The sequence below is a fragment of the Actinomyces glycerinitolerans genome, from assembly GCF_900098745.1.
GTDB classification, from domain to species: domain Bacteria; phylum Actinomycetota; class Actinomycetes; order Actinomycetales; family Actinomycetaceae; genus Actinomyces; species Actinomyces glycerinitolerans.
Map to the genome: position 1 here is coordinate 403,074 of NZ_FQTT01000001.1, position 56,076 is coordinate 459,149.

The following is a 56,076-nucleotide window of genomic DNA, read 5'->3' on the forward strand; positions in this document are numbered from 1 at the left end:
CCCGCGGCGGGCACACGTGCGGTCAGCTCGCGGGCGAGGTAGTCGTTCGTCTGGTCTTCCACCTCGGCTCCCGGCCGGCCGCCGGCCTCACGCACGGGCGTCGCCCACGAGGCCGGCGGTGCGCAGGTGGGCTGTGGTGGCGTCCAGCGCCTTCGTCAGGTCGGCGCCGTGGAAGCCGTGGTCCGCCCCGTCGATGGGCAGGAAGCGGGCGTCGGTGTAGGTCTCGGCGGCACGTGCGCCGTAGGCGACGGGGACGAGGGAGTCGTCGGTGCCGTGGATGATGAGCGTCGGTCCGGGATAGCTACCGATCTGCGCGTAGACGTCGAGGTCCCACACGTCTTCGGCGTAGCGGCGCCCCAGGCGCTGCCCCATCCAGGCGAAGGTCTCGCCCACCCCGTCCAGCGAGCCGAGGCCCCGGTGGAGGTCGTCGGCGATGCACAGGGCCGGGTACCAGGCGACCAGTGCCGCCACCTGCGCTGGCCGGCGGGCGGCGGTGAGCATGGCGACGGCGCCGCCCTGTGACTTGCCCAGCAGGGCGATGCGCTCCGGGTCGATGCCCGCCCAGGGGCCGGAGTCGGCCCCGGCGCCCGCGCGTGCGGCATCGAGCACGGCCTCGAGGTCTGTTACCTCCGTGAGCACGCTCATGCCGGTCATGTCGGCGCCGGCCCAGCCGCCGTTGAAGGTGAAGCGGTAGGTCGCCAGGCCGAGGGCGGCCAGGTGGTCGGCCACGTCGGCGGTGCCGTGCAGCGAGTCCGTGAAGCCGTGGCAGCAGATCACCAGCGGGAGGCGTCGTTCGGGAGTGGCGCCGACGCCGTCGCCCGCCGCGTCCGGGAGGGTGAGCACGCCCTCCATGGGAGCGCCCTGGGAGACGACGTCGAGGCGCTCGCGCCGTAGGCGGGGGCTATGCCGGGGAGGGAAACGGGTCATGCAATCATCACTCCTTCCAGCCGCAGCAGGGCGGCCTTGCGTTCGGGCCCGCCCGCGTAGCCGGTGAGGGACCCGTCGGCGCCCAGCACGCGGTGGCAGGGCACGAGGATGCTGACCGGGTTGCGGCCGACGGCGGAGCCGACGGCGCGGGCGGAGGTGGGGCGGCCGGTCGCGGCGGCGAGGTCGGCGGCGATGTGCCCGTAGGTGGTGGTCTGCCCGCGCGGGATGGTGCGCAGCCGGTCCCAGACGCGCCGTTGGAAGTCGGTGCCGCCGGGCGCCAGGTCGGGGGTCGGGCCGGGGTCATCGCCGGTGAAGTAGTGCTCCAGCCAGGCCCGTGCGGCCGCCAGTGCGGCGGGCTCGTCCGGGTCGCCCGCGGCCACGGGCCGGGCGTCGTCGGCGAGTCCGGCGCGGTCGTGGCGCTGCCCGTCGAACCAGACGCCGACGACGGCCCCGCCGTCGGGCAGCCCCTCCCCCGCGGCGATGGCGAGCGTCATGGGGCCCAGCGGGGAGTCGAAAGCGCAGAGGTAATTCGTGGCCGGTGGCACAGCCTCTGACTGTACTCGCGTCCCCACGCCCGCCGGTAGCGGCCCGTGGACATCATCGACGACGCCATCGGCGGGCGGATCGGCGACGGCGCGAGTGATCGGCCCGACTGCTGCGCCGCGATCTGCGCGAGTTGTTAGGAGGCCGGGTGCTGGACGGTCGGTCGAGGGAGGCTCCATGCCGCGCCGCTCTCTGGCGCGATCGGCTGCCATCCCTGCTCCCAGTTCTGCGGGTCGGGCAATCCGCGGTGGTACAGGACGGTGCATTCGTCGTTCGGTTCACCGGCGTGGGCGGCGATGAGGAGGACGGTGTCCTGGTAAGGCGCCGTGGCGCCCGCGCCTCCGCGGGGATCGATAACGCGGATACTGTCCATCTGCGCGATGAGGCGGTGCCGGAGTCCGGTGTATTCCGGTTCCTCAATCAGGGCGGCGTCGATGACGAGGGCAATAACGCCGTAGTCGGGGATGTGCTCGCACGCCCAGGTCAGTATGCGCGTGTCCATATTGGCCGGTGTCGGAGCTCCGGCGGCGTCGTATGCGGCGGCGAGCCTGGCGTCCAGGGCGGCGTACCGTGATTCCCGTACCTCGGCGGCCGCTTGCCCGCGGGGCGGGTTGCAGACGATTACGCGGGGTGGGTAGTGGCAGATGGTGGCCTTGTCGAACTCGTCCTGCTCGAACCATGTGGGCTGGAGGGGGTAGGTGGTGGTGTACAGGCGTTGCGGCGCCGGGCCGAGTGCCGGCAGGTCCAGGAGCAGGGGATCGGCGAGGACCCGCAGTGGCAGCTGGAGCTCGGCGTCGGCGAAGGGGCTCCAGCCCGGTTGGGTCGGCCAGCCCTGCGCCTCCTGAGCGATCTCGATTCGTGTGTTGGTGAGGTACCTGGACATGACGCCGGGGCTGATCGTGTGCGCATCGCCGCGAGGCCACATGGTCTTCGCCGTCTGCTGGCTGACGGCTCCGGGGATGTAGAAGCGTGAGAGAAGTTCGCCCGCTCCGGTCATCGGGTCGAGGACGTGGGCGTGCTGGGGGTTGCGCAGCCCGAAGGGGCGCAGGTAGCGCAGAGCCATCTCGTCGGCGGCCCATGTGAGGGCGTCGGCGAGCGCATCCGGCAGAGGGGCGTTGATCCTGCTCATGGCCTCGGGGAAGACGGGATTGAGGAAGTTCGCGACGAACTCGTCGAACAGCGCCGTGCGGAAATGGCGGTCGGAGTCGATCCAGCTGCGACGTTGGACCAGGGAGCGCAGTTCCTCCAGTGGTGCGAGCAGCTCGCGAATCGACTCGCTGGGCATCGGTGCCTCAATGAGGTCAAGCAGCGAGCGCATGCTCTCGACGTTCCGCGGCCCGCTGGTGCGGTATTCCGCCGCGGTGAGGCCGGAGGGCTCACGCAGGAGATTGCCAGTGAGGACGGCATGGACGGTGAGTTCCTCCGCCACTCGCCGCTCCCCCACGATGCCGGTGTCGCGCTCAAGCACGGAGAGGAGACCGCGGATCCACGGGTCACTCCGGCGCAGGCGCAGCTGGTCGGCGAAGAAGGCTTCCAGGTCCGTGCGCGCCTTGCGCCCCACGGCGGCCCAGCGTTCCCAGTCGATGGGGCCGACGATGTCATCGGCGACCCGGACCAGTGCCCGGTCGCGCTCGGGGCCGGACGCGGTCTCGGCGTGAATGATCGTCGTCTTCTCGGGCAGGGTGTAGCCCTGCCCGCCGCGTCCAGCTGCAAGGTTGTCCGAGTCGCGCGCAGGATGCCTGGACAGCACCTGCCACACTCGGGTGAGCAGCGAGGCCGTCGGCGCCGGGGCATCGGCCGGGCATGGTGCCTGGGTTCCGGCGATGACGGGTACGACGACGTTCAGGCGGCTTGAGCGCACGGGAACGCACAGGGCGTTGACGACCATGGTGGCCAGCTCCGCATCGCTCAGGTCCGGCGGCACTACGAGCGTGGCGCCGCGCAGGTCACTGTCGGCCACGGCGTCGCGGGCATGTGCGAGCGGCGACTGCGCAGAGACGATCGCTACCACCACGCTCGCCTGGTTGATCACCACCGGTTCGGTGACAGGGTCCATGAGCTGTGCCGGAACCAGGCTGCACTGGGCGCCGAGCAGACCCATCCGTCCCGAAAGCCGCGCCTTCTCGCGAGCACGCCGCACTCGGTCCTGATCTGGGTCCATCGCTGATCTGGGCGCGAAGCCCTCCATACCGGTCATGGAGAGAGGGTATGACGCAGCTCTGACACGAATTCGGGGCCGTTAGCCCATGGGCAGCGCCGGTTCCTTACGCTGCCCAACACCGGGCCGAACTAGCACCTCAGCGCCGATCCGGGCCACCCCAGGTCAGTCGCCCGGCCACCCGCGTCGCGCAAAACGACCGGAACAGTCCCGGCGAAAGAGCACCATCCCCAAGACGCACCGTTTGACAACGTTTCTGACAACGACAACAGCCAGCAGGACTACCAGAGTTGACGACTGCTACCCTGCCATCCAGGCATCACGCCCTAGGTACCTCCACCAAGACCAACCAGGCGATCGACCGTCAATACTCGCCAACACCCATCTGACACCGGCGTCCAAGTACCAGAAGGAACCGATATGACCTCAGCGCACACCAAGATTGATCCGGCCGTCCAATCCCAAGTTGCGGACGAGCTTGGCCGCTACGTCTATATGCTCGTCGACCCGCGAGACGGAATCCCCTTTTATGTCGGCAAGGGAAGAGGTGAACGGTTTGGCGCACACGGTCGGGAAGCGATGCTCACAAAGCCAAGGGAGGACGAGGACGACACTCAAAACACACTAAGCGCTAAAGTCCAAAAGATCCATGACATCCGCTCCAGCGGCCGCCAGCCCCAGATATGGATTCTGCGTTATGGGATGACGGAAGCCGAATACACGGCGGCTGAGGCGGTCTGCATAGACCTGCTCCGATCCATGCCGGTGACACCGATCACCGACGGATCATCGCGCCACCCCGATGGTTTAAAGGAGCAGTTGACGAATGCCCGGCGCGAGCTTAACCGCGGCCATGGGGCAGTGCTTCTCGATGACCTGATCGCCGAGAAGGGAGCACCCGAGCTCACCTACCCCGGCCCGCTGTTGACAATCAAACTCGGAGGTTGGACAGAGACTCCCGATGGGGAGGATATGCCCGGAGGCTACAAGCGTTATGGTCATGGATTTCGATCAGAATGGCTGACTCGCGAGGAACGCGAGAAGAACTACCAGGAGATCGGAAAGTCCGCCTGCGGGTGGTGGCATCTTAGCATCCCTAGGCTAAATAATAGCGGGATCGAATACGCCGTTGCCGTGCATCGCGGCGTCACCCGCGCTCTCCTGAGGATCATTCCGGAAACTTGGGTGTCGCAACAATACGGCCCTAGAGACACAAGGAGCGCCTTCCAGTTTGAAATCGTTGACAGCGGACCACTGTTCGACGAGCTTGTCGGCCCGTACGGCCACTGGATTCCATCCGAGAAACGCAAACAGGGCGCCTTCTACTGGCCGAGGTGAGCCAGCCCGGTTTCTCTGGAGCGTCCGCCCAAGGCGCTCCAGAGAAAACCGTGCCGACTACGGAACTACCTACCGGCGACCCTGCGGCGAGCCGCACAGCCCACACAGCCATCCACGCCTCGGCAGTCATATCGACCGATCTCGACAGTTATATCGACCGACTTCGACGGTTATATCAACCGATCTCGGTGAGGGGAGGGCAGCCAGCCAGCCAAGGGGCGGTCACCTCACCGGTAGGCCTCCGAGGAGGCGTTGGGGTCGTAGTTCGCCACCAGTACCAGGCCAGTCAGGGCGTAGGGGCCGCCAATGTAGGGCATGGCCTGCACCAGGGCGGCGGCGACCTTCTGCCGGGTGTTACCGGCCTTGATCGCGCCGGCCACGTGCGGCGTCAGCTGGGTGGCGGCGCCGATGGCGGCGATGGCCACCAGGCTGACGATCTCACGCTCGGCCAGGCTCAGCACCCCGCGGGACTCGACCTCGCCGAAGCCGATGCCGGTCAGCAGGTGCGGCACCTGCGTGTCGAAGGGCTCGGGCAACTTGGCGAAGACGGCCTTGACCTCGTCCCCGTACAGCGGGATCTGGATGGCGGCGCCGGCCACGTCCCGGTCGGCATAGTCGACGGTGGCGGCGCTGGGCAGGGGCAGCTCGACGCCGCGCTCGGTGAGTACCTCGTTAAGCACACCGATGGCGTTGAGGGTCTTGGGGTAGCCGATGTAGGGCTGGCACTGGTAGATGACCTCGCGCAGCTGCTCGGGGGTGGCGCCGACGTTGAGGGCGGCGGCCGCGTGCGCACGCAGCTGCGGCAGGGTCTGCATGGAGGCCATGCAGGTCACGGTGATCAGCTCGCGCTCGACGTCGGTGAGGATGCCGACGGAGAAGACCTCGCCGAAGATGTGGTTCTGCAGGGTCTCCATGAGCTCGGGGTCGGTGGGGCTGGGCTCGGGGGCAGAGCCGAACAGGCGGGTGAAGGTCTCGATCGCCTCGGGTGTCAGTGCCATGGTGTCTCCTTGTGCTTGGTTGTTGGTGGTTGGTGCTGGCGATTGTCGGGTTGTGCCTCTGGGGCTGGTTGCGGGCGGCCGGGCCGCCCGGGGCGGTCGGTGACGTCGGTGGCGGGCGACTACGGCGTCGTCGGGCCCGGGCATGATCCTGCCACGGACGGGGCCCCGTCCGGCGCCGGTACGCGGCGTCAGACGGGGCCCATTGGTGCCTGGTTGATCCAAGCCCGAGCATGCAGAGCGAAGGGGCTCAGACCTCCGGGGCGGGGGCGACGTCGCCCAGCAGGTGGGCCATGCGCACCACCCGGGCGGCCTGCTTCTCGAGCTCGGCGCGGGTCAGCGTTACGGCCGCCGTCCCCTCGCCGCGCAGGGCCGCCAGGATGTCCTGCCGGTCGGCCTCGCAGCCGGGCATGAACAGTTCGTTGCCGGCCTTGATGGTCGCCGAGGCGGTGGCGCGCGGGTTCTTCAGGTCCGTGCGGGCCATGGAGTCGACCACCCAGTCGGTCATGACCAGGCCCTCAAAGCCCCACTCCTCGCGCAGAATGGTCTCCAACAGGTCGGCGGACTCGGAGGTGTGCACGCCGTTGATCAGGTTGTAGGAGGTCATGAGCGCGTGGGGCTGGGCCTCACGTACGACGATCTCGAAGCTGCGCAGGTACAGGTCGCGAGCGGCCCGCTGGGAGACGTGACTGTTGGAGTTCAGGCGGTTCGTCTCCTGGTTGTTGAAGGCGAAGTGCTTGACGGTGACAGCCCGCCCCGGGTGCGCCTGGACGCCGCGGGTGATGCCGGCGGCCATGCGCCCGGCCAGCAGCGGGTCCTCGGACATGTACTCGAAGTTGCGTCCGCACAGGATGGTGCGGTGCAGGTTGAAGGCCGGAGCCAGCCACAGGTGGGCACCGAAGTGATCCATCTCCGCCCCGACCAGGTCGCCGTAGGCGGCGGCTAGCTCGGGGTTCCAGGACTGGGCGATGGCGGTGCCGATCGGGATGGCGGTGGCGTACTGCTCGTAGGTGCGCTCCGGGGTGCGCGGCGCGGCAGCGGCGCCACCGAGCGCGGCGGTGGACTCGTCGTCCATGAGCTCGGCGAACAGGCCGCCCAAGGCCTCACCGAGTGCGAAGGGCCCATCGGCGTCCACACCCACCTGCGGGGACAGGCGCAGGCCGGCAGGGCCGTCGGGCATGATCAGCGAGGGCAGTCCCTCGAAGCGGGTGGTGGTCTGGCCGGCGGCGCCGACGAGTGCCTGCGAGGCCTGGCCGATGATCGACTGCTTCTCGGCGTCGTCGCTGTAGTCGCCCAGGACGATGTAGGACAGGTCGTCGTCGGACAGGTCCTTGACGAAGTCGAGGGCGTCGGTGAGGTCCACGGGGGCGTGGATGTCCTCGCGACGCAGGTCGGCGGCGGCCACGGTCAGCCGCGGGAGGTCGGCCGGTACCTCGACGGCGACCGGTGCGGCCGGCTTGAAGTCGGTGAAGCCGGGGTCCCCCAGGGCGTTATGGAGCTGGCGGACGATGGCGGTCTCCGGCAGCTCGACGACGGCGGCGGGCACCGTGTTGCGGCTGGAGGCGCCCACGCGCACCACGTAGTTGCCGGCCTCCAGGACGGTGGCGGACTTGGCGGCGTCGAAGGAGGCGACGTCGGTCAGGTCGAAGGTGGCGGCGACCTCCTCGGCGGCGCCGGCGGCGAGCTCGCCGGTCTTGGCGAAGGCGGCCAGGGCCTGGTAGGGCTGGTCGAGGTCGCCGGCGGGCACGGACACGTAGACCTGGACGACCTCCTTGCCCGGGCGGGTGCCGGTGTTGGTGACGGTGGTCTTGACGGTGATCTCGGAGCCGACGGCGCTGACCACGGGCGCACCGATGGTGAAGGTGGTGTAGCCCAGACCGAAGCCGAAGGGGAAGATCGGGGCGGTGCCGACAGAGTCGAAGTAGCGGTAGCCGACGTAAACGCCCTCGCGGTAGTGGGTGTCGTCCGGGTCGCCGAAGTCGCCCTCGGTGGAGTAGTCCTCCCAGGCGGCCCAGGTGGTGGAGAGCTTGCCGGAGGGGTAGCTCTTGCCGAGCAGGACGTCGGCGAAGGCGTCACCGATCGCGGCGCCCAGCTGGGACAGCAGCAGGATGTTCTTCACGTCCTTGACCGGGCTCAGGTCTACGACGCCGCCGACGTTGAGCACCAGCAGGAACTTCTCGAACTTCGCTGCGAGCGCGGTGATGTCGCGGACCTCGGAGTCGGTTAGCTTGACGTCGCCGGCATCGGGGTGGCGGTCGTTGCCCTCGCCGGAGTCGCGGGCCACGACGTAGACGGCGGCCTCGCCGTCGCCGTCGAGCGGCAGGTCGAAGGCGGGTGCGGGCTCGACGGCGCCCATGCCGAAGTAGATGGCCGGCTGGCCCGCGGCCTTGGCCTGCGCCTTGAGGTCGGCGACGAAGGTCTTGTGGTTCTCCTCGGCGACGCCGTCGTAGGCGTCGAGCCAGGGCTTGGTGGTGATAGTGAAGCCGGCGTTCTCAAGGCCTTCCTCAAGGGTGACCACGTGGCGGGAGTTGACGTCGCCGCTGCCGGTGCCGCCCTTGATGGTGCGCCGCGCGCCGGCCCCGTACAGGGCGATGCGGCCGGGTGCGGCGAGGGGGAAGGATCCGTCGGCCTTGAGGAGGACCATCGATTCGGGTGCTCCCGCGCGCACCGTTGCCAGGTGGTCGACCTCGTACTGGTTCATGTTCTGCTCCACTGTGAGCTCCTTCTGTCAGGCCAGGTTGTACGTGCGCTCACCGGAGAGCACCCGCTGATCACAATCCTACCGCTCGGTCCATTGTTTGTGAAGAGGTTTAGCACGAGCAATCCACATCCATCCTCGCGCCGGGGTGCAGTTTTCGATGGGCCACCCCAAGACCTGACGCACCCCGGCCGAACACCCCGGAGCCGACCACGACGCCGCATCCCGTATACTATGTCCGAATTCGGACTTGGGTGCTGACGGGAGCCATATGACCACCGCTCTGATGGAGCTGCAACAGACGATCAACGCCATGATCAAACGCGCCGACGACGCCTACCACCGGGCCGCCCGAACGGCGGGGCTGTCAGACGCCGCCTTCGACATCCTCTACGCGCTACATGTCGCGGGCGAGGGCTGCTCGCAGAGTCTATTGTGCGAGCTTTGCTTCTCGCGGAAGCAGACGATCAACTCCGCCATCAAGCGGCTTCAGGAGGACGGCACAGTGCGCCTCGAGTCCGGACCGGGGCGAAGCACGCACGTGTATCTGACCGCGCGGGGGCGCGATCTCGTCACCGAGCGCATCAACCCGATCATCAAAGCCGAGCTCACCGCTCTGGACTCCGTTCCAGCCACTCAGCGCGCCGCGCTCGCAGCCGCCCTGACCACATATACGAGCGCTCTGGTGAGGAGCCTGAACGCAATCGGAGACGACTGACTCCATGGACATGTCCCAGCACCTGGGGGCGCGCGCACTGCTACGCTTCACGGCCCCTTCCATCGCGATGATGCTCTTCACCTCGATCTACGGGGTGGTCGACGGCCTGTTCGTCGCCAACTTCGCCGGCAAGACGGCGCTGGCCGCCATCACCCTGATCATGCCGTTCATCATGATTCTGGGCACCCTCGGCTTCATGATGGGCTCGGGCGGCAGCGAACTCATCTCCCACACCCGCGGCCGGGGCCACGGCGGGTTGGCGAACCGCTACTTCTCCATGATCGTCTACGTCACGCTCGGGACGGGCATCGTGCTGGCGGCCGTCGGCGCCCTGACCATGCGGCCCGTCGCCCAGCTGCTGGGCGCATCCGGCCAGATGCTGGAGCTGTGCGTGTTGTACGGCAGGATTCTGATGGTCTCACTGCCTGCATTCATGCTGCAGTACGCCTTCCAGACCTTCGCCTCCACCGCGGGCAGGCCCCGACTCGGCCTGTATGTGACGGTTGCGGCGGGCATGACCAATATGGCCCTGGATCTGCTGTTCGTCGGCGTCTTCGGGTGGGGCGTGGCCGGAGCCGCGTGGGCCACCGTAGCCTCGGAGTTGATCGGCGGCCTAGTGCCGTTGGCCTGGTTTGCTCGCCCGAACAGCAGCTTCCTGCGTCTGGGCCGCCCGGTAGGGGACCTGGCCGCGCTGGGTCGAGTCTGCGTGAACGGATCATCGGAGATGATGGCGGTGGTGGCCATCTCGGTGGTCAGCATCATCTACAACCTGCAGTTGCTTAGGTTCATGGGCCCGGACGGGGTGGCCGCCTACGGGGTGGTCATGTACGTCAGCATGATCTTCACCGCGGTCTTCGAGGGCTTCTGCATGGGAGCGGCCCCGCTGATGAGCTACCAGCACGGCGCCGCGAACGATACGGAGAAACGCAGCCTGATGCGCACCTCGCTGGCCATACTCGCCATCACCGGAGCGATGATGCTGCTCGCCTCGCAACTGCTCGCACACCCTCTGGCACTCATCTTCGCCGCGAACGATCGCGGTCTCATGGAGCTGACCGAGACGGCATTGCGCATCTTCTCAGTCGCCTTCCTGCCCATGGGCGTGAGCATGTACGGCTCGTCCCTGTTCACGGCACTGGGCAACGGGCTCGTCTCGGCGGCGCTGGCGGCAGCCCGCACCCTCGGCCTGGAGGTGGGCTCGGTCCTGCTACTGCCGCTGCTGATCGGACCGGCGGGCATCTGGGCCGCGATCATAGTGGCCGAGACCACGGCAGCGCTGGCCGTGGGCGTGCTCATCAGGTGGCTGGGGCCCCGGTATGGGCTCCGTGACCGCCGGCCCTTCCCCGCGGGGCAGATGAAGAAGTCCACATCAAACGCTCTGGTGCCCTGATCCCCACAACCGCGAGAGACGACAAGAACAGCGCCCGTCGAGTCACCGACTCAACCAGTGGTTGAGTCGGTGACTCGACGGCTCAACCCTCGGATTCCGTGATCAACATATGCGTGCTACCGTCCGGCGCACCGCTGCGGACATGATCGGTCACGCGCCGTCGGTCCCGGCAGACTGCGGGACCTTCGGCGGGTCAGGGACACCCTGATGAGCGCCCTGATAAGCAACCGATCAAGAACTATGGAGACACCGATGAAGAACTCTGTCGGACGCAACATCGCCAGGCTGCGGCTGTCACGCGGCATGACCCAGGAGCAGCTCGCCCAACGGATGGGAGTCACCCCGCAGGCGGTCAGCAAGTGGGAGAACGATTTGAACTACCCGGACGTGGCGACACTGCCCGCTCTGGCGGCACTGCTCGGCACCAGCGTCGACGCGCTGTTGACGGTGCCGGACAGAGACGCCGCAACCGCCGACCGTCCCACGCCGTCACCGGCCGCTCCTTCATCGGCGCCGTCGCCCCTCTCCGCCCCTTCGGCACCGTCCCCCGCGGCGCCTGCCTTCACCAACTTCGAACTGATTCGTCCCGAGCCCGCGCCGGAGCAGCCGCGGGCCCGACGCGCGGCCGGACGCAGCCTCCACATCGAGGTTCGGGGGCCGCAGGACAATGTCGACCTGGCCTTCCCCATGCAGGCGGTCTCCGCGCTCACCGGTCTCATCGCGACGGTTCCGCAGGTGCGCAGCGCCGTCGGCGCCCGCGGCATCGACCTCGACGCAATGCTGAAGACCTCGTTCAATGCCCTCGACTCCAACGGCCCCGCCACCCTCATCGACGTCACCGACGACGAGGATCACGTACGCATCTGGGTCGACTAGCCCGACACCCTGAACCTATCTTCAGCCCCTGATTCGTCGGCGCCATTGGATGGGTTCAAAAATGATGCTCCAAAACCGGCATAAACGAGCCCGCTCCACCGAGAGAGCCACTGGAATCATGCGGTTGCGGAGCCGACTCGTAGCGCCGAATCCGGCGTTCGTGCCGGTTTTGGACATTCTGCGGCCTCATCAGTCAGGCGGCTGTGACGTCGCGCTCGCGAGTTCGCCGCACACCTCGGAAGGCCGCCGGGACGGCGAAGACAATGCCCGCGAGTAGTACAGCGATCATCATCGCCGGCGGGTACCACAACGCCGCCACCACCATGCCGGCCACCTTGATCAGCACATCCCCGGCCATCCACCGCTCCCGGGTACGCAACTGCAGCGCCAGTGCGGGGTTGGCGGGATCTGCGGCCACTAGCGTGCGATACATGACGAGGTTGCTGGCGGTCACCGCAAGTACGACAACGCCGTAGAACACCTGCGCGGTGGCCGACATCACGTGATCGGAGACGAAGGCCGTGGTCCACGGGAAGAAGGAGGCGAAGAACAGCATGATCAGACTCGCCCACGACGTGGCCGGAGAGATTTTCTCGACGGCGTCCCACTCGTGGTGAATGTTGATCCACATCGTGCCCAACCACATGAAGGACAATGCATAGGCAAGGAAGTCGACGCGCAACTCCCACAGACCGGCAAGAGTCGCCGCCTGGGGTTGTGGCAGCTCGAGCACGAGCACCGTCATGACGATCGCCAGCACCGCGTCGGTGAATGCCGCCAGCCGCTCCTTGCCCATTACTCCTCCTCATCCGGGCCGCAGGCCCGCGGTAGTACCTGAATGCGCGCTCGGACCTTACCCGATTGCGCAACTCGCCCCTGACACGCCAAGTTTGCGACTCAGCCAACCCGGCTGCGCACCCAGTCGAAGACATCCGTGGCCTCGCTGCGCCCACCGGGCCGCAGCAGCAGGAAGAAGGTGGCATGGGCCATGGCGTCCCGAATCGGCACGACGACGCGGTCCGAGGCGAGCGCCGACAGGGCGGGAGCGTCGGAGACGAAGTGGGGCAGCGGAGAACTCTTGACCAGTTGTTCGAAAACGCCACGGTCCTCCTGCACCACGAACTGGGAGTGGGGCAGGTAGCGGTCACAGCGCTCGCGCCAGAAGCCGATGTCGGCCAGGAGCAGGAAGGTCTCGCCGTCCAGCTCCGCGGCCGTCACCTGCTCGCGGTTCGCGAGCGCGTGCTCAGCGGGCAGGGCGACGGCGAGATTCTCCACCATGAGCCAGGCCGAGCGCACGCTCGGCAGCGGATGGGGACGCAGCGAGATGCCCAGGTCCAGCTCGCCGCTCACCACTCCCTCCTCGACCTCCTCCCTGCCGAGGCTCTGCGAGGTGAGCACCAGGCCGGGGAAGCGTTCGATGATCAGTGAAGTCAGCCGCCACAGCGGCGCCGGGGCGACCGCACCCACGCGCAGCGCCCGGGTGCGGCGGGCGACGTCGTCGAGGGCGGTGCGCATGGCCTGCTCCTCGCGCAGGATCCGCCCGGCATGCTCCAGAGCCACACGGCCCGCCTCGTTGAGCACCAGGCGGCGCCCCGGGCGGTCGAAGAGCGACTGGCCGAGCTCTGCCTCCAGACGCTGCAGCGAGCGGCTGAGGGCCGGCTGGGACAGGTGCAGGGTGCGCGCGGCGGCGCTGAGGGTGCCCTCGCGCGCGATCGCCTCCAGCTGGCGCAGCTGCTCGAAATCCACCAGTCCCCTCCCTCTGCTTATGCACGTAGCGCATCAAGAGTTCCGATATTGGCATTTTACATCCGCGCCCCTGGGGCGAAGACTTATGCACAGCGGGACGGCATTGAGCTGGTCCCGAAGCAAGTCCCAGGAGCGCATCAATGACCACCATCCCGTCCTTCACCATGAACAACGGCATCGACATCCCGGCGCTGGGTTACGGCGTCTTCCAGATGACCTCCGACCAGGTGCTCGAGCACCTGCCGCAGGCCCTCGAGCTGGGCTACCGGCACATCGACACGGCCAACGCCTACTTCAACGAGGTCGCCGTCGGCGAGGTGGTGCGCGATGCGATCGCCACCGGCACCGTGAAGCGTGAGGACCTGTTCATCACCACCAAGCTGTTCCCGCAGTCCTACCCCTACGCGCAGGCCGTCAAGGACATCGACGCCACCCTGGAGCGCCTGGGTCTGGACTACGTTGACCTGCTGCTGTTCCACCAGCCCTACGGCGAGTACACCTCCGGCTGGAAGGCCATGGAGGAGGCCGTGGCCGCGGGCAAGGTCCGCTCCATCGGCCTGTCCAACTTCCCCATCGCCAAGTTCCAGGAGATTCTGGACGTCGCCGACATCAAGCCGGTCGTCAACCAGGTTGAGGCCCACCCGCGCTGGAACCAGCACGAGCTGAAGGCGCAGATGGACCAGGCCGCCGACACCGAGGTCCTGGTGGAGGCCTGGTACCCGCTCGGCCACGGCGACAAGACCCTGCTTGAAGAGCCCGCGATCACCGCGGCCGCGCAGCGCACGGGCGCCACTGCCGCCCAGGTGATCCTGGCCTGGCACCTGGCGGAGAAGAACATCACCTTCCCCAAGACCCTCAACCCCGCCCACATGGCCGACAACCTCGCCGCGCTCGACGTGAAGTTGACGGAGGCGGAGATCGCTGCGATCAACGAGATCCCGCAGGCCCCCTACTACGTGGTCCCGGACGAGCCGCCCACCTTCACGACGACGGTCATGGACTACTCCCAGCAGGCCTGACCCGTCCTCGCCTGGCCGGTCGCCACGGCGTCGGCCAACTGCCGAGATCGGCCCCCGACCACTCAAGACCCGCATCAGGAGAGAAACCCATGACCACCACCGTCCCCGCCAAGACCCTCAACAACGGCGTCGAGATGCCCGTGCTCGGCTACGGCGTCTTCCAGACCCCGCCCGATGAGACCGAGCGCTGCGTGAGCGAGGCCCTCGAGGTCGGCTACCGGCTCATCGACACCGCCCAGGCCTACGGCAACGAGGAGGGCGTAGGCGCCGCCGTCGCGAAGAGCGGCCTGCCGCGCGAGGAGGTGTTCATCACCTCCAAGATCTGGGTGTCCAACATGAACTACGAGCGCGCCACCGCCTCCATCGACGAGTCGCTGGAAAAGCTCGGCACCGACCACATTGACCTGATGCTGCTGCACCAGGCGATGGGCGACTACCCGGGCGCCTACCGGGCCATGGAGGACGCCTACAAGGCCGGCAAGCTGCGCGCCATCGGCGTGTCCAACTTCTACCCCGAGCGCCTGGTGGATGTGGCCGCACTGGCCGAGATAACGCCGGCCGTCAACCAGATCGAGACGCACCCCTTCCGCCAGGCCGACGCCGCGCACGCGGTCATGGCCGAACTCGGCGTGGTGCACGAGGCCTGGGCGCCCTTCGCCGAGGGGCAGAACAACATCTTCGCCAACCCGGTCCTCGCCGAGATCGGCGCCAAGTACGGCAAGAAGCCCGGCCAGGTGATCCTGCGGGCCCTGATCCAGAAGGACGTCGTGGTCATCCCGAAGTCCACGCACCGCAACCGCATGGAGGAGAACTTCGACGTCTTCGACTTCGAACTGACCGAGGAGGACCTGGCCACCTTCTCCGCCCTGGACGACGGCACGCTGCCGCGCATCTTCGACCACTACGACCCGAAGGTCGTGGGCTGGCTGCTGCGCGACATGGTCAAGCAGCAGATCGGCGGCGGCTCGCTGTACTGAGGCCTTACGCAGCACGCCGGGGTGTAGGACGACGGGCGCCGACGAGCTCGGCGCGAATCCGGAGGGCTACTCGCTTTTGGGCGGCTCCGCGGGTGCGCGCCTGGCCGCCTACCTGGGGTCCTACGGCCCCGCCCGATTCGGGGGCGACGACGTGCCCGGCCCCGGCGCCGTCGTCATACAGTACACGGGGCAATCGGACCTCTCCGGCGCGGAGCCCGCGACCGCTGAGCCTCACCCGGGTGAGGCGGCCCGAGCCAACAGAAGGCATGGGGAAAAGCCGCCTACGAGCGCGGTGAGGGCGAGCTGGAGCACCTGAACTTCATGCCGCACGCCTTCGATGAGGGCGCCGCCTGCCACTACCCCGCCCGCGGCACGCACCCGCGCTGGAGCAACGACGTCGTCGCCTGGAGCCAGCACGGCGGCGGGCTGGAGCTCTTCCCGCACGACGCCGAGGTCATGGGCTGGTTGTTCCGGTAGCCCACGTAGGGCGCGCCACCTATAGGGTTGTGCCGACGGCCGCCGTCGAGCAGCGGCGTCTTGAAAACGGAGGGGACGAGAATGCGTACGCGGCACCTGGGAACTCTGGAGGTATCCGAGATCGGCATGGGTTGCATGGGCCTGTCCCACGGCTACGGGCACATCCCGCCGGAGGCGGAGTCGGTCGCGGCGATCCGCGCCGCCCATGAGGCCGGCTGCACCTTCTTCGACACCGCCGAGGCCTACGGACCGAACCTCGACCCGGCCAACCGGGGCCACAATGAGCGCATCGTCGGCAAGGCGGTCGCCCCCTTCCGGGACGACGTCGTCCTGGCCACCAAGCTGCATCTGCCGACCGAGGAAGTGCGGGCCGACGGCGTGGTGGACACGCTGCGCCACCACCTGGTGGCCTCCCTGGCGCGCCTGGGTACCGACTGCGTCGACCTGTACTACCTGCACCGTGTCAACCCCGAGGTGCCGGTTGAGGAGGTGGCCGACGGCATGGGCCGCCTCATCCAGGAGGGGCTGATTCGCGGCTGGGGCCTGTCCCAGGTGGACGTGCCGGTCATCCGCGCCGCCCACGAGGTGACGCCCGTGTCCGCCGTGCAGAACATCTACTCCATGGTTGAGCGCGGCATCGAGGCAGAGGTCCTGCCGTACTGCGCCGAGCAGGGCATCGGCGTCGTCCCCTTCTCCCCCATCGCCTCGGGGCTGTTGTCCGGGAAGGTCACCACGGCCACACAGTTCGAGACCCACGACGACGTGCGCAACCTGGTGCCGCAGCTGCGGCCCGAGAACCTGGCCGCCAACCAACCGATCGTGGATCTGCTGGCCCGCTTCGCCGCCGAGAAGGGCGTCGCCAGCGCCCAGATCAGCCTGGCGTGGATGCTCGCGAAGTGGCCGCATGTGGTGCCGATTCCGGGTTCGAAGCGCAAGGAGCGGATCCTGGAGAACCTCGGCGCTGCGGATGTCTCGCTCACAGGCGCGGAGCTGGACCGGCTGGAGGCGGCGCTGGACGCCGTCGAGGTTCACGGGCACCGCGGCTTCGACGAGTCCGAGGGACGCAGTTTTCTACGCGGCTCTCGCTGAGGCCGACGGCGCCCTACTACACCGAGGAGAATCCGTGCACTACCTGATCGACGAGTCACTGACTCCGTGCGCACCGAAGGAGCTGCGCAACACGGACAGACAGTTCGTCGCCGTGCTGACTCCCGATCAGTGGACCCAGCGCCGCAGCACCTTCGAGCTGGGCATCGACATCGACCCCGACCCCGACGTCGCCCTGGGCACTCAGGCCGAGGTCAACTACGACGCGATCACCGGCACGATCTTCATCCCGGACCACACGTCGCCCGATGCTCCGGATAAGCGCTTCGCCTTCGCATTGGATGAGAAGGGCGTGGTCCTCATCGACGCCCAGGAGACGGCCGCGGGACTCGTGGCGGCCATCGCCGCCGCACGTCGCTGGCGTCGACCGGGGCTGGAGCGTTTCCTGGCCGACTTCCTCATGCAGATCATCAAGGACGACGCGGCCCTCCTGCGCGGCTACGAGCGCGAACTCGACCGCATGGAGGACGCGATTCTGGCAGACACGGCCGCGGGCGCGTCGGAACGCATCAACGATATGCGCTCCGAACTACGCGACCTCGACACCCACTACAACGACCTCATGGACCTGACCCAGGTCCTAGAGGAGAACGAGAACGGCTTCTTCCGCGAGGAGGACCTGCGGTACTTCCGCACGGTCTACGGCCGACTCGACAAACTGCGCGATCAGGCATCCTCCCTGCGCGACCAGGCCCTCCAGATGCGTGACCTGTACAAGATGCACCTGGACGTGCGGCAGAACCACATTATGGCGGCGCTCACGATCGTCACCGCGATTTTCGCGCCGCTGACGCTCATCGTCGGCTGGTACGGGATGAACTTCGAGCACATGCCCGAGCTCGCGTGGCCGTGGAGCTATCCGGCCGTCGCGGTCCTGAGCGTTCTGGTGGTCATCGGCTGTATCGTCTTCTTCAAGCACCGCAAATGGCTGTGACAGCCATAAACGGCGCTTCCGGGAGGCACTGGCAGGGACTCCCGAAATCGGAAAGACCGGCATAACCTGCCGAAGGCAGCGCAGTGCGGCGCCGGCGGCCGCGACGCGTTACCCGTGCCGGTCAGGGCACGCCACTCTCGCCGGTCTCGGTGCAAAGCCACCAGGACAGAACGCCGAATAAACATCAAGCAAAGCCGGAAACCGGAGGAAATCACCATGACCACCATCGCCATCATCGGCGGCGGCCCGGGACTGGGCCGCGCCGTCGCCCGCCGCTTCGGGCGGGAGGGCTTCGACGTCGCCCTGATCTCCCGCAGCCGTCAGCACCTGGACGAGCGGGTTGCCGCCCTGAGTGCCGACGGCGTCAACGCTCGCGGCTACGTCGCCGACGGCCGCGACGGCGAGGCGCTGGCCCGGGCCCTGGCCGACGCCGCCGGTGAGCTCGGCCCCATCGAGGTGCTCCAGTGGAGTCCCGTGCCGGCCCGCGAGTTCATGAAGCCCGTGCTGGAGACGAGCGCCGAGGACCTGGTCGGCCCCATCGAGATGTCCGTCTACGGCCCCGTCAACGCGGTGCGCCAGGTGCTGCCGGGCATGCGTGAGCTCGGCCGCGGCACGATCCTGCTTATCAACGGAGGCTCCGCCGTCCGCCCGGGCCCGAACGTCACCGGCACCTCGGTCGCCTTCGCCGGGGAGAGCGCCTACGGGCAGCTCCTCCACGACGCGCTCGCCCCGGAGGGGATTCACGTCGCCCAGCTGATCATTCCGCGCGGCATCGGCGGAGGCGAGCCCTCCCACGAGCCGGAGGCCCTGGCCGACCGCATCTGGGAACTGCACGCACAGCACGACGGCGACTTCCGCACCTTCGTGGAGCCCATGGACGCCTGACCCTGGCCGCCTGAACCCGCCCAATCCACTCCACCTGGCCGGGCGCATCGCGGCGTCAGCCCTGCCGGAGCGCTTGCCCGCCGGGAAAACCGGGCGGCATAATTTTGGGGAGCCACCCGGCGGCAACCGGATGACTCCCCGAGGCAGACGGCTCAGTTGAACCACCTGCCGAGGGCATCCACAAGGACACCAATGGCCCGGATCAGATGAGCGAGAGACTCGAACACTTCGCTCACCTGCCGGGCCATTCCCTTGCCCTTGCGGACTTTGGCATGCCGGCCTTTCGGCTTGGACATGGCCCCCCACCTCCCTCCTGGCTCCTACCTCCTCGGCCAAGGACATGGATTGTTCCGAGAGGAGGTGCCGAAGAAGGCGCTTCTGACGCGGAATCACCTTCAAGAACACGCCCCGTTGGACCGCCCACGCCCCGTTGGACCGCTCACGCCCCGTTGGACCGCTGTAACCGGCGGCTACGGCGGTCCAACGGGGGAACAGGGGTCCAACGGGGGAACAGGGGTCCAACGGGGGAACAGGGGTCCAACCGGGAGACGGGGGTCCAACGGGCGGGTCGGCGGCCGCGCACGCCAACACCCAAGACACCCAACCGCACGCAGACACCCAACCACTCACACAACCAGCCCTTGCACGCTCCGAGACGACGCAATGCCCGAGGGCTCCTAGGGTTATCGGCACCTACCGTCAGCCTTTCAACGCCATCATTACCGCCAGTGACGGTAAACTTTGGCGGTGATCGGCGTCTCATACGATCGGACGCCGTCGGACCGACAGGAAGCAGATGGCTTATACGCCCCCCTTCACCCGCACGCCCGCAATCGACAACTTATGCATGGAGATCGCGGAACTCGTTGGGACGCTCGGCCCCGCTTCCCCACTGAGCACGAGCCCGCAGCTGCACCGCGAGCTGCGCATTCGCACGATCCACTCCTCGCTCATGATCGAGGGCAATGTCCTCTCAGAAGACGCCGTCACGGCGATCATCGACGGCAAACGCGTGCTCGGGCCATCCCGGGAGATTCGTGAGGTCGAGAATGCCCACCGCGCCTACGAAATCATGGACCAGTTGGATCCATACTCGATCACCGATCTCCTGCGGGCCCATGGCGTGATGATGGACGGGATCATTGAAGACGCCGGTCGGCTGCGCAATGCAAATGCCGGTGTCTTCGACGGCGATCGGCTCATCCATGCGGGCACGCCCGCCGCCTACGTGCCCGAGGTCATGGCCGAGCTGTTCGACTGGATGCGGCACACCGACCTCCACCCGCTGCTCGTTTCCTGTGTCTTCCACTACAAGTTCGAGTTCATTCATCCCTTCACCGATGGCAATGGCCGGACCGGGCGGTTGTGGCACGCATTGCTGCTGGCCCGTTGGCGCCCAGTCCTGAGGTGGCTGCCGATTGAGACGGTGATCCGCGACCGGCAGCGGGAGTATTACGCGACGCTCGCCCATTCGAACGCCGTGGGCACCTGCGAGGACTTTGTCGCCTTTATGCTCACCGTGATCCGCCAGGCGCTGATGCCGTATGCGAAGCCCTCTGCGCAAACTGTCGCGGACAGCCGCGAGGAGCAGGCGCTGAGCCTCTTTTCGGGGAGCCCGACGGCGACCGTCGCCGACCTGGCCGACCTCCTCGGCTGCTCCCGCCGGACCGCCGAACGTGTCGTCGCCGACCTGCGCGCCTCGGGCCGCCTGCGGCGCGAGGGCAGCGCCCGGGCGGGCCGCTGGCGGGTCACGGACGCGGACTAGGCGCAAGACGTTGGCCGCGTGGCCCTCATGAGCGCAGGCGGCCCCACCTGTGCGAAGTCGCGTAGGTCCAAAACGCGGGCCCCTCACACGCGCGGGACGCGGTCCAGGGTGGGCTCGCCGATGCGGGTGTCGGGGTAGTCGCGCACGCGCTTGCGCCGGTGCATGGCCACGTAGTGGCGCTCCACCTCGCCGGTGTACACCTGGCGGGGGCGGCCGATGCGCTTGGCCGGATCGCTCATCATCTCCCGGTACTGGGCGATCCAGCCGGGCAGGCGCCCGAGCGCGAACAGCGGGGTGAACATCTTCGTGGGGAACCCCATGGCCTGGTAGATCAGGCCCGTGTAGAAGTCCACATTCGGGTACAGGCTGCGGGAGATGAAGTAGTCGTCGGACAGGGCCACCTCCTCCAACTCCATGGCGATCTCCAGCTTGCGGTCTCCGTCCTTGGAGCCCAGGCGGGCCAGCACCTCGTGGGCGGTCTCCTTGACCAGGGCGGCGCGCGGGTCGTAGTTCTTGTAGACGCGGTGCCCGAAGCCCATCAAGCGCACCCCGTCCTCCTTGTTCTTGACCTTGCGGACGAACTCGGTGGTGCTCATGCCCTCGGACTGGATCCGATCCAGCATGCGCAGCACGGCCTCGTTGGCGCCGCCGTGCAGCGGCCCGGACAGGGCCCCCACACCCGCGGCCACTGAGGCGTACAGGTTGGCGTCGGATGAGCCGACCAGGCGCACGGTGGAGGTGGAGCAGTTCTGCTCGTGGTCGGCGTGCAGGATCAGCAGCATGTCCAGGGCGCGGACGACGGTGGGGTCGATGTCGCTGGCCTGGTAGGGCATGCCGAAGGTCATGTTGAGGAAGTCCTCGACGTAACCGCGCTTGGGGTCGGGGTACAGCAGCGGCAGCCCGATGGCACGGCGGGCGATGTAGCTGATCATCGTGGGCATCTTGCTCAGCAGCAGCACGGTGGCCAGCTCGGTCTCGTAGGGGTCGTGCGGGTTGAGGGTGTCCTCGTAGTAGGTGGCCAGGCCCGCAATGCCCGCCTGGAGGATCGCCATGGGGTGCCCCGAGGAGGGGAAGGAGGTGAAGAAGCTGCGGAAGTCTTCGTGCAGGAGGCGGTGCCGGCCGATGCGCCGCTCGAAGCGCTCGAAGGTGTCCGGGTCGGGCAGCTCCCCGTTGATCAACAGGTAGGCGACCTCCAGGAAGGTGGAGGACTTGGCCAGCTCCTCGATCGGGTAGCCGCGGTAGCGCAGGATGCCGGCAGCGCCGTCGATGTAGGTGATCTCGGAGGTGCAGGCGGCCGTGTTGGTGAAGCCGGGGTCGAGCGTGACCAGGCCCGTGGTCCCCAGCAGTTTGCCAATGGCCAGTCCGTCGGAGCCGTCGGTGGCCAGGGCACGAGGCAGTTCCAGGCTGGTCTCGCCGACGGTGAGCATCCCGGGGGCGTCCTGGGCGCTGAGGTCAGTGGGCGTTTCGGTCATGAGTGTCTCCTTGTTGGCGACGGCGGGCCGCGGGAGCGGCCCCGGACCTGTCTGCCCGGAACCATACCGGCAGGCGACCGCCGCCGTCGCGCCGGGTCCGAAGGCGCGCGGGACGACGGCGCGGCACCCGCCATCCCGGACGGGGCGCCGGCCGGCCGCCTCAGCCGGCGAACAGGGCGACCGCGTCGGGGGCGTGCAGGCGCCGCACCGCGGCGGCCACCCGCTCGTCGGTGTCGGTCAGGGACATGCGCACATGCCCGGCGCCGGCCGCGCCGTAGAAGTCCCCGGGGGCGACGACGATCCCCAGTTCGGCGAAGGCGCCCACCAGATCCCAGGCGCTCATGGACGCCGACCCGCTCAGCCACAGGTATAGACCGGCGACCGAGTCGGGGTCACCCACCAGGCCGACGGCGGCCGTCGCCTCCAGCAGCGCCTCACGCCGGGCCCGGTAGACGGCCTGCTGCGCCACCACGTGCGCGTCGTCGGCGAGGGTGGCGGCCAGGGCGGCCTGCACGGGCGCCGGCGGAAGCATGCCGGTGTGGCGGCGCACCTCGGTGACGGCGGCCACCAGCGTCGGGTCGCCGGCGAGGAAGGCGGCCCGGTAGCCGGCGAGGTTGGACTGCTTGGACAGGGAGTACAGGGCGAGCAGGCCGGTGAGGTCGGGGGTGCCGTCGGGGCCGGTGCCGGTCACGCGGGCGTCGAGCAGGCTGGGGACGCCGTCTGTGGCCCAGGGCTGTTCCCAGGCGAGTTCGGCGTAGCACTCGTCGGACAGGACGACGACACCGCGCGGCCGCGCCCAGGCGACGATGCGGGCGAGCTGGTCGACGCCGAGAACATGCCCGTCGGGGTTGCCGGGACTGTTGAGCCAGATGGCGACGAGCCGACCGTCGGGCAGCTCCCAGGAGTCGGGGTCGGCGGCGGTGTCGACCGGGACGGGGGTGGCGCCCGCCAGGCGGGCACCGACGTCGTAGGTGGGGTAGGCGGCGCGCGGATGGGCGATGAGGTCACCGGGGCGGGCGCCGAGCTGGAGCGGCAGCTGGGCCACGGACTCCTTGGAGCCGATGGTGGGGATCACGGCGGCGTCGCTCAGGCCCGTGACGCCGCGACGGCGCCGCATCCAGTCGATGATGGCGGCGCGCACCTGCGGGGTGCCGTCGGCGGGCGGGTAGCCGGGGGCGTTCGCGGCGGCCGCAAGGGCCTCGCGGGCGATCGCCGGACTGGGGTCCACGGGCGTGCCGATGGACAGGTCGACGACGCCGCCCGGGTGCTGGGCGGCCCGCTGCCGGTAGGGGCGCAGGGAGTGCCAGGGGAAGTCGGGCAGGGCGAGCGGACGAGGCAGGGCGGCCGGAGCGGTGGCGGGGTCGGGGCAGGCGGGCGTGGAGGCATTCACGCCGCCATTGTGTCGCGTTCTCGCGTCAACAGCAGCGCCCTCGCAGGCGGCGGCGTGATGCGTCTCATCTTCCGATACCTTTCAAACACTTGCTACACCTGATGCATCTGCTACATTTATCGCAGACGAGGCAGCACCTGCTGCTCGTCCAAGGAGACCCCGATGGCCACCAAGATCAGCACCGTAACAACCGTTAACGCCTCCTCCATTGATGCGCAGAGCATGGATGTCCTGCTTGATGCCGCTCACCGCCTCCCCCAGGGATCGCCGCTGGCGATCCTGCTGGAGAACATGTTGTCAGCCCTGCGCAACGGCGTCGACGTCGCATCACTCAGCCTCGATCGTCCAGTCACCCCTAATCAGGCGGCGACAGCTCTAGGTATGAGCCGTCCGAGCGTATACAAGCTCATGGACTCTGGCCTCCTGAAGTTCCACTACGTCGGCAAGGACCGCCGCATTCCGGCGACTGCCCTGGTCGACTACCTCGACCGTCGCGAGCGTGCCAGCGCGCAGATGGCGGAGGACCTGGCCAACCGCGACCGCACCATCGCCCAGGCGGTGGACGCAATTGCGCCGCTGTCCGCCGAGGATCTGCTGGTGTCAGGGGGTGGGGCTCAGTAGCCGTTGGCGGCCTTCCAGTCCTCGTTCTGGGGCTCCAGGGCGGCGATCATGGGATCGTCGTAGTCCTGCGGGCCGACGTTCTGCGCGCCGCCCGGGGAGCCCAGGCCCTTCAGGGAGAAGAAGTCGATGTTCGCCCGGGTGTAGTCCTCCCACTCGTCGGGCACGTCATCCTCGTAGAAGATCGCCTCGGTGGGGCACACCGGCTCGCAGGCGCCGCAGTCGACGCACTCGTCGGCGTTGATGTACAGGCTGCGTTCGCCCTCATAGATGCAGTCGACCGGACACTCGTCCACGCACGCACGATCCTTGACGTCCACGCAGGGCTGAGCGATCACGTAGGTCATTGACTGCTTCCTCTCTGTATCCGGGCATACCGCGCGGGGCCGCGGCCGGGTGCATCTGCGCCCCCAAGTATCTCCCCGCCGCGGTGCCGGACCCAATAGCCGCGCAAGATGTCAGCAAATACGCCGATTCCAGCCCGCCGGGCGCCCCTCTTTGCGTCACGCACCAAGTGCGAATTGCGCCCGCCGACCGCGGACCGCCGGCCCCCGACGCGCCTTCCCCGGCCCCGCACAGCCCGACGCCGCCTGGCTCAGCTGCACACCACGGGGTTGTCGGAGTCGTAGGCGGTGGTGAGGACGTCGTCGGGCAGGCGCTCGCCGTCGTGGCTGCGGGTGCGGGTGACGGTGACGTCGAATCCCTGGGTGCCGCCGCCGTAGGGCTCACAGCCCGGCCCGGAGCCGTGCACGGTGGCGTAGGGCCGGTAGTTGGTGTGCTCCCCCTCGGTGATGGTGACCTCGTAGTAGGGGGTGGACCACAGCCGTACGTGCACCTCCCCGTCGCCGGCCCAGGCCTGTACCAACACCGTGTAAGGCGTCGAGTTGCGCCATTTGACGTCCTTGACGCCGGTCCAGATGGTGGCCTCCCGGCCGGCCGGGTAGCGGGTGAACCAGTAGGTGTGGGGCCAGTGCTCCACGTCGTCCATGCCGGCCTCGAAGCCGGCGTTGAACACGGTGGTGCCCACCTGGGACAGGCCGCCGCCCATGGCGTCGGTGTGCTGCCCGTCGGTGACCACGCCCGCGTAGGTGTAGCCGTGTTCCAGGTCGACCGGACCGAGGGCGTCGGTGGTGGAGAAGGTCTCCCCCGGGGCGACGAGGGTGCCGTTGATCATCTCGGTGCCGCGCTGGAGGTTCTGGTCGCGCCCGTACTGGGAGAAGTAGGGGGTGGAGAACTCGCCGACGATCTCGGCCACCCCCCACTCCTCCTCCGGTGTGGTGACCTCCGGCTGTAGGACGGCGACGGTAGCGGCGGCGGTGCGTTCCCCGCCGACCTCGGTGCCGGCGGCCAGGACGGCGTCGGCCAGGTCGCCCGCGTCGATGCCCGTGCCGGTGGCGGCGGCATGGTAGACGGGGGTGGCGTCCGCGGCGGTGGCGGGATCGCCGTCGATGGTCCAGGTGGCGTCGGTGGCCGGAGTCTCGATGCCCTCCCCCAGGGCGGCGACGACGGCGTCATGCAGCGCATCGGCGTCCAGGACGGCGGTCAGGGTGCCGTCGCTGGAGTCGATGGTGGTCATCGCGGCTAGCGTCGCAGGTGTCAGCACGGCCTCGCCGGTGGCGGCCGCGGCGCCGGTACCTGCGGCGGTGACGGTGATGTCGGCGCTCAACAGGGGGCTCAGGACGGTGTCGATGAAGTCCTGGGCGTCGGCGTCGGTGATGGCCGGGGTGGCGGTGCCGGAGGCCAGGGCGATGCTGTCCGCACCCAGCGGCCAGGCGTCGTCCAGGGCGCTCACGCTCGCCGCCACATCCAGCCCGGTGCCGACCGAGCCGGGGGTGAGCACCGGGGTGGTGCCGTCCAGGGTGACGACGGCGTCTGCGGTGCCGGTGGCGAGCGTGTCCAGGCGGGTGTTGAGGGCGCGGGTGAGCGCGTCGGCGTCCACGGCTACGACTGCGTCGACGCGGGTGCCGGACAGCCGCCGCACCAGGGTTACGGGGTTGAGGGTGGGGCCGGTCAGGCGGTCGATGCTGGCGGCGGCGTCCACGCTCACGCCGGAGCGCGCGGGAACGAGGGTGTCGGAGGCGTCGTCGACGATCAGGGTGACCGGCTGCTCGAGTTGGGCGCCGATGCCGGCTTCCACGGCGGCGACCGCCTCGGCACGGGTCATGCCGGAGACGTCTACGCCGGAGACGGCGGAACCGGGCGCCAGGGTGCGAGTGGTCGCCCAAGCCAGCCCCAGCCAGGCGATGAGCAGGGTGGCGCCGAGCGCGGCCAGCAGCGGGCGCAGCACCGTGTGGCCGGCGCGGGCACCGGACGCGGCTGAGGCCGCCGAGGCTTCGGGGGCCGCGGCGGGCGAGCCGACGGCGTCGTCGAGCGGGACCTGGTTCATGGGCACACTCCCGGGTTGGGACGGCGACAGTCCGGCGCCTCAGGCGCCGGCGCGACGACGGCGGGCGGCGGCCTTGAAGCGCTCCTGCGAGTCGAGGATGACCTTGCGGATGCGCACGGCGTCCGGAGTCACCTCCACGCACTCGTCGTCGGAGGCGAATTCGAGGGCCTCCTCCAAGGTGAGCCGGCGCGGCGGTGTGAGTGCCTCGTAGACGTCGGCGGTGGAGGAGCGCATGTTGGTCTGCTGCTTCTCGCGCACCACGTTCACGTCCATGTCCTCGTCGCGGGGGTTCTCCCCAACGACCTGCCCCTCATAGGTCTCCTGACCGGGCTCGACGAAGAAGGTGCCGCGGTCCTGCAGCCGGATCAGGGCGTAGGCGGTGACGGCGCCGGCGCGGTCGGAGACCAGGGAGCCGGTGGTGCGGGCGGTGATCGGGCCCGCCCAGGGCTCGTAGCCCTCGGCGATGGAGGAGGCGATGCCGGTGCCGCGGGTCTCGGTGAGGAACTGGGTGCGCCAGCCGATCAGGCCGCGGGCGGGCACCAGGAACTCCATGCGGATCCAGCCGGTGCCGTGGTTGGTCATCGTCTCCATGCGGCCCTTGCGGGCGGCCATGAGCTGGGTGACGGCACCCAGGTGCTCCTCGGGCACGTCGATGGTCATGCGCTCGACCGGCTCGTGGCGCTTGCCGTCGACCATCTTGGTGACCACCTGCGGCTTGCCGACCGTCAACTCGAAGCCCTCCCGGCGCATCTGCTCCACCAGGATGGCCAGCGCCAGTTCGCCGCGGCCCTGCACCTCCCAGGCGTCGGGGCGGGATGTGGGCAGCACGCGCAGGGAGACGTTGCCGATCAGTTCGCGATCCAGGCGGTCCTTGACCTGGCGGGCGGTGACCTTGGCGCCCTTGGTGCGGCCGGCCATCGGGGAGGTGTTGATGCCAATGGTCATGGAGATGGCGGGGTCGTCCACCTTGATCAGCGGCAGGGGCCGCGGGTCCTCGGGGTCGACCAGGGACTCGCCGATGGTGATGTCCTCGATGCCGGCGACGGCGACGATGTCACCGGCGTGGGCCTCCTCGGCGGGCTTGCGCTCCAGACCCTCGGTGACCAGCAGTTCGGAAACGCGGGCGGAGGCGATGGAGCCGTCGTGGCGGGCCCAGCCGACGGTCTGCCCCTTGCGCAGGGTGCCGGCATGGATGCGCAGCAGGGCGAGGCGCCCCAGGAACGGGGAGGCGTCCAGGTTGGTCACGTGCGCCTGCAGGGGCGCGGACTCGTCGTAGGAGGGGCCGGGGATCCGCTCGATGATGGTGCGGAACAGGGGCTCGAGGTTCTTCGAGGCGGGCAGCTCGCCGTCGGCGGGTTTGACGGTGTCGGCGCGGCGGGCCTTGGCGGAGGCGTACACGACGGGCACGTCCAGCACGGCGTCCAGGTCGATGTCCGGGTGCTCGTCGGCCAGGTCGGAGGCGAGCGAGAGCAGCAGGTCGGTGGTCTCGGAGACGACCTCGTCCAGGCGGGAGTCGGGGCGGTCCACCTTGTTGACCACCAGGATCACCGGCAGGCTCGCCTCCAGGGCCTTGCGCAGCACGAAGCGCGTCTGCGGCAGGGGGCCCTCGGAGGCGTCCACGAGCAGCAGCACACCGTCCACCATGGACAGTCCGCGCTCGACCTCGCCGCCGAAGTCGGCGTGTCCGGGGGTGTCGATGACGTTGATGGTGATGCCGGCGGGCAGTCCCGCGTCGATGGCGGCCGGGCCGGCGTAGTGGACGGCGGTGTTCTTGGCGAGGATGGTGATGCCCTTCTCGCGCTCCAGCTCGCCGGTGTCCATGACGCGCTCGCCGGTGTTGTCCTGGTTGGCGTGGTTGCCGAGGGCACCGGCCTCCCAGAGCATCGCGTCGACGAGAGTGGTCTTGCCGTGGTCGACGTGGGCGACGATGGCGACGTTGCGCAGATCCTGGCGCACGGTCATATGGGCTGATTCCTCCCCTAGGCAAGCGCCCGCGGGCGCACAAACTCAGCAAGGGTACCGCCGCGCGCGCCGGCGGGCCATGACAGGCGCGACATGCCGCCTGTGCGGCCGCTCACCTCTGCTTCCCCGTGATCCGACGGGGACCGGGACGGCGTCTGTTCCCCTCCTCGACGTCGGCCGGGTGGGGGCCGGGAAGCGGCCGCGACACCGCCGGAAGCCGTGCGGTCGGCTGCGGGGCGTCAGAGGGCAATGAGCGCGACCGCGAGCAGGAGCACGACGACGGCGGTGGCGGCAGTGGGGGCCCAGTCCCAGCGGGTGGTGGGAACCGGCGAAAATCCAGCCGAAGACGGACGGTCCTGACCGGCGGAGTCAGCAGGTAGCTTGCCGAGCCGCTGGGCGCGTCGCCGCAGCCGGCGGGTCAGTGCCAGGTGCTCGGTGCGGGCGGCGCGGTAGAGCTCGATCAGGTGGGCGGCGTCGCCGGCGTCCATATGGGTGCGGTAAGTGGGACGCTCGGCGTTAGCCGCATCCTCGGACGGGTCGGTGACCGTGGCGGTCACGTAGGCCTCGTCCACGCGAACGGCACGGCGCTCGTGCCGCACAGCGGTGAATACCCCGCCGCGCTGACAGGCGGACACGGTCACGTTGCTGGCAGAGTCATCCGATCCGAGTTCCAAGACGAGTCCCCAGCGGGCACGGGTGCCGTGCAGCGACTCCCAGGGGATGCGGTGGCTGCGGAAGGCGTTGCGCACGCCGATGGCGTCTTCGGCGACCACGGCCCGCGGGCGCCACCACAGCAGCCAGACCGCGACGACGACGGCGACGGCCACCGCCAGCGCCTTCAGGCCGTGGCCGTAGCCATCGGCGAGCCAGATGACCATAACCGGGTAGAGGCAGGCGAGCGCAACCAGGACGGTCCCGATCCGGCCCGTCAGTGAACGCAGAACAATCGTGGGCACTCCCCCATCCTGCCTCATCCACGTAGGCGAATGCCGCTGTGCAAACGGCGGCGCCCACCTCAAGCAGTTGGTTGAGGTGGGCACCGCCGTCAACAATGCCGGCTCGGTTGTCAGCGGGGAACCGTGCGTGGTGTCCCGTGATCTAACCCCGACCGGCGCCGGATCACGAACCGAAGGTCGCTTACTCCGCCATGTAGCCGACGTCCTCCGGACGTGCGGTGGACAGGCCGAAGGCGCCGTAGTTGGCGAGGGTCTTCGGCACCGCACGGTAGTCCACGCGGGAGTAGATCGGGGTGACGGTGGCCAGTTCCCAGATCTTGGCGTCGGCCTGGTTGGCCAGCTCGATGCGCTTGTCCGGGTCCGCCTCGGTGGCCACCTGGCCAATGAGTTCCTGCAGCTCCGGGTCGGAGACACCGGAGTAGTTGGAGGCAGAGCCCTCGCCGTAGATCTGGCCGATATTGGCCATGGGGTATTGAGTACCCACCCAGGCAAAGGCCGTGATTTCGAACTGGCCGTCATGAAGACGAACGTTGAAGTCCTCAGGATTGGTGTCATCCATAACGATCTCCACGCCGATCTCCGCCATATTGGCCTGCAGGATACGGCCCTCGGTGGCGGAGGTGGAGATGTCGGGCATGCGCAGGTACTTGATGGAGAGCTTCTGCCCGTCCTTCTCACGGAACTCGGCGCCCTCGGCCAGGGTCCAGCCGGCGGCCTCGAGATCGGCCGCCGCGGCCTCCGGGTCGTAGGCGTAGTCCCCGGTGTTGTCCGCGTAGCCCTCGTTATGAGGCATGAACAGATGGTTGCCGAGCTGCAGCTGGGAGGCCGGCACCGGCAGACCCTGCAAGTCGCCCTCGGTGATGGTGAGGCGGTCCATGCCCTTGACCAGGGCCTGGCGCACGGCCTGGTCGGCCAGGATGCCGGAGGAGCCGTTCATGGTGAAGTGGCGCCACTGCACGCCGTAGGCCTGGCGAATCTCACCGTCGGCGCGCTGGCTGCACTGGTCGTAGATGGCGGCGTCGATAATCGGATAGACATAGTCGATCTCGTTGTTGCCGAAGGCGGTACCGAGCTGGGAGGAGTCCATGGCCCGAAGGGTGATCTTGTCCAGCAGCGGGGCGTCGCCCCACCAGTTCGGATTGGGCTCCAGGGTGAGAACCTGCTTGGCGGAATCGGCATCCGTGACGAGGTAGGGGCCGGTCCAATAGTCGGTGACGGAGGCATCGGTCCAGGAGGAGAAGGTCTCCGCATCGGTGGTGAGCGACGCCGGAACGAGGGAGGCGTCCGAGAAAACACTCGACCAGTCAGGGAAAACGGCATCGAAGGTGACGATCATCTCGAACTCATCGGCACCGGCCTCAATGGACTCGATGTGATCCCAGCCGTCGGTGGACGCGACCACGGCGTTGAAGTCCTCGTTCTCACCGTTGCAGGCCTGCCAGCAGCCCTGATAGTCGGCCACCTGGATCGACTCGCCGCTGTTCCACTTGGCCTCGGGGTTGAGGTGCATGGTGATGACGGTCTTGCCGTCCACCTCCTCCTCGGTGTAGTCGAGGCAGAAGTTTTCGTTCACCTCGAAGGTGCCGTCTTCGTTGTAGATCCAGTTGCGCACGCCGGTGAAGCCCTGCAGGGTGGTGCCGTTGTCCCCGACGTTGCCGTCGATGTGCAGCGGGTTGTAGTTCGGGATCATGGCCTCGATCGGAATGCGGAACTCGCCGCCCTGCTGCAGGGCGGAGCGGTCCTGCGGGTTGATGTCCGCGGCAGCCAACTCCACCGCGCCGGCAGAGGCACTGGCGGATGAGGAGGACGAGCCCCCGCCACAGGCGGCCAGGGCCGCCAGGGCGGCCGCCGAGGCGGTGCCCGAGAGGAAGAGACGACGGTTGATTTGCATTGGTGGTACTCCGTTTCTGGATCGGCTGAGCGGTTGTTGGCAAGCGGGACGCGTGAGGTGCCCGGCAGCTGTGAAAACCATACGAGTGTTTCTGACACCTGTCTGATACTCGGATTGGCGTTGGCCGCCAAACCACACCGATCCGAGCACACCCGAAGGCTCAGAACACGCTGGCGTGCTCCGAGTAGTGGCAGGAGACCCGGTGGTCCTCCCCCATCGTGAAGAAGTCCGGAAGCCGGGTCAGGCAGGCCTCTCGCTGCTCATCGTCGAGCTCATTTGCGAACTTGGGGCAGCGAGTGCGGAAGGGACAGCCCGAGGGCGGGTTGGCCGGCGAGGGCAGATCGCCCTGCAGGATGATGCGGCTGCGGGTGCGTTCCTTAACCGGATCCGGAATCGGGATGGCGGAGAGCAGCGCCTGCGTGTAGGGGTGAGCCGGCGCGGAGAAGACCGCGTCAACGTCGCCGATCTCCACAATCCGCCCCAGGTACATGACCGCGACCCGGTCGGCGATGTGCCGCACCACGGACAGGTCGTGAGCCACGAAGAGATAGCTCAGCCCCAGGGTGGCGCGCAGCTCGTCGAGCAGGTTGATCACCCCGGCCTGGATGGAGACGTCCAGGGCGGAAACCGGCTCATCCAGCACCAACAGGCTCGGCTCCAGGGCCAGCGCCCGGGCAATGCCGATGCGCTGGCGCTGCCCGCCGGAGAAGTTGCGCGGGTAGCGGTTGGCGTGGCTGGGTTCCAGGCCGACCAGCTGCATCAGTTCGGCCACCCGGTCGGCGATCTCCTGCTTGGGGCGTTTGAAGGCGCGCAGCGGCTCGGCGATCAGGTCGAACACCGGCAGGCGCGGGTCGAGCGAGGCCATCGGGTCCTGGAAGACGATCTGCACGTCCTGACGCATCCGGCGACGCTCACCGCGTGACAGCTTGTCCGTCTGCTTGCCGAGCACCACGATCGTGCCGTGCTGGGGAGACTTGAGGTCCATGACCTCCAGCAGAGTGGTGCTCTTGCCGCAGCCGGACTCCCCCACCAGCGCCAGGGTCTCACCCTTGCGCACGTCGAAGGACACGTCCGCCACGGCATGGACGGTGCCCACGCGGCGCTTGAAGACCGCACCCTTCATCAGCGGGAAGTCCTTTACCAGCTCGGTGACCCGCAGCACCTCCTCGCGCTGCTCATGGGGCAGGTCGAGGGCCTCCGGCGTCTTGAGCTTGGGCACCGGGTAGATGTCCCGGTAGTTGAGGTTGTTCTTCTCGATCTCCGGGAAACGACGGCAGGCGGACAGCTGCGGGCGCGCGGGGGCGTCGTCTACGGCGTCGAGGCTGCCATCGGGGCGCACCGGTGCCAGGGCGGGCTCGCCGTCCAGGCAGGCGTCCTGCACCATGGGGCAGCGCGGGGCGAAGGGACAGCCGGTGGGCTCGGCCAGCAGCGACGGCGGGTTTCCCTCCAGGGTGGCCAGGGCGGAGTCCTTCTTGGCGTCCAGGCGGGGCAGCGCGCCGAGCAGACCGATCGTGTAGGGCATGCGGGGGCGGTAGAACACGTCGTCGACGTCGCCGGTCTCCACGATCCGGCCGGCGTACATGACGCTGACCCGGTCGGCCATGCCGGCCACCACTCCCAGGTCGTGAGTGATCATGATGACGCCTGCGCCCGTCTCCTGCTTCGCGGTACGCAGCACGTCCAGGATCTGCGCCTGAATAGTCACGTCCAGCGCGGTGGTGGGCTCGTCGGCGATGATCAGGTCGGGATCGTTGGCGATCGCGATGGCGATCACGGCGCGCTGACGCATACCGCCGGAGAACTCGTGCGGATAGGCGTTCACGCGCACGGTGGGGTTGGGAATACCCACCAGGTCCAGCAACTCGATGGCGCGTCGTTTCGCATCCTTGTCCGACATGCCGCGGTTGTGGATCTTCAGGGCCTCCACGATCTGCTGACCCACCGTGTACACCGGGGTGAGGGCGGATAGCGGGTCTTGGAAGACCATGGCGATCTGGGTGCCGCGAAGCTTCGACATGTATGCGTCTGAACGGCCCAGAAGCTCGGTGCCGTGCAGCTTGACCGAACCGGACACGGCAGCCGACTCGTCCAGCAGTCCCATGACGGCAGTGGAGGTCACCGACTTGCCCGAGCCCGACTCACCGACCAGGGCGAGCACCTCGCCGCGAGCCAGGTCCAGGTTGACGCCGCGCACGGCGTGCACCTGACCGTCCTCCGAGGGGAAGGTGACGCACAGGTCGCGGACCTCCAGCAGTGGGGCGGCGGCGGCCGGGTCGGGCAGAGCGTCGGATTCGAATGCGGGGGCCTGCTTGTGGGAGCGGCTCATGCCTGGCCTCCAGACTTAGACGAGGAATCGAGGGCGTCACGCACGCCGTCGCCAATGAGGTTTACGCACACCAGCATGACCATCAGCACCACGGCGGGGGCGATGAAGGCCCAGGGGTAGACGGCGACGTCACCCTGCGACTGCTGAATGAGCGTACCCAGGGAGGTGTTCGGGGGCTTCACGCCGAAGCCGAAGTAGGACAGCGTGGTCTCGCTCAGCACCGCGCTGGCAATGCCGAGCGTGGCGTCGATGATGATGTAGGAGGAGACGTTGGGCAGGATGTGGCGGGCGATGATCCGCGGGGCGCTGACCCCCATGTAGCGGGCCGCCGTCACGTACTCCATGTTCCGCACGGACAGCGTCATGGAACGGATGACGCGGGCGGTCAGCATCCAGCCGAATGCGGCCAGCAGAATAATGAACAGCGGAATCGAGCCCTTGGACTGGCCGGAGACCGACTGGGACACGATGGCGATGATCAGGAAGGAGGGCACCACCAGCAGCAGGTCGATGACCCACAGGGCGACCTTGTCGAACCAGCCGCCGAAGTAGGCGGCCGCACTGCCGACGATGGCAGCCACGCCGGTCTGGATCGCGGCCACACTCAGGCCAATGATCAGAGACTTGCGCAGGCCCTCGATCACCATGGCGAACACGTCCGAGCCGTCCTTGGTGGTTCCCAGCCAGTGATCGGCGTTCGGGGGGACGTGGAAGGCGAGGAAATCGGGCTCGGTGTAGTGGTAGCGGGCGATGTGCGGGCCGACGACGGCCAGCAGCACGATCAGGCCGAAGCCCACCAGGCCGCCCACGGCGCTCTTATTGCGGAAGAAGCGGCGGCGCAGGATCTGACCGCGGGTCAGGCGCGCGGTCTGCGCGGCGGAGTCGGCCATCTCCGGCGCATTGCCGGGAATGGCGGTCTCCAGGGAGGCGCCAGGCGCCGAGTCGGGGCCGATGACCGAATCCGAGCGGCTGCTGCCGCCGGAGGTGCTGTCATTGCGGGACGCGTCTGCCATTTCAGCTCACCCTCACGCGGGGGTCGATGACGGCCACGAGGACGTCTGACAAGAGGGCGCCTATCAGCGTCATCATTCCGGAGAAGGCGACCACGGCTACGGTGCCGTTGATGTCGAAGGTGGAGATCGAGGTGACGGCGTACTCGCCCATACCGTGCCAGGTGAAAACGGTCTCCGTGATGGAGGCGCCTACGAACATGGTGGCCAGAGCGAAGGCGAAGTAGGTGCCCATGGGGATCAGCGAGGTGCGCAACGCGTGACGGGTGATGGCCTGGCGCTTGCGCAGTCCCTTGGCGCGTGCGGTGCGCACATAGTCGGCGCCGAGGGTGTCGAGCATGAGGTTGCGCTGGTAGCGCGAGTAGGTAGCGATGCCCGTAAGCGACATGGAAATGGTCGGCAGCAGCAGGTGTTGGGCGCGACCGACGAAGCCGGAGCCCTCGCCGACGAACTCGAAGACCTGCCCGCCCAGGGCGGCATTGGCCTTGATGGCCCCGAGTTTGAGGAACAGGGCGATGACCATGACCGGCGTGGAGAAGACGATCAGGCACAGCACCGTGATGATGCGGTCCGCGGCGGAGTACTGCTTGGTGGCGGTCCAGGCGCCCAGCGCCGTGCCGACGCCCATACCGATGAGGGAGCCGAGGAAGACCAGCCGCACCGATACCCACATGCGGCGGGCAACGATGGCATTGACGGATTCACCCTTGGGGGTCTTGCCCCAGTCCCACTCGGTGAGCACGCCCGTGGCCCAAATCTTGAACCGATCCAGGACCGGATCATTGGGGTTGATGTTATAGGACGTGAGTGTGGCGTAAATGCCGTCCCAGTTGAGCTTGGTATTGCTCAGGTCATACAACCCGAGTGGGTTGAGCTGCGTCGCGGCGAGGAAATACGCCAAGACGGTCGCTATGACCAACAGGATCGCGTAGTTCGCAAGCCTGCGCATTAGGTACGGAAACATGCGGTCTTCTCTTTGGCGGGCCGCCGGAGGGCCGGGCCCCGCGTGGGAGCCGATTCCGGTGCGGCTACGGACATTGCCGCCCAGACACAGCCACCCGCGGGCGACCTTGGGACCGAACGGACCGTCTCACGATACCCGCATTTGGAAACACGCCTTACACCCCGGACGTCAAGGCCGGGGCTATGTCCAACGATGGGCGGCGCAGAACCGGCCACTACCGGCCGCGCAAGTAACCTCCGCCACATTCCTGCCGCTGGGCAGGCAGTAGGCCCCGGACTCGAACACTCGCAGGTGAGTCCGCCCGCCCGCTCCGGGGATCCGCGAGCGCCAGCCGCCGTGAAACACCGCCTGGGCGCGAGGCCGCGGCGTATGCCCACCACCACGGGCAGGCACACGCCGTCGTCGGGCGAAACCTCAGTTGGCGGCGCGGGCATCCCGGCGGCGGAACAGGGCCGCGACCACGGCGCCGGAGAGGTTGTGCCAGATGGAGAAGACCGCTCCGGGCAGGGCGGCCTCCGCGCTGAAGTACTGGGCGGCGAGCCCGGCGGCCAGGCCGGAGTTCTGCATGCCGACCTCAATGGCGGTGGTGCGCGAGGCCTTCTCGTCGTGGCTGGTCACCCGGCCGATCAGGTAGCCGAGCAGGTAACCCAGGCAGTTGTGCAGGGCGACCACCAGCAGCACCAGCGCTCCGGCGGAGGCGATCTTGTCGGCAGAACCGGAGACCACGGCGATCACCACGTAGCAGATGCCGAGCACGGAGATCCAGGGCATCGCGGGCAGCAGCGGCTCCACGAAGCGGCCCAGGAAGGCACGAATCAGCAGGCCGCCGATGACGGGCACCAGCACGATCTTCACGATCGACATGGCCATGGAGCCGGCGTCGACGGGCATGTACTGGCCCGCGAGCCACTGGGTGAGCAGGGGCGTGAGCAGCGGGGCCAGCAGCGTAGAGATCGAGGTCATGGTCACCGAAAGCGCCACATCACCGCGGGAGAGGTAGGAGATGACGTTGGAGGAGGTGCCGCCGGGGGCGCAGCCGACCAGGATGACGCCGGCGGCCAGGGCCGGGTCCAGTTGGAAGATGCGGGTCAGGGTCCAGGCGATGAGGGGCATGACCACGAACTGGGCGGCCACTCCCACCAGCACCGGCAGGGGGCGGCGCACCACCAGGGCGAAGTCGGGGACCGTCAGAGTCAGGCCCATGCCGAACATGATGATGCCCAGGGCGTAGTTGGTGCCGGCGGACAGCGGACTGAGCGCCTCGGGGGCAAGCATCGCGGCGGCGAAGGCCAGCAGGATCAGCAAGGGGAAGACCGTGACGGCGATGTAGGCCGAGCGGTCCTCGTCGTTGCGGCGGGGAGCCGGCGTCGGGTCGGCGGGTTGGGAGGAACTAGGGGTTTGCGCTGGGGAGGTCATGGTTCAGTCCTATCGCTGCCGACCGGATTGCGAATGGCCGGTCTCAGGATCCGGGAGTGGGGCGAGTCAGCGCAGGGCCGCCGGGCGGACCACGAGGGCGGCCGCGAAGGACTTCAGCAGGTCACCCACCACGAACGGCGCCAGCCCCATGACGAACACCGCGTTCCACGGCGCGCCGGTTGCGGCCTTGAGCCACAGCAGGCCGGGCACGTACACCAGCGCGGAGGCGGCGAGCATGAGTCCCACGCGCACCGCCGCCGCCCGCAGGACCGCCGGCGTACCGCGGCCCACGGCGACCGTTCCGGCGCGGCCGGCGAGCAGCGCGGCGAGCCCGTAGCCGAGCACGTACCCGAAGGAGGCGGTGATACCGCCGCTCCAGCCCGCGAGCACCGGGGCTCCGAGGGCGGCCGCCGCGGCGAGCAGGGCCACGGCCGCCAGGCCGCGCCGGGAGCCGAGCACGCCGCCCACGCCGAGGGCGGCCAGTGTGCCGAGGGTGACCGGCACCGGGGTGAAGGGCAGTGGCAGGGCGATCTGACCGATCAGGGCGATGGCGGCGGCGCCACCGATGATGAGCGCCGCCTCGCGGGCGACGCGGCGGGCCAGGGGCACCGCGGCGGGAGCGGTGTTGGAGCGGACGGCAGGGCGCATGTTTGTGCTCATGCCACCACCGTAGAGGTGCGAGGGCCCGCAACGCACCGCCGTTTGCCGCCCGGATCCGCGAGCGCAACTTGTGGGATTCCTCCAATTCCCTATTAATGGCTAGCCCACGCGTCAAAGGCCTTCCCCACTCGCCCGTGCAACCGCCGCTTACACGCCCACGCCGGTACCCGCGGCACACCGCGGCCGCTAGACGAGGTACGCCTGTCACGGAATGCACCACTTTCAACCGCAACCGCCCCTGGCGCGCCGCATCGAGTCGCATGATTCTGCGGTGAGCGCGGAGCCCCCCTCAGGAAGCAGACGCAGAAAGAGGTGCATTCCATGACAAGTGCCGGCCTCAAGCGCGCCGCACACGCCGCAAGGGGCCCTGCGAACCGTGGCCTCAGGAGACGGTGACGTCGCCGGAGGTGGTGCCGGTGGCGGCGCCCCCGTTGATGGTGTTGACGGTGATGGCGGAGGTGCTCCCGGCGGTGATGGCGCCATCGAAGCTGGTTGCGTCCAGGGTGAGGGTCAGGGTGCCGCCGTTGGAGCCGGAGTTGCCCCAGCGGTCCTCGTCGGCGGTTGCCAGGCCGCCGGCGGTCTCCAGCGTGCAGCCGGTGAGTGTGGCCTCGGCGGTGGTGTTGGTGACGTAGAGGATGGGCACGTCCCGGCTGCAGGTCAGCCTGACGTCGGTGAGCGCGAGGGTGGAGGTCTCGGTGGCGGCGTCGGAGTCGGCGGCGTCCCCGGACATGGACTGGTACAGCATGACGCCGGCGGTCTCCGAGTCGGTGGTGAACGTCGAGTCGGAGACGGTGGCGTGGTTCTTGCCCTCGACCACGATCGCCTGCCCCTGGCCGGAGGTGCCGGTCAGGCCGGAGACGGTGATCTCACCGGTGGAGTAGATGCAGGGCGAGCCGTCGCCGGCGGTGGTGAAGGTGTTCGTGCCGTCCACCGTCACGGTGCCGGAGCCGCGATCGGTGGCAACGGCGGCGCAGTGGGCGCCCTCGGTGGTGATGGTCAGGTTGGCGGCGGTGATGGTGCCCGCGTAGGTGGCGTGCAGGCCGCGGGAGGACTCGCCGGTGGTGTTGATGGCGCTGGCGGTGACCTCGGCCGTGGCGCCGCCGGTGGCGACGACGGCGTTGGCGCCGGAGGCGTCGGTGGTCAGCGTGGTCTGGTCGATACTGGCGCTGCTGCCCTCACCGACCACCACGATCGCGGAGTTGAGCCCGTAGAAGCTGTAGGAGTCATCCACGCCGTGCTCGCCGTCGGTGGAGGCGTCGCCCGACTTGTTGACGCGGGCGTTGGTGACGGTGAGGCTGCCGCCGTTGACGACCAGGAAGACGGTCTCGTCGCCGCTGGCGGATTCGAAGGTGCCGCCGTCGATGGTGGCCGCGATGCCGTCGACGAGGTAGGCGCCGCTCAGGGTGATCTCCTTGTCGCCGATCGAGCCGGTCCAGGAACCGCTCGACAGGGCGGTGTTGGACTCGGAGGCCTCGTGGTACTCCGGGCCGACGGAGGCCTCCACGTCGGCGGCGGTGGCGGCGGTGTCCGCATCGGCGGCCGTCTCGGTGGTGGCTGTGGCGGTGGAGGCGGAGTCGTTGGAGGGGCCGCAGGCCGTCAGCACACCGACCGTGGCCAGGCCGAGTCCGCCCAGCAGCACGGAGCGGCGCCGCATGTAGAAGCGGTCGTCGTCGAGGTCGGTGGTGTATTCGGTGGTACGGCTGAAACGCATGGGGATCTCCTTCAGGTGTGCTGCCGTTACCCGACGACGGTGCGCATGTTCCACCGCCGCCGCGGCATCGGCTTGCTGGTCGCCGACCAGTCTGGTGACCCCGTTTATGTGCCACCTGTGTACCCCGTAGGGCTCCGGCGTGAATGCCACGAGGCTGCAGCGCTGCGCTAGCGTGCGGGCATGCCCGCTCTCCCCCGCACTGCCGGCCCCGACGACGCCGCGCCCTTCGCGCTCGTGCCCGCCGCCTACGTGTTGTTGCTGCGTCCCCGAAAGGACGCCTCCACAGTCATGGCCACGGAGGCACTCGGCACCGGCCATCCCGTCGGCGTCGACCGCGCACCCCGCTCCCCTGCCGGCTGGCCTCACGGCGCCGCCGCTACCGAGGTGCTGCTGCAGCTGCGCCGCAACACCGGCTTCATGGACGGGCACTGGGCAGCCGGGATCGCGGGGCACGTCGAGCCCGGCGAGTCGGTGACCGCGGCGGCCGTGCGGGAAGGCGCCGAGGAGATGGGCGTCGTCGTCGACCCCGGCGATCTGGTGCCGCTCACCGCCATGCACCGCAGCAACGCCGTCGGCGGGCCGGCCCTCGAGCAGCGGGCGGACTTCTTCTTCACCCTGACTCGCTGGCGCGGCACACCCACCATCCAGGAGCCGCACAAGTCCGGCGCCCTGAGGTGGTTTGCGCTGGACGCACTGCCCGAGCCGGTCCCGCCGCACGAACTGAAGGTCCTGCGGCTGCTGGCCGCGGCGCTCGACGGCGGCCGGGCCGTGCCCGCGATCACCACCTTCGGCTTCGCGGGCGCGCCCGGCGCGCCTCAGCCCTGACGGGCGGCGATGGAGGCGACGACGGCGTCGAGGGTCTCGGCCAACTGGACGTCGCGCCGGTCCACGGGGGTGAAGGTGGCCATGTCCGCCGTGGTGTCCGTGACGAGGATCAGCTGCACCGGCGGGTAGACCACGTGCATGCTCCAACTGCCCAGGACCGTGCGCCACTGCTCGACCGCCCGGATGGCGCCGTCGCCGGAGTAGCCGACGAAGCCGACGGTCTTGTTCTGGAACTCGGAGAACAGGTGATCGGTGGCGTTCTTGAAGGCGCCGGGGATGCCGTGGTCGTACTCGGAGGTGACGAACACGAAGCCGTCCTGGGAGTCGATGGCGTCTGACCAGGCCTGCACCCGCGGGTCGTCATACTGCTTGTTCGCCATCATTGGCGGAACCTGCGAGGTGAACAGGGGCAGGTCGAAGGACTTGACGTCGATGATGGTGTAGTCGGCGTCGCCGCGGGCGCGCGCGTGCTCAAGCACCCACTGGGCGATCTGCTCGCCGAGGCGAACCTCCCGCACCGAGCCGAGCACGATCCCGATCTTGGGCTTATTGGTCATAGATGTCTCCGTTCAGGCCATGTCCCGCCCGGGTTCGGGCGGTACGAGCCCCAAGAACAGCATGACCCCATTCGTGACGCCAACGAAATCAGACGTTGACATTGTCACAGCGTCGTCGTCCACCGCCCGGCGGCGGTCGCCGTCGGGCTCAGAACCCGAGGAATTCCAGGATGTCGGGCAGCTCCCGGCGGGCCTGCGCCAGGCCGGCCTCGTAGGCGGTCACCACGCGGTCGTAGCGCAGCTCACCGTTCTCGATCGCCATGCGGTCGGGCTGGAACAGGTAGACGCGCCCCTCGCGGCGCCCCTGCTCCAGCTCCTCAATGGTGCGGTTGTAGCCGTCGGGCCGGTTGATGATGGCCTCGGCGACCTCCGGCTGCTTGCGGAACATGCGCCGGTAGGCGGCGGCGCGCTTCTCGGCGGGCTTGCGGTAGCCTGCCGGCCGGGTGGAGGCCACGAGCATGCGCTCGTAGCCGTCGGCCACGGCGGCGTCGGTGGGGAAACCGCCGGTGGGGCCGAGCGCCCCGTCGAGGTAGGGCACGCCGTCGATGTGGACGGTGGGCATGAGCACCGGCATGGATGAGGAGGCCTGGCAGCGCACCAGCAGGTCCTCCATGACGTCCATGTCCTCCAGGCCCCAGTAGACCTCCTCGCCGGTGTCGCAGCGGAAGGCGCCCAGGCGCACTGTGGCCGCGGAGGACTTGAAGGTGTCCCAGTCGAAGGGGAACAGCTCGTCCGGCAGGGAGGTGTGCTGGTAGATGTGCTCGGAGTTGAAGTAGCCCTGGCCGCGGGCGAAGCTGCCCCACCCGCCGGCGTCGGGGTCGGTGGTCAGCCCGACGAAGGCCTCACGGGTGCGCCACAGGTCGCGGGAGACCATGTTGACGGTGTTGGTCGTGCCGGCGGAGATGCCGCCCACCCAGGGGAAGAACAACCCCTCCTCCAGCAGCACCTGCACCAGCGCCGCGGTGTAGGTGCCGCGCATGCCACCGCCTTCGAATACGAGGGCGACGTCGTCGACGCGCCGGGTGATCGGGGCGGGCGTGTGCGCGGGGTCGCCGTACGGGACGGGGTGGGAGGGGGCGAGGGCGGAAGTGGTCATGATGTGCCAAGGCTATCGAGCCCACGTGGGTGGGCGGCAGTGATCCCGACCGCACCCCTGGCCGTCGACGGTCGGCACGCGTAGCGTGACGCCATGGCGAATCCACAGCTCCTTCAGCCCCTTTCTCTGCGCGGGCTCACGGCCCGCAACCGCCTCTGGCTCCCACCCATGTGCATGTACTCGGTCGAGAACCAGGACGGCATCGCCACCGACTGGCACGTGGTGCACTACGGCTCGCGCGCCCAGGGCGGCTTCGGCACCGTGATCGTCGAGGCCACCGGCGTCACTCCCGCGGGGCGCCTGTCCCCCTACGACCTCGGCCTGTGGGACGACGCCCAGGTGGACGGCCACCGCCGCATCGTCGAGGCGATCCACGCCGGCGGCGCGCTGGCGGGCGTGCAGCTGGGCCACGGCGGCCGCAAGGCGGGCACGCCCCCGTGGCGGCCCGACGTCGAGGGGGCCCGCTCCGGAACCCTGCCCGACTGGGATCTGGTGGCGCCGAGTGCGGTGGCCTACCCCGGCCACGCGGTGCCGCGCGCGCTGACCACCGCGGAGATCGCCGACACCGTGCAGGCCTTCGCCGACGCCGCCCGCCGCGCCGTGGCCGCCGGCTACGACGTGGTGGAACTGCACGGCGCCCACGGCTACCTGATCCACCAGTTCCTCTCGCCGCTGTCCAACACCCGCACCGACGCCTACGGCGGCTCCGCCGAGGGGCGGCGCCGCTTCGCCCTGGAGGTGGTTCGGGCGGTGCGCGCGGCCATCGGGGAGGACAAGGTCCTCGACATCCGCCTGTCTGCCACCGACTGGACCGAGGGCGGGATCACCGGGGATGACACCGCCGAGTTGGCGCGGCAGCTGGTGGCGGCGGGCGTGGACGTGCTGCACGTGTCCACCGGCGGGAACGCGCCCGCCCAGGTGCCGGCGGGCCCCGGCTACCAGGTGCCCTTCGCCGCCCAGGTCAAGCAGGCCGTGGACGGCATGACGACGCCGGGCGGAGGGCAGCCGCAGGTGGTCGCCGTCGGCATCATCGACTCCGGCATGCAGGCGGAGCAGATCCTGGTGGCCGGCCTGGCCGACGCCGTCGCCGCCGGGCGGGCGGCCCTGCGCGACCCGTACCTGCCGGTGCGCTGGGCTCACGAGCTGGGCGTCAGCGACTGGCAGGCCGCACATCTGCCGATCCAGTATTGGCGCGGCGCCTGGCGCTGAGCACCGGCTCGCACTTGAAGGCAGGCGGTGCCGGGCGGCTGCATTGAGCGGCTGCCCGGCACCGTCGTCTTGTGGCGGGGCCGGCGGCCGGCGCGGCTAAGCGGGCGGGGCCGGGCGGCGCACCGCCCTCTGGGGTTCAGGCGCCCTGCCAGTAGGCGTGCATGGCCCGGGCGAGGCGGACGCCGTCGGAAACCGCGCACATCTCCCGCTGGGAGTGCATGGACAGCAGCCCCTGGCCGACGTCGACGGTGGGGATGCCCAGGCGCGTGGCGGTGAGCGGGCCGATCGTGGTGCCGCAGGGCACGGCGTTGTTGGACACGAAGTCCTGGCTGGGAACCGCGGCGGCGCGGCAGGCGCGTGCCCATGCGGCCACGGCGGTGGCGTCGGTGGCGTAGCGCTGCTGGGCGTTGATCTTCAGCAGCGGCCCGCCGCCGAGGACGGGGCGCACGGCGGGATCGTGCAACTGTGGATAGTTCGGGTGGACGGCGTGGCCGGCGTCGGCGGAGACGCACACCGAGCGGGCCAGCAGCGCCGCGTAGGCGTCGCCCGTGACCCCCATGGTGCCGGCGAGGCGGGACAGCACGGTCTGCAGGAACGGGCCGGCGGCACCGGTGCGGGTGCCGCTGCCGACCTCCTCATGGTCATTGGCGATGAAGACGATCGGGCCGGCGATCCCGGCGTCTGCACCCTCGTGCGCCAACGCCTCCAGCGCCACCAGGGCGGCGTGCACGGAGGAGAGGTTGTCCAGGCGGGAGGAGGCGAGGAACTCGCCATTGCGGCCGAAGCGGGCCGGCGCCTCGGTGGGGTAGGTGAGGATGTCGCAGAAGGCCAGGTCGGCGGGGTCGATGCCGGCCAGCTCGCACAGGTAATGCTCGGGCGCGTCGGGGCCGGGCAGGGCGGACGCGGCGTCATTCCCGGGTCCGGCCGCGTCGGTTGCGGCGCCCGCCGGGGCCGTGCCGGCGGCCGCCGCCGCATCGCTCGCTTTGCCGCTCGTCAGGGTCCACAGCGGCAACAGATGGGCCTGCTTGTCCAGGTGCAGGGACTCGTTCACGCTGCGGTCCAGGTGCGGGGCGACCTGGGCGACGCGGGCGATGGGGCCGGTGCGCACCAGGTGGGTGGTGCCGTCGAAGGTGGTCAGGCGGCCGGCCAGGCCGAGTTCGCGGTCCAGGAAGGCGTTCAGCAGCGGCCCGCCGTAGACCTCGACGTTCAGCACCTGCACGCCGTCGCGCACCATGGCGGCGCGGGGCTTGAGCCGCAGCGCCGGGGAGTCCGTGTGGGCGCCGACGATCCGCAATCCGGCGGCCGCGTCCAGTTGCTCGGGCAGCAGCCAGGCGATGATGGCGCCGTCGCGGCGGGTGTAACCGCGGCGGGGCAGGTCGGTTCCCCAGGGCTCGCGCTCGTCTACGGCGGTCAGGCCCACGGCGTCCAGGCGGCGGGCGACCTCCGCGGCTGCGTGGTAGGAGGTGGGTGAGGCGGTGACGAAGTCGATGATGGAGTCGGCGTAGGCGTCGTCGTCGCGCAGCGCGGGCGCGGTTTCGGGGTCTGTCATGGGCCCAGTATGGGCCCGCCGGGAGAGGCCGCCGCCGAAGAATGTCCAAATCCGGCAGGAACGTCGGGCGCGCGCTCTCTGGCCGCCCATAAAACGGCTTGATATCAGCGATCTGTCAGCCACAGTTCGGTCGCGCACACGCGTTTGTCCCGTATTCGGAGCATCATTCTGCGCGCGTACCGGGAGGCCGCACAGCCACCATCTGGGCCTTCCGACCTATGGACACGGCGAGCCTCCTCACCTACTCTTGCAAACGTTCCCGGGAACGTTTGCAAGAGGCGCTCCCGGCGGCATGATCCGCTCTTGATCCCAAGGAAGTGAACCAATATGAGCGTCCCAGTACCCAACCTCCGCGGCCTCAACCCCGCCCCCGTCACCCCCTTCACCCCCGACGGCGAGATCGACTTCCCCGCCATCAAGCGCCTGGGCTCCTGGCTGGGCTCCTTCCCCGAAGTCACCTCACTGGTCGTCCTGGGCCACGCCGGTGAGGGCACCTTCCTCACCCAGTCCGAGCAGGTGGCCGTCATCGAGGCGTTCGTCGCCTCCACCGACGGCCGCGTCCCCGTCGTCGCCGGCATCACCGGCGAGGGCACCAGGGTCGCCTGCGAGGAGGCACAGCGTGCCGTCGACGCCGGGGCGACCGTCGGCCTGATCTACCCCTCCCACGGCTGGCTGCGGTTCGGGTTCCAGCCCGGCGCCCCGCAGGACCGCTACAAGGCGATCTATGAGGAGACCGGCCTGAACGAAATCCTCTTCCAGTACCCGGACAACACCAAGTGCAGCTACGACCTGGACACCCAGTTGGAGATCGCGGCGCTGCCCGGCGTGCACTACACCAAGAACGGCGTGCGCAACATGAAGCGGTGGGACACCGAGATCCCGGTACTGCGTGAGGCCTTCCCGGACCTGACGATCATGAGTTGCCACGACGAGTACCTGCTGCACACCATGTTCGACGTCGACGGCCTCCTGGTCGGCTACGGCAACATCGCCCCCGAGCTGCTGATCAAGCTGCTCAAGGCCGGCCAGGCGCACGACTACGACGCCGCCCGCGCCGTGCATGACCAGCTCCTGCCGGTGACCAAGGCGGTCTACCACCGCGGAAGTCACATGGAGGGCACCGTCGCCCTGAAGGAGGCGCTGGTGGAGCGCGGCGTGCTGGAGACCGCCACCGTGCGCTCTCCGCTACGCCCCCTGGCAGAGGGCGCCCACGAGGAGATCGCCGCGGCCCTGGCTGCCGCCGGAATCGGCAAGGCGCAGATCCCGGCCTGACCACTACACGTGGCGGTCGCGGCCTTATTCCCGCGACCGCCACGCCCCGCGGCCGCCCCACACCAAGTGTGTCCCATCACGATCGGTGCCGATGGTGATCACGCCCCGTGCCGCGTTCCTCCCCCCACCCACCGCCCACAATGGAGTAGGCCGTGATCCTTCTGCAGTTCCTCGTCTTCGTTGCCTTCATCATCATCGGCGCCAGAATCGGCGGCATCGGCATTGCCTTCGCCGGCGGAGCCGGCGTGGTGGTCCTCGGCCTGCTCGGTGCCACCCCCGGCGACCTGCCCATGCAGGTGATCGTGTTCATCATGGTGGTGATCTATGCGGCCTCGGCCATGCAGGTGGCCGGCGGGCTCGACTACCTGGTCAATCTCACCGACCGGCTGTTGCGTGCCCACCCCAAGTACCTCGCCCTGCTGGCGCCCCTGGTTACCTACCTGCTCACCTTCGCCGCCTCCACCGGACAGGTGTCCTTCGCGACCATGCCGGTGATCGTGGAGGTCGCCAAGGAGAACAACATCCGCCCCACCCGCCCGCTGGCGGTCGGCGTGGCCGGATCGCTGCTTGGCATCACCGCCTCCCCGATCTCCGCCGCCGTGGTGTTCCTCTCTGGCCAACTTGAGGAGACGAATTCCGGGTGGACCTTCATCGACCTGATTCTGGTGTCGATCCCCGCCACCTTCCTAGGCACGATGACTACCGCACTGGTATTCATGTTCTGGGACAAGGCGCGCGGGACGGACCGACTCGATGTCGTGCCGGAGTATCGGCGCCGCCTCGCCGCTGGCGAGATCACCCCGCCTAAGCACGAGGTCCGCGAACTGCGCCCGGGCGCCAAGCTGTCGGTGCTGATCTTCCTGATCGCCCTGGTTGTGGTGCTCGCCTACTCCATTGCCATCTCCGAGAAGGTGGGCCTGATCTCCGAGCCCGTTATGGACGCCGGACAGTGCCGTATCTCCGTCATGCTTGCAGCCGCCGGGGCGATCATCGTGGCCTGCCGCGCAGATCCGAAGGCGATACCGGGCTCGTCAATCTTCCGCACCGGTATGAACGCCTGCGCCTGTATCCTCGGTGTCGCTTGGCTGGGTACCACCTTTATGACCGCCAACCAGGAGTGGATCCAAGCCCACCTGGGTGACGCGCTCGCCGGCAAGCCCTGGCTGTTCGCCATCTTGGTGGTAGTTGCCTCCTCATTGCTGTACTCGCAGGCCGCCTCCACGCGGGCGCTGTTCCCCACCGCGCTGGCGATCGGTGTGGCTCCGGCGACCGTGGTCGCCTGCTTCCCGGCGACCTCATCCCTGTTCATCCTGCCCACCTATCCGACGCTGTTGGCGGCGGTGGACCTCGATGACACCGGCTCGACGCGGCTCGGCACACACTTCTTCGACCACCCCTTCCTAGTCCCGGGCCTCATGGCGACGGGGCTGAGCGTGCTCTACGGTTTCGCACTGGCCGCCGTCGTCGTTTGATCACGAGTAGCCCTGTCCGAGACGGACCCGCGACGTCCTTGGGTGCCGCGGGTCCGTCTCCTCGTCTGCGAGTCGCGCAGCTACGATGCGATCAGCCGACCAGGAGGCACACCGTGAAGACCGTCACCCTTAAGGACGTCGCCGCAGCAGCTGGCGTGTCCATCTCTACGGCCTCCCGCATCCTGGACGAACGACTTCCGACCTCACGCTCCGCCTCCGCCAAGCGAGTGAGGGAGGCGGCCGAACGGCTCGGATACCGGCGCGACGCCGCAGCCTCCGCACTGCGACGCGGCGACACCGGCACCGTCGGGGTGCTGGTGCCGCGGCTGTCCGACACCGTGATGGCGCTGCTGTTCGAGGCGATCTTCTCAGCGGCGGCCGCTCGGGGATTGTTCGCACTCGTATCCGTGTGCGGCGACGACTCCGCCGCCGAGGCCCACGCCGTGGACTCGCTACTGGCCCGGCGCGTCGACGGCCTCGTACTCGCCACCGCTCGGCTTGATGATCCTCTGCCCAGTTCCCTGCGTGAACGCGGTGTGCCGCATGTGCTCGCACTGCGCACCGACGACATTTCACCCTCCTCCGTATGCGACGACGAGCTCGGCGGGTATCTCGCAACCCGCCACCTGCTCGACCTCGGGCACACCAAAGTCGCAGTGCTTCCCGGGCCCGACTTCGCCTCCACCGCCAGGCAGCGCTTGGCCGGCTACCGCCGCGCCATGGCGGAGGCAGATGTGCCGGTCCCTGAGGCGTACGTCCGCCACTGCGGCTTCGGCTTCACAGACGGCAGCGCGGCGGCGACAGCCGTGCTCAGCGAGGCGCCGGGAATCACCGCCGTCTTCGCCGCCAATGACTCCCTTGCCATGGGGACGCTGTCCGCGGCCAAGACGTTGGGACGCTCCGTCCCGAAGGACTTGAGCGTCGTCGGCTATAACGACACCCCGCTGGCCGGCCAACTGACCGTGCCACTGACGACGGTGCGTGTGCCTTTCGACCTGATCGCCGCCGGGGCACTCGATCTGCTCGCCGCGCAGACCAGTGGCGATTCACAAGTGGTTAACCGCGTCGCCACCCCGACCCTGATCCCCCGTAGCTCCTCCACCTCTCTCGCCCACCGAAGAATGTCCAAATCCGGCGGGAACGTCGGGCGCGCACTCTCTGCTCGCCCATAAAACGGCTTGATTCCAACGATCCGGAAACGGCTCTTGGCCGCTTCGGACCCGTTTATGCCGAATCCGGAAATTCGGCCCCGCGCCTTCACATGTTGGTGGTGGCCCGGGCGGTGCCGGTGGCGGTGATCGTGAAGCCCGCTGCGGGGATTACGCCCCAGGGCAGGAAGGGCGGCTGGGAATGCGCGGTCAGGGTGACGACGGCGGTGGCACCGTCGGGACTGGCGGCCTCCGTGATCTGCACCCCGGTCAGCTCGACCGGTTGTCCGGCCAGGTCGGCGGCGGCCGCGGCCCGCACGCCCACGGCCGACAGCGTGCCGGGGCCGGCCGTGGTGGAGTCTCCGGCGAAGTAGGAGGCGTCGTCGATCGCATCCGCAGCGGCGGCCGCGGCCGAGTCCGCCAGCGAGGTGAGGGTCTTCAGGTCCAGGTAGACGGCGCTGGCGGAGGCGAGCGCCAGAATCAGTGCGGCGACGACGGCGACCAGCCCGACGCCCAGCAGCAGGGTCTGCCCGTCCTCCGCGGCGGCCGTCCGGCGCACCCGGGCGGCGGCGGCCCGGCAGCGCTCCCGCGAGATCATGGTGCGCCTCCCTTGCTGACGGCAAGGGTGACGGCGCGCTCGGCATCCACGACGACGACGTCCCGCCCCACCCCGGCCGACGCGAGCACCGGCAGGTCCACGCCCGCCTGTACGCGTACCACCGCCCCGGTGCAGGCGGCGTCCGCGCAGCCCACGCTCAGGGCGGTGGCGGGGTCGGCGTCAACGCCCTGGTCGGACAGGGCCAGGCTCACGGCCACACGCGCGTGAGCCACGGCGGTCTCCCCCGGCTCGACCTCCAGGATGCGGCTGGCGGCGTCGGCGGCGGAGGCCACGGCGAAGGAAGCGGCCTGCACTTGGGCGAGGGCGACGAGCAGATACACCACGGGCACCACCAGCACCACCGTCCACCCGATGAACTCCACCGCGGCGTTGCCGGCCTCCGGCTCGCCCCGCCGTCCGGCCCGGCGGAGACGCAGACCGGGGGCCCGGCGACCAGACCAACGCCTCCCCGACGGCTCGACCGGCGTGTGCGGCCGGCTTTGCGCGCGCCGGTTCATGGTTCGTCTCCGTCCACGCCCACGAGGACGGCCTCGTCGACGGCGTGCCCGGTGACGTGCAGCGCCCCGCCGGGGCCGAGCAGGCCCAACACCGGCAGTGGGGCGGTCACGTCCACGCGTACCACCGTCACGCCGTCGACCCGGGTGCGGGTGACGTTCACGGCGTCGACGTAGCCGTCGGCGAGTGCCGCGTCGGCCAGGGCGCGCACGCGCGCATCCGCCTCGGCGGTGGTGCCGCCGACCAGCGCGGCGCGGCGGGCGCCCTCCCCGGCGGCGTCGGTGAGCAGGTTGCGCACGTGCAGGCCGAGGGCGAGCTGGAGCAGCGCCACCGACACGGCGACGACGAGCACGCCGACGAGCACGAAGTCGACTACGGCCGAGCCGCGCTCGGTGGCCATGCGGCGGGCATCCGGCCGGTGCCGGCCGCCGGGCCCGTCCGCGTCACCGCGCCCGACGTGCCCGCGGGCGCACCGGCCCGGCCGTTCAGATGGCACCGGAGACCTTGGCGATGGCGTCGTTGAACACCTGGATCAGGGCCGGGCCGGCCACCGCCCACAGGGCGACGACCAGCCCCGCGGTCATGAGGGTGACCAGCACCCAGCCGGGGACGTCACCGCGCTCGTCGTCCAAGTGGTGGAGCCGGGTTTGCAGGCGAATACTGAGGCGCTTGAGAGTTTGCATGGGATTCTCCGTTTCCGTGGAGGGGTGGTGGATGAGGGTCTGGCGGTGGGGAGGTTTCGGGCGGCCCGGAATCCGCGGGCGCGCGGCGCGACCGGCGCGGGGAGTCAGCTCATAGGCCGATCCGCAGCACAAACAGGCCCGGGAAGAGGGCGAAGACGACGGTGATGGGCAGGATCAGGAAGACGACGGGCACCATCTGGGCGATCTCGCGGCGCCCGCCCTCCTCCATCAGGGCGCGTCGGGAGGCCTCGCGGGCGTCGGCGGCCTGGGCGCGCAGCACGTCCGCCAGCGGGGTGCCGCGCTCAAGGGCGACGGCGATCACCTCCGACAGGCGGGTGACCTGCAGGGAACCGACCCGCTGCTCCAGGTGGGCCAGGGCGCTGGACAGTACGGTGCCCGAACGAACGTCGGCGAGGGTGACTTCCAGTTCCTCCACGAGTTCGCCGTGGCCCACGCGCGCGACCCGCTCGATGGCCGCGACAGGTCCCTGCCCGGCCCCGACCACGAGCGCAAGCAGTTCGACGACGTCGGGCAGTTGCGCCTCAATGCGCTCACAGCGCCGAGTCACGGTGCGGGTGAGCCACCAGTCGCGGGCGGCCGCCCCGCCGACGCCGGCCAGCAGCGCCAGCACGATCAGCAGCGGCACGTTGACCCGCCAGAGGAGCGACAGCGCCAGTCCGCTCCCGGCGGCGACGGCGAGCCCGGCCACCGCCCACAACAGTTGTTGGGTGCGCAGTTCCTCATAGGTCAGGCCGGTCCCGGAGCGGGCCAGGCGCCGACGCACCGAGTCGGCCGAGGAGCCGATCGCCTCCAGCAGGCCGCCCAGGCGGGTGACCGTACCCAGCAGCACGGCGCTGACGGTCTGCCCGTCCGCGGCCGGCGCGCCGACCAGTAGCCGCGAGGCGGCCGAGCGTGGGTGCACATATGGCTCCAGGCGGGAGGCGAGGGTGGGGCGGTGGCGCCGCACGGCCTCGATGACGGCGAGGATGCCGCAGGCGGCGAGCAGCCCGGCCAGGGCGCCGGCGAAGCCGGGACTCATCGCAGCACCCGATCTTCCTCGGGCAGGCGCCCGAGCCGCAGCATGAGCCGGTAGGCGATCACGGTCACCACCCCGCCGACGGCGAGCATGAGGGCGCCGGTGGCGGTGGCGTAGGCGGCGGCCGCCTGGGGGCGGGTGGACAGCAGTGCCAGCACGATCCACGGCGCGGCCACCGCCACCCGCGCCCCATTGACGGTCCAGGACTGGCGGGCCTCCAACTCGCCGCGGGTGCGCAGGTCCTCCCGCAGCATCCGCGACAGCGAACGCAACAGGGTGGTCAGGTCGTTGCCGCCGACCTCGTGCGCCAGCCGCAGGGCCTCCGCGATGCGGTCGGCCACCGGGTCGGCGAAGCGGGCCTTGAGCCGGTCCAGGGACTGGTCGAAGCGGGCGGTGGTGGCGTAGTCGACGCCGAAGGCGCGCAGCTCCTCCCGGATCGGTTCGGGTCCGCGCTCACCGAGGTTGGCCAGTGCCTCGGGCAGGCTCATGCCGGCGCGCACGCCCGACACCAGCGTGTCGACGGCCTCCGGCCAGACCTCGCGCAGGTTGGTGCGGCGGGTGCGGGCTCGGGAGGAGACCACCAGCAACGGTGCGCCGGCGGCGATGGCGCCGAAGGCGGCCGCGATCGGCCAGGCACGGGAGACCCCCAGGAAGATCAGGGCGACCACGAGTCCGAGCCCGAGACTGCCGGTGACGAACAGGGCGGGACTGGTGCGGCCGACGCCGGCCTGCACGAGCAGGTCCGCCAGGTGCCGTTGGCGGGCCGAACGCCACTGGGGCGGCTCGCTGGTCAGGGCGAGCCAGATCAGGATGATGCCGCTGCCGCCCAGCAGCCCGGCTACGGCGCCCATCAGGACCACTCCCCCGCGGCCCCCGCCGTCCCGGTACGCCCGCCGGCCCCGGCGCGCAGGCCCGGATGGGACCCCACTGCGTTACCGGTGAGCAGGGCGGCCAGGTCGTGGCCGGCGCGGGCATAGCGTTCGGCGGCGCGCGGCAGCCCCGGGCCACGCACCAGCCGGCCGGCGTCGTCGCGGTGGAAGACGTCGGACATCTCGATGGTGCCGTTCTCCACCCGCCCGGACAGGGCGGCGATCTCCCGCACCTGGCGGTGGCCGTCGGCGCCCAGGTCCAGGTGGACCACCAGGTCGACGGCGCCGGCCACCGTGGGGACGACGAACCCTGCGGAGACATTCTCTCCCGCCAGCAGCGGCAGCGTGCAGATCTTGACGATCGCCTCCCGGGCGGAGTTGGCATGCAATGTCGACATAGACGGCATGCCGGAGTTCATGGCGATCAGCAGGTCCAGGGCCTCCGCCTCGCGCACCTCGCCGATCAGCAGCCGGTCCGGACGCATGCGCAGCGCCTCCTTGACCAGGCGCCGCAGGTTGATCTCGCCGGTCCCCTCCAGGTTGGCGGCGCGGGTCTGCATGGCCACGCAGTCCCGATTGCGCAGCGCCAGCTCGAAGACCTCCTCGCACGTGATCACCCGCTGCCCGGCGGGGATGGCGCCGGCCAGGGCCCGCACCATGGTGGTCTTGCCGGCCTGGGTGGCGCCGGAGACGAGGATGTTCAACCCGGCCTGCACGGAGGCGTCCAGGAAGGCGGCGGCGTGCGCGGTCAGTGACCCCATCCGCACCAGGTCGCTGGTGCGCGCGGCCCGAGAGGTGTGCTTGCGGATGTTGACCGCCCAGTGGTGGGAGGTGATGGGTGGGATGACCACGTGCAGGCGTTCGCCGCCGGGCAGTTGGGCATCCACGAAGGGGCTGGCCAGGTCCAGACGGCGCCCGGAGGCGCGCAGCATCCGCTCCACCAGGACGCGCAACTCCTCATCCTCCAGCAGGGTGGTGGTCAGTTCGGGACGGCCGGCGCGGGCGATGAACACGCGGCCGGGGGCGTTGCACCAGATCTCCTCCACCGTGTCGTCGTCCAGGTAGCGCTGCAGTGGGCCTAGGCCGGCCAACGCGTCGACGGCGCGAGCGCCGGCGTCGTCGGGGTCGGGCAGGGGCGGGACCAGGCCGGCGTCGGCGCGGGCGAGGTAGTCGGCGCTGGCCTCGGCGACGAGGGCCTCCAGGCCGGGGGCGTCCGTGAGCGGGTCGACGCCGCGGCGGCGGACGAGTTCGCGGATTTCGGAGTGCAGCAGGGCTGCGGCATCCATGGCGGGCCTAACGGTTGATGGTTGCTTGGGCGCTGGCGAGGCGCTCGCCAGCGGGTGTCTTGCGTGGCGCTGACTCGGCGTTGAGCAGTGCCACGCCGCGACCATAGGTCACAACTGCGCATCGACGCCACTCCGTCTCAGCGGCCTGTGGAAAACTCCGGCCGCCGGCGCGGGGGCATCAACGGTGACAGCCGTCTGGCAATCGCCTGAATGGTGGGCGGCCGCCGGGGCGCGGCGCCACCCCGTCCGGCGGGTTCCTCGCTTACGGTGGAGTCATGTCACAGCCGCCCGCCGGACCGTCCACCCCCGCTTCCGCCTCCGAGTCGCCTCGCACCGCCACGTCGGGTGGGTCCGCGCCCGACGCGGAGTCCGCCCGCGAGCGCTCGCCACTGGCCCTGGCGGCCCTGGCCGCGGTAGCCGTGCCCGGACTGGACCCCGCACGCCTGGCCCTGCCTCAGGAGCGCTCCGCCGACCTGCGGGTGGTCGGCGTCGTCGACACCCGGGGCCGCCACTGGGAGGTGCTGGAGACCCACGCGGACGCAACCGGCGCGACCCTGGAGGCGGAGGCCGAGGTACTGCGACGCATCGGGAGGATCGTCGACGACGGCCGACTGTCCTTCGACGTGCCCCGCCCCGCCGGCACGCTGCGGCTGGAAGGCAGTTACATTCAGGTGCGCTCCCACCTGGAGGGGCGGCCCATTGACATCGATTCGCTGCGCCCGGGGCCGGGGCTGTCCGCGGGGCTGGGCAAGGCGCTGGGCGAGTTGCACGACCTGCCCACCACGGTGGTATCCGAGGCGGGCCTGCCCGTCTACGACGCCGACGACGTGCGCACCCGTTGGCTGAACCTGCTCGACGACGCCGCCGGGACCGGCAAGGTGCCGCCGTCGCTGCTGGCCCGGTGGGAGGTGGCGCTGGAGGACACGGCCCTGTGGCGCTTCCGGCCGGTGGTGGTGCATGGGGACCTGGCGCCGGAGAACGTACTGACGGCGGGCGGCGCGGTGGTGGCCGTGCGCGGGCTGGGCCAGGCGCATGTGGGCGACCCGGCCGAGGACATGGCGTGGGTGTACGCCTCCGTGCCCGTGGACTGCCTGGACTCGATCGAGTCCGCCTACGACTTGGCGCGCACCGAGGGCGTCGACCGGCACCTGCGCGACCGGGCGGAGCTGGTCAGTGAACTGAGCCTGGCCGAGTGGCTCAGGCACGGGGTGCGCACCGGCAGCGACTCGATCATTGACGATGCCGTGGCAATGCTGACGGACCTGGCCGACCAGGTCGGGGATGAGCCGCTGGTGGAGCAGACCGGCCCGCGCCTGGCGCCCGTGCCCGGGGTCAAGGAGCCGGCCGAGCCGGAGGCCACCACCAGCGAGGTCAAGATGGTGCTGGTCGAGGAGGACGCCGACGAAGACGCCGACTACGAGGGCGTCGACGACGGTACCGACGCAGAAGCCGATGGGGACGGCTCAGACGCTCATTGAGCCTGCAGGTCCACGCTGCGCCGAATCTCCTCCAGCGAGAGGAAGGCCTCCTCGCCCAGTTCGTCGACTTCTCCGCCGTCCGCGACGTAGACGTAGGCGGCGCGGATCTGGTCGGTGGGGATCTGCTTCTTCGCGGCCCAGGCGTGCACGTACACGCTGAGCTGGTCCACCGGCACGCGTTGGTGGCCGGTCTTCCAGTCGACCACCAGGAAATGTTCGCTGCCGGGGCGCTGGAAGATGGCGTCGATGCGGCAGCGCAGCGTGGTGTCGCCGAGGGTGAGTTCAAGGGAATCCTCAGTGGTCACCAGCTCGTAGCCGTCTAGCAGCGGATGCTCGGCGGCGACCTTGAGCCAGCGCTCCACACGCTTGCGGTCGGAGTCGGCGAGCGTGTCCGGGACGCCGGCGTCTTGCAGGCTGAACAAAGTGCCGCGGCTGCTCAGGCGCTGGGCGATGGCGTCGTGGAAGACGGTGCCCAGGCGCCCGGCGGATTGAGGCTGGGACGGCAGGGGGCGGCGCAGGTCGAGTGCGAAGCCGTCTCGATCGTCGCGCAGGTCGGCCAGCCGGGTGGCGGCCAGGTGGGCGGGCCGGCGGACCGTGGGGGCTTCGGCCGCGGCGGCGTCGCGCTCGGCCAGCAGTAGCCGGGCGTCCTCCCACCAGCGGGCCACGCGCCCGTCGGTGGCGCCATCCCCCGTGGGATGCCCGCCGCGGAGGGCCTCGCCCGCGGAGGCTGCGGTGGGGGCCGCCATGGCGCGGCCGACGGCCTCGGCGACGGCGATGCGCGCGGCCCGCTCCGAACCAGGGGCGGCCGGGTGCGTAACCGGCCAGGACGCCTGCGCGACCCCGACGGGGTTGACGGCGTCCTTAGGCGCGTCGATGAAGCCGGGGCCGAACTCGGCAAGCAGCCCCGCCTGCTGCAGCTCGGTCAGGAACCGGGAGGCAGGTTTGAGCGTGTCGCCGGTCTTGACCAGGTGCGAACCGGTCAGCAGCACGTCATGCCGGGCCCGCGTGACGGCCACGTAGGCGAGACGACGCTCCTCGGCAACCAGGTGACGCCCAAGCGCGAGCCGGTACTGCTCCCTGAGTTCCTTGATCTCGCTCTTCTCATCGTTGCTGAGATTCACGCCCTCACCCAGGGGAACACCAATGTCACCAAGTTCGAAGGGCGGT

51 protein-coding genes (2 of these 51 running past the window's edge) are annotated in these 56,076 nt (G+C 69.4%); 18 read left to right on the top strand and 33 right to left on the bottom strand.

Annotated elements, in window-relative coordinates; all coding sequences use genetic code 11:
- The 4 genes from ACGLYG10_RS01630 to ACGLYG10_RS01645 form a co-directional block, all read right to left on the bottom strand.
- Window positions 1-62, bottom strand: the 5' portion of a protein-coding gene (locus ACGLYG10_RS01630) for an alpha/beta hydrolase family protein (RefSeq protein WP_073327818.1). 754 nt of this gene lie to the left of the window's left edge; only the first 62 of its 816 coding nucleotides appear in the window; it begins with the start codon at window positions 60-62; its stop codon lies beyond the left edge, outside the window.
- Window positions 63-87: 25 nt separating this feature from the next.
- Window positions 88-927 (bottom strand): alpha/beta hydrolase family protein, encoded by an 840-nt coding sequence (locus tag ACGLYG10_RS01635; protein ID WP_073327323.1) that lies wholly within the window; start codon window positions 925-927, stop codon window positions 88-90.
- Window positions 924-1,421 carry a methylated-DNA--[protein]-cysteine S-methyltransferase gene (locus ACGLYG10_RS01640; protein ID WP_073327324.1) on the bottom strand — a complete coding sequence of 166 codons (498 nt, stop codon included), beginning with the start codon at window positions 1,419-1,421 and terminating at the stop codon, window positions 924-926. The genes ACGLYG10_RS01635 and ACGLYG10_RS01640 overlap by 4 nt, the downstream gene beginning before the upstream one ends.
- Before the next feature lie 185 nt (window positions 1,422-1,606).
- A complete protein-coding gene (locus ACGLYG10_RS01645) occupies window positions 1,607-3,667 on the bottom strand; it encodes a hypothetical protein (RefSeq protein ID WP_139240701.1) in 2,061 nt (686 codons plus the stop codon).
- 381 nt (window positions 3,668-4,048) lie between these two features.
- Between ACGLYG10_RS01645 and ACGLYG10_RS01650 the strand changes: the two genes are divergently transcribed.
- Window positions 4,049-4,966 (top strand): GIY-YIG nuclease family protein, encoded by a 918-nt coding sequence (locus ACGLYG10_RS01650; RefSeq protein WP_073327327.1) that lies wholly within the window; start codon window positions 4,049-4,051, stop codon window positions 4,964-4,966.
- A 227-nt stretch (window positions 4,967-5,193) separates the two neighbouring features.
- On the opposite strand, the gene ACGLYG10_RS01655 is transcribed toward ACGLYG10_RS01650, so the two are convergent.
- A complete protein-coding gene (locus ACGLYG10_RS01655) occupies window positions 5,194-5,964 on the bottom strand; it encodes a carboxymuconolactone decarboxylase family protein (protein WP_073327329.1) in 771 nt (256 codons plus the stop codon).
- Window positions 5,965-6,211: 247 nt separating this feature from the next.
- Window positions 6,212-8,662, bottom strand: a complete 2,451-nt coding sequence (locus tag ACGLYG10_RS01660) for a glycoside hydrolase family 3 protein (RefSeq protein WP_170866441.1) — start codon at window positions 8,660-8,662, stop codon at window positions 6,212-6,214.
- Window positions 8,663-8,930: 268 nt separating this feature from the next.
- Between ACGLYG10_RS01660 and ACGLYG10_RS01665 the strand changes: the two genes are divergently transcribed.
- From ACGLYG10_RS01665 to ACGLYG10_RS01675, 3 genes are all read left to right on the top strand, one after another.
- Entirely contained in the window at window positions 8,931-9,377 is a 447-nt protein-coding gene (locus tag ACGLYG10_RS01665; protein ID WP_073327330.1) for a MarR family winged helix-turn-helix transcriptional regulator, read from the top strand.
- 4 nt (window positions 9,378-9,381) lie between these two features.
- A complete protein-coding gene (locus ACGLYG10_RS01670; RefSeq protein WP_073327332.1) occupies window positions 9,382-10,767 on the top strand; it encodes an MATE family efflux transporter in 1,386 nt (461 codons plus the stop codon).
- 252 nt (window positions 10,768-11,019) lie between these two features.
- Complete coding sequence (locus tag ACGLYG10_RS01675; protein WP_073327333.1) at window positions 11,020-11,643, top strand: helix-turn-helix domain-containing protein; 624 nt, start codon at window positions 11,020-11,022, stop codon at window positions 11,641-11,643.
- Between the two features lie 193 nt (window positions 11,644-11,836).
- Here the strand turns inward: ACGLYG10_RS01675 and ACGLYG10_RS01680 are convergent, their stop codons facing one another.
- Together ACGLYG10_RS01680 and ACGLYG10_RS01685 are read right to left on the bottom strand one after the other, a co-directional pair.
- Window positions 11,837-12,439, bottom strand: coding sequence for a TMEM175 family protein (locus ACGLYG10_RS01680; protein WP_073327335.1), 603 nt, complete (start codon window positions 12,437-12,439; stop codon window positions 11,837-11,839).
- Between the two features lie 101 nt (window positions 12,440-12,540).
- Window positions 12,541-13,389: a LysR family transcriptional regulator gene (locus ACGLYG10_RS01685; RefSeq protein WP_073327336.1), complete on the bottom strand. Its 849-nt coding sequence runs from the start codon at window positions 13,387-13,389 to the stop codon at window positions 12,541-12,543.
- Between the two features lie 140 nt (window positions 13,390-13,529).
- On the opposite strand from ACGLYG10_RS01685, the gene ACGLYG10_RS01690 reads away from it, so the two are divergent.
- From ACGLYG10_RS01690 to ACGLYG10_RS01715, 6 genes are all read left to right on the top strand, one after another.
- Entirely contained in the window at window positions 13,530-14,408 is an 879-nt protein-coding gene (locus ACGLYG10_RS01690) for an aldo/keto reductase (RefSeq protein ID WP_083565297.1), read from the top strand.
- A gap of 89 nt (window positions 14,409-14,497) precedes the next feature.
- Window positions 14,498-15,385 (top strand): aldo/keto reductase, encoded by an 888-nt coding sequence (locus ACGLYG10_RS01695; RefSeq protein WP_073327338.1) that lies wholly within the window; start codon window positions 14,498-14,500, stop codon window positions 15,383-15,385.
- 321 nt (window positions 15,386-15,706) lie between these two features.
- On the top strand, window positions 15,707-15,862 hold the full coding sequence (locus ACGLYG10_RS16110) for a hypothetical protein (protein WP_159097641.1): 156 nt from the start codon (window positions 15,707-15,709) through the stop codon (window positions 15,860-15,862).
- 81 nt (window positions 15,863-15,943) lie between these two features.
- The gene (locus ACGLYG10_RS01705; RefSeq protein ID WP_073327339.1) at window positions 15,944-16,951 is read left to right on the top strand and encodes an aldo/keto reductase; all 1,008 of its coding nucleotides are present in this window, start codon (window positions 15,944-15,946) and stop codon (window positions 16,949-16,951) included.
- A gap of 34 nt (window positions 16,952-16,985) precedes the next feature.
- Window positions 16,986-17,903 (top strand): magnesium transporter CorA family protein, encoded by a 918-nt coding sequence (locus ACGLYG10_RS01710; protein WP_073327341.1) that lies wholly within the window; start codon window positions 16,986-16,988, stop codon window positions 17,901-17,903.
- A gap of 216 nt (window positions 17,904-18,119) precedes the next feature.
- Window positions 18,120-18,788, top strand: a complete 669-nt coding sequence (locus tag ACGLYG10_RS01715; protein ID WP_073327342.1) for an SDR family NAD(P)-dependent oxidoreductase — start codon at window positions 18,120-18,122, stop codon at window positions 18,786-18,788.
- Window positions 18,789-18,940: 152 nt separating this feature from the next.
- On the opposite strand, the gene ACGLYG10_RS16115 is transcribed toward ACGLYG10_RS01715, so the two are convergent.
- Window positions 18,941-19,084: a hypothetical protein gene (locus ACGLYG10_RS16115; protein WP_170866427.1), complete on the bottom strand. Its 144-nt coding sequence runs from the start codon at window positions 19,082-19,084 to the stop codon at window positions 18,941-18,943.
- Between the two features lie 551 nt (window positions 19,085-19,635).
- Here ACGLYG10_RS16115 and ACGLYG10_RS01720 point away from each other — a divergent pair.
- Window positions 19,636-20,553: a Fic family protein gene (locus ACGLYG10_RS01720; RefSeq protein ID WP_348520341.1), complete on the top strand. Its 918-nt coding sequence runs from the start codon at window positions 19,636-19,638 to the stop codon at window positions 20,551-20,553.
- A gap of 83 nt (window positions 20,554-20,636) precedes the next feature.
- Here the strand turns inward: ACGLYG10_RS01720 and ACGLYG10_RS01725 are convergent, their stop codons facing one another.
- Window positions 20,637-22,025 (bottom strand): citrate synthase, encoded by a 1,389-nt coding sequence (locus ACGLYG10_RS01725; RefSeq protein WP_073327345.1) that lies wholly within the window; start codon window positions 22,023-22,025, stop codon window positions 20,637-20,639.
- Between the two features lie 160 nt (window positions 22,026-22,185).
- Entirely contained in the window at window positions 22,186-23,415 is a 1,230-nt protein-coding gene (gene dapC, locus ACGLYG10_RS01730; protein ID WP_073327347.1) for a succinyldiaminopimelate transaminase, read from the bottom strand.
- A gap of 162 nt (window positions 23,416-23,577) precedes the next feature.
- On the opposite strand from dapC, the gene ACGLYG10_RS01735 reads away from it, so the two are divergent.
- Window positions 23,578-24,036: a helix-turn-helix domain-containing protein gene (locus ACGLYG10_RS01735; protein WP_073327348.1), complete on the top strand. Its 459-nt coding sequence runs from the start codon at window positions 23,578-23,580 to the stop codon at window positions 24,034-24,036.
- Here ACGLYG10_RS01735 and fdxA read toward each other — a convergent pair.
- The 11 genes from fdxA to ACGLYG10_RS01790 form a co-directional block, all read right to left on the bottom strand.
- Window positions 24,030-24,380 (bottom strand): ferredoxin, encoded by a 351-nt coding sequence (fdxA, locus tag ACGLYG10_RS01740; protein WP_073327350.1) that lies wholly within the window; start codon window positions 24,378-24,380, stop codon window positions 24,030-24,032. The two genes, ACGLYG10_RS01735 and fdxA, sit on opposite strands and share 7 nt — an antisense overlap.
- 248 nt (window positions 24,381-24,628) lie before the next feature.
- Window positions 24,629-26,419 (bottom strand): VanW family protein, encoded by a 1,791-nt coding sequence (locus ACGLYG10_RS01745; RefSeq protein WP_073327352.1) that lies wholly within the window; start codon window positions 26,417-26,419, stop codon window positions 24,629-24,631.
- Between the two features lie 39 nt (window positions 26,420-26,458).
- Window positions 26,459-28,381 (bottom strand): translational GTPase TypA, encoded by a 1,923-nt coding sequence (gene typA, locus ACGLYG10_RS01750; protein WP_073327353.1) that lies wholly within the window; start codon window positions 28,379-28,381, stop codon window positions 26,459-26,461.
- 239 nt (window positions 28,382-28,620) lie between these two features.
- Window positions 28,621-29,337, bottom strand: a complete 717-nt coding sequence (locus ACGLYG10_RS16120) for a PH domain-containing protein (protein ID WP_073327355.1) — start codon at window positions 29,335-29,337, stop codon at window positions 28,621-28,623.
- A 181-nt stretch (window positions 29,338-29,518) separates the two neighbouring features.
- A complete protein-coding gene (locus ACGLYG10_RS01760; RefSeq protein WP_073327356.1) occupies window positions 29,519-31,228 on the bottom strand; it encodes an ABC transporter family substrate-binding protein in 1,710 nt (569 codons plus the stop codon).
- Window positions 31,229-31,388: 160 nt separating this feature from the next.
- Entirely contained in the window at window positions 31,389-33,554 is a 2,166-nt protein-coding gene (locus ACGLYG10_RS01765) for a dipeptide ABC transporter ATP-binding protein (protein ID WP_073327358.1), read from the bottom strand.
- Window positions 33,551-34,567 carry an ABC transporter permease gene (locus tag ACGLYG10_RS01770; protein ID WP_083565302.1) on the bottom strand — a complete coding sequence of 339 codons (1,017 nt, stop codon included), beginning with the start codon at window positions 34,565-34,567 and terminating at the stop codon, window positions 33,551-33,553. Before ACGLYG10_RS01770 ends, ACGLYG10_RS01765 begins: the two co-directional genes overlap by 4 nt.
- A 1-nt stretch (window position 34,568) precedes the next feature.
- Window positions 34,569-35,528: an ABC transporter permease gene (locus ACGLYG10_RS01775; protein ID WP_073327359.1), complete on the bottom strand. Its 960-nt coding sequence runs from the start codon at window positions 35,526-35,528 to the stop codon at window positions 34,569-34,571.
- Between the two features lie 414 nt (window positions 35,529-35,942).
- On the bottom strand, window positions 35,943-36,944 hold the full coding sequence (locus tag ACGLYG10_RS01780; RefSeq protein ID WP_073327361.1) for a bile acid:sodium symporter family protein: 1,002 nt from the start codon (window positions 36,942-36,944) through the stop codon (window positions 35,943-35,945).
- Window positions 36,945-37,010: 66 nt separating this feature from the next.
- Window positions 37,011-37,604 (bottom strand): biotin transporter BioY, encoded by a 594-nt coding sequence (locus ACGLYG10_RS01785; protein ID WP_073327362.1) that lies wholly within the window; start codon window positions 37,602-37,604, stop codon window positions 37,011-37,013.
- Window positions 37,605-37,986: 382 nt separating this feature from the next.
- A complete protein-coding gene (locus tag ACGLYG10_RS01790; protein WP_211482954.1) occupies window positions 37,987-39,315 on the bottom strand; it encodes a hypothetical protein in 1,329 nt (442 codons plus the stop codon).
- A gap of 180 nt (window positions 39,316-39,495) precedes the next feature.
- Between ACGLYG10_RS01790 and ACGLYG10_RS01795 the strand changes: the two genes are divergently transcribed.
- Complete coding sequence (locus ACGLYG10_RS01795; RefSeq protein WP_073327364.1) at window positions 39,496-40,140, top strand: NUDIX hydrolase; 645 nt, start codon at window positions 39,496-39,498, stop codon at window positions 40,138-40,140.
- Here ACGLYG10_RS01795 and ACGLYG10_RS01800 read toward each other — a convergent pair.
- Together ACGLYG10_RS01800 and ACGLYG10_RS01805 are read right to left on the bottom strand one after the other, a co-directional pair.
- Window positions 40,131-40,697 (bottom strand): NADPH-dependent FMN reductase, encoded by a 567-nt coding sequence (locus ACGLYG10_RS01800; protein WP_073327365.1) that lies wholly within the window; start codon window positions 40,695-40,697, stop codon window positions 40,131-40,133. The genes ACGLYG10_RS01795 and ACGLYG10_RS01800 overlap by 10 nt on opposite strands.
- A 148-nt stretch (window positions 40,698-40,845) precedes the next feature.
- The gene (locus ACGLYG10_RS01805; protein WP_073327367.1) at window positions 40,846-41,793 is read right to left on the bottom strand and encodes a patatin-like phospholipase family protein; all 948 of its coding nucleotides are present in this window, start codon (window positions 41,791-41,793) and stop codon (window positions 40,846-40,848) included.
- 93 nt (window positions 41,794-41,886) lie between these two features.
- Here ACGLYG10_RS01805 and ACGLYG10_RS01810 point away from each other — a divergent pair, with 93 nt between their 5' ends.
- Window positions 41,887-43,002: an NADH:flavin oxidoreductase/NADH oxidase gene (locus ACGLYG10_RS01810; protein ID WP_073327368.1), complete on the top strand. Its 1,116-nt coding sequence runs from the start codon at window positions 41,887-41,889 to the stop codon at window positions 43,000-43,002.
- A 136-nt stretch (window positions 43,003-43,138) separates the two neighbouring features.
- Here ACGLYG10_RS01810 and ACGLYG10_RS01815 read toward each other — a convergent pair whose 3' ends face one another.
- Window positions 43,139-44,551: a M18 family aminopeptidase gene (locus ACGLYG10_RS01815; protein ID WP_073327370.1), complete on the bottom strand. Its 1,413-nt coding sequence runs from the start codon at window positions 44,549-44,551 to the stop codon at window positions 43,139-43,141.
- Between the two features lie 327 nt (window positions 44,552-44,878).
- On the opposite strand from ACGLYG10_RS01815, the gene ACGLYG10_RS01820 reads away from it, so the two are divergent.
- The 3 genes from ACGLYG10_RS01820 (at window position 44,879) to ACGLYG10_RS01830 (ending at window position 48,467) form a co-directional block, all read left to right on the top strand.
- Window positions 44,879-45,823, top strand: coding sequence for a dihydrodipicolinate synthase family protein (locus tag ACGLYG10_RS01820; protein ID WP_073327371.1), 945 nt, complete (start codon window positions 44,879-44,881; stop codon window positions 45,821-45,823).
- A 152-nt stretch (window positions 45,824-45,975) separates the two neighbouring features.
- Complete coding sequence (locus ACGLYG10_RS01825) at window positions 45,976-47,295, top strand: anaerobic C4-dicarboxylate transporter family protein (protein ID WP_073327373.1); 1,320 nt, start codon at window positions 45,976-45,978, stop codon at window positions 47,293-47,295.
- 113 nt (window positions 47,296-47,408) lie between these two features.
- On the top strand, window positions 47,409-48,467 hold the full coding sequence (locus tag ACGLYG10_RS01830; RefSeq protein ID WP_073327374.1) for a LacI family DNA-binding transcriptional regulator: 1,059 nt from the start codon (window positions 47,409-47,411) through the stop codon (window positions 48,465-48,467).
- Window positions 48,468-48,552: 85 nt separating this feature from the next.
- On the opposite strand, the gene ACGLYG10_RS01835 is transcribed toward ACGLYG10_RS01830, so the two are convergent.
- The 7 genes from ACGLYG10_RS01835 to ACGLYG10_RS01865 all read right to left on the bottom strand — a co-directional run bounded on the left by ACGLYG10_RS01835 (window position 48,553) and on the right by ACGLYG10_RS01865 (window position 53,431).
- Entirely contained in the window at window positions 48,553-49,041 is a 489-nt protein-coding gene (locus ACGLYG10_RS01835) for a glycosyltransferase (protein WP_073327376.1), read from the bottom strand.
- Window positions 49,038-49,559: a peptidase T4 gene (locus tag ACGLYG10_RS01840; protein WP_244542528.1), complete on the bottom strand. Its 522-nt coding sequence runs from the start codon at window positions 49,557-49,559 to the stop codon at window positions 49,038-49,040. Before ACGLYG10_RS01840 ends, ACGLYG10_RS01835 begins: the two co-directional genes overlap by 4 nt.
- Entirely contained in the window at window positions 49,556-49,957 is a 402-nt protein-coding gene (locus tag ACGLYG10_RS01845; RefSeq protein ID WP_073327379.1) for a TadE/TadG family type IV pilus assembly protein, read from the bottom strand. The genes ACGLYG10_RS01840 and ACGLYG10_RS01845 overlap by 4 nt, the downstream gene beginning before the upstream one ends.
- An 85-nt stretch (window positions 49,958-50,042) precedes the next feature.
- Complete coding sequence (locus tag ACGLYG10_RS01850; RefSeq protein ID WP_073327381.1) at window positions 50,043-50,240, bottom strand: hypothetical protein; 198 nt, start codon at window positions 50,238-50,240, stop codon at window positions 50,043-50,045.
- Between the two features lie 109 nt (window positions 50,241-50,349).
- The gene (locus ACGLYG10_RS01855) at window positions 50,350-51,279 is read right to left on the bottom strand and encodes a type II secretion system F family protein (RefSeq protein ID WP_073327383.1); all 930 of its coding nucleotides are present in this window, start codon (window positions 51,277-51,279) and stop codon (window positions 50,350-50,352) included.
- Entirely contained in the window at window positions 51,276-52,127 is an 852-nt protein-coding gene (locus tag ACGLYG10_RS01860; RefSeq protein ID WP_073327384.1) for a type II secretion system F family protein, read from the bottom strand. The genes ACGLYG10_RS01855 and ACGLYG10_RS01860 overlap by 4 nt, the downstream gene beginning before the upstream one ends.
- A complete protein-coding gene (locus tag ACGLYG10_RS01865; RefSeq protein ID WP_083565305.1) occupies window positions 52,127-53,431 on the bottom strand; it encodes a TadA family conjugal transfer-associated ATPase in 1,305 nt (434 codons plus the stop codon). The genes ACGLYG10_RS01860 and ACGLYG10_RS01865 overlap by 1 nt, the downstream gene beginning before the upstream one ends.
- A gap of 275 nt (window positions 53,432-53,706) precedes the next feature.
- Between ACGLYG10_RS01865 and ACGLYG10_RS01870 the strand changes: the two genes are divergently transcribed.
- Window positions 53,707-54,909, top strand: a complete 1,203-nt coding sequence (locus ACGLYG10_RS01870) for a phosphotransferase (RefSeq protein WP_073327386.1) — start codon at window positions 53,707-53,709, stop codon at window positions 54,907-54,909.
- On the opposite strand, the gene ACGLYG10_RS01875 is transcribed toward ACGLYG10_RS01870, so the two are convergent.
- A protein-coding gene (locus tag ACGLYG10_RS01875) for an ATP-dependent DNA helicase (protein ID WP_073327387.1) crosses the window boundary here: on the bottom strand, window positions 54,903-56,076 show its 3' portion. The gene runs 2,282 nt beyond the window's last position; only the last 1,174 of its 3,456 coding nucleotides appear in the window; its start codon lies off the right edge, out of view; the stop codon is at window positions 54,903-54,905. The two genes, ACGLYG10_RS01870 and ACGLYG10_RS01875, sit on opposite strands and share 7 nt — an antisense overlap.

Bases quoted from the DNA above. Each gene is read 5' to 3' on its own strand.
- ACGLYG10_RS01820 (WP_073327371.1), top strand. From the start codon at position 44,879: ATGAGCGTCCCAGTACCCAACCTCCGCGGCCTCAACCCCGCCCCCGTC.
- fdxA (WP_073327350.1), bottom strand. From the start codon at position 24,380: ATGACCTACGTGATCGCTCAGCCCTGCGTGGACGTCAAGGATCGTGCG.
- ACGLYG10_RS01660 (WP_170866441.1), bottom strand. From the start codon at position 8,662: ATGAACCAGTACGAGGTCGACCACCTGGCAACGGTGCGCGCGGGAGCA.
- ACGLYG10_RS01725 (WP_073327345.1), bottom strand. From the start codon at position 22,025: ATGACCGAAACGCCCACTGACCTCAGCGCCCAGGACGCCCCCGGGATG.
- ACGLYG10_RS01865 (WP_083565305.1), bottom strand. From the start codon at position 53,431: ATGGATGCCGCAGCCCTGCTGCACTCCGAAATCCGCGAACTCGTCCGC.
- ACGLYG10_RS01690 (WP_083565297.1), top strand. From the start codon at position 13,530: ATGACCACCATCCCGTCCTTCACCATGAACAACGGCATCGACATCCCG.
- ACGLYG10_RS01850 (WP_073327381.1), bottom strand. From the start codon at position 50,240: ATGCAAACTCTCAAGCGCCTCAGTATTCGCCTGCAAACCCGGCTCCAC.
- ACGLYG10_RS01665 (WP_073327330.1), top strand. From the start codon at position 8,931: ATGACCACCGCTCTGATGGAGCTGCAACAGACGATCAACGCCATGATC.
- ACGLYG10_RS01640 (WP_073327324.1), bottom strand. From the start codon at position 1,421: ATGACGCTCGCCATCGCCGCGGGGGAGGGGCTGCCCGACGGCGGGGCC.
- ACGLYG10_RS01815 (WP_073327370.1), bottom strand. From the start codon at position 44,551: ATGACAGACCCCGAAACCGCGCCCGCGCTGCGCGACGACGACGCCTAC.
- ACGLYG10_RS01870 (WP_073327386.1), top strand. From the start codon at position 53,707: ATGTCACAGCCGCCCGCCGGACCGTCCACCCCCGCTTCCGCCTCCGAG.
- ACGLYG10_RS01675 (WP_073327333.1), top strand. From the start codon at position 11,020: ATGAAGAACTCTGTCGGACGCAACATCGCCAGGCTGCGGCTGTCACGC.
- ACGLYG10_RS01790 (WP_211482954.1), bottom strand. From the start codon at position 39,315: ATGCGTTTCAGCCGTACCACCGAATACACCACCGACCTCGACGACGAC.
- ACGLYG10_RS01805 (WP_073327367.1), bottom strand. From the start codon at position 41,793: ATGACCACTTCCGCCCTCGCCCCCTCCCACCCCGTCCCGTACGGCGAC.
- ACGLYG10_RS01785 (WP_073327362.1), bottom strand. From the start codon at position 37,604: ATGAGCACAAACATGCGCCCTGCCGTCCGCTCCAACACCGCTCCCGCC.
- ACGLYG10_RS01635 (WP_073327323.1), bottom strand. From the start codon at position 927: ATGACCCGTTTCCCTCCCCGGCATAGCCCCCGCCTACGGCGCGAGCGC.
- ACGLYG10_RS01655 (WP_073327329.1), bottom strand. From the start codon at position 5,964: ATGGCACTGACACCCGAGGCGATCGAGACCTTCACCCGCCTGTTCGGC.
- ACGLYG10_RS01835 (WP_073327376.1), bottom strand. From the start codon at position 49,041: ATGATCTCGCGGGAGCGCTGCCGGGCCGCCGCCGCCCGGGTGCGCCGG.
- ACGLYG10_RS01795 (WP_073327364.1), top strand. From the start codon at position 39,496: ATGCCCGCTCTCCCCCGCACTGCCGGCCCCGACGACGCCGCGCCCTTC.
- ACGLYG10_RS01735 (WP_073327348.1), top strand. From the start codon at position 23,578: ATGGCCACCAAGATCAGCACCGTAACAACCGTTAACGCCTCCTCCATT.
- ACGLYG10_RS16110 (WP_159097641.1), top strand. From the start codon at position 15,707: ATGCCGCACGCCTTCGATGAGGGCGCCGCCTGCCACTACCCCGCCCGC.
- ACGLYG10_RS01780 (WP_073327361.1), bottom strand. From the start codon at position 36,944: ATGACCTCCCCAGCGCAAACCCCTAGTTCCTCCCAACCCGCCGACCCG.
- ACGLYG10_RS01670 (WP_073327332.1), top strand. From the start codon at position 9,382: ATGGACATGTCCCAGCACCTGGGGGCGCGCGCACTGCTACGCTTCACG.
- ACGLYG10_RS01775 (WP_073327359.1), bottom strand. From the start codon at position 35,528: ATGTTTCCGTACCTAATGCGCAGGCTTGCGAACTACGCGATCCTGTTG.
- ACGLYG10_RS01765 (WP_073327358.1), bottom strand. From the start codon at position 33,554: ATGAGCCGCTCCCACAAGCAGGCCCCCGCATTCGAATCCGACGCTCTG.
- ACGLYG10_RS01645 (WP_139240701.1), bottom strand. From the start codon at position 3,667: ATGACCGGTATGGAGGGCTTCGCGCCCAGATCAGCGATGGACCCAGAT.
- ACGLYG10_RS01810 (WP_073327368.1), top strand. From the start codon at position 41,887: ATGGCGAATCCACAGCTCCTTCAGCCCCTTTCTCTGCGCGGGCTCACG.
- ACGLYG10_RS01720 (WP_348520341.1), top strand. From the start codon at position 19,636: ATGGAGATCGCGGAACTCGTTGGGACGCTCGGCCCCGCTTCCCCACTG.
- ACGLYG10_RS01745 (WP_073327352.1), bottom strand. From the start codon at position 26,419: ATGAACCAGGTCCCGCTCGACGACGCCGTCGGCTCGCCCGCCGCGGCC.
- ACGLYG10_RS01715 (WP_073327342.1), top strand. From the start codon at position 18,120: ATGACCACCATCGCCATCATCGGCGGCGGCCCGGGACTGGGCCGCGCC.
- ACGLYG10_RS01680 (WP_073327335.1), bottom strand. From the start codon at position 12,439: ATGGGCAAGGAGCGGCTGGCGGCATTCACCGACGCGGTGCTGGCGATC.
- ACGLYG10_RS01860 (WP_073327384.1), bottom strand. From the start codon at position 52,127: ATGGGCGCCGTAGCCGGGCTGCTGGGCGGCAGCGGCATCATCCTGATC.
- ACGLYG10_RS01760 (WP_073327356.1), bottom strand. From the start codon at position 31,228: ATGCAAATCAACCGTCGTCTCTTCCTCTCGGGCACCGCCTCGGCGGCC.
- ACGLYG10_RS01650 (WP_073327327.1), top strand. From the start codon at position 4,049: ATGACCTCAGCGCACACCAAGATTGATCCGGCCGTCCAATCCCAAGTT.
- typA (WP_073327353.1), bottom strand. From the start codon at position 28,381: ATGACCGTGCGCCAGGATCTGCGCAACGTCGCCATCGTCGCCCACGTC.
- ACGLYG10_RS01695 (WP_073327338.1), top strand. From the start codon at position 14,498: ATGACCACCACCGTCCCCGCCAAGACCCTCAACAACGGCGTCGAGATG.
- ACGLYG10_RS01770 (WP_083565302.1), bottom strand. From the start codon at position 34,567: ATGGCAGACGCGTCCCGCAATGACAGCACCTCCGGCGGCAGCAGCCGC.
- ACGLYG10_RS01800 (WP_073327365.1), bottom strand. From the start codon at position 40,697: ATGACCAATAAGCCCAAGATCGGGATCGTGCTCGGCTCGGTGCGGGAG.
- ACGLYG10_RS01855 (WP_073327383.1), bottom strand. From the start codon at position 51,279: ATGAGTCCCGGCTTCGCCGGCGCCCTGGCCGGGCTGCTCGCCGCCTGC.
- ACGLYG10_RS01705 (WP_073327339.1), top strand. From the start codon at position 15,944: ATGCGTACGCGGCACCTGGGAACTCTGGAGGTATCCGAGATCGGCATG.
- ACGLYG10_RS01845 (WP_073327379.1), bottom strand. From the start codon at position 49,957: ATGGCCACCGAGCGCGGCTCGGCCGTAGTCGACTTCGTGCTCGTCGGC.
- ACGLYG10_RS01840 (WP_244542528.1), bottom strand. From the start codon at position 49,559: ATGAACCGGCGCGCGCAAAGCCGGCCGCACACGCCGGTCGAGCCGTCG.
- ACGLYG10_RS16115 (WP_170866427.1), bottom strand. From the start codon at position 19,084: ATGTCCAAGCCGAAAGGCCGGCATGCCAAAGTCCGCAAGGGCAAGGGA.